At 67.2% G+C, this 57,324-nt stretch carries 52 protein-coding genes (1 of these 52 only partly in view); 19 read left to right on the top strand and 33 right to left on the bottom strand.

Translation table 11 applies throughout. The features are described 5' to 3' along the window. Positions 1–377: 377 nt before the first annotated feature. Positions 378–713 (bottom strand): hypothetical protein, encoded by a 336-nt coding sequence (locus NY1_RS18440; RefSeq protein ID WP_067714600.1) that lies wholly within the window; start codon positions 711–713, stop codon positions 378–380. Positions 714–733: 20 nt separating this feature from the next. Beyond that, a complete protein-coding gene (locus NY1_RS18445) occupies positions 734–1,561 on the bottom strand; it encodes a DNA cytosine methyltransferase (RefSeq protein WP_067714603.1) in 828 nt (275 codons plus the stop codon). A 587-nt stretch (positions 1,562–2,148) separates the two neighbouring features. Between NY1_RS18445 and NY1_RS18450 the strand changes: the two genes are divergently transcribed. The 4 genes from NY1_RS18450 (at position 2,149) to NY1_RS18465 (ending at position 10,828) form a co-directional block, all read left to right on the top strand. Then, positions 2,149–4,536 (top strand): DISARM anti-phage system protein DrmE domain-containing protein, encoded by a 2,388-nt coding sequence (locus tag NY1_RS18450; protein ID WP_157762320.1) that lies wholly within the window; start codon positions 2,149–2,151, stop codon positions 4,534–4,536. A gap of 197 nt (positions 4,537–4,733) precedes the next feature. Next, positions 4,734–8,147 carry a P-loop NTPase family protein gene (locus tag NY1_RS18455; protein ID WP_067714608.1) on the top strand — a complete coding sequence of 1,138 codons (3,414 nt, stop codon included), beginning with the start codon at positions 4,734–4,736 and terminating at the stop codon, positions 8,145–8,147. A 45-nt stretch (positions 8,148–8,192) separates the two neighbouring features. Further along, on the top strand, positions 8,193–10,031 hold the full coding sequence (locus tag NY1_RS43765) for a DUF8724 domain-containing protein (RefSeq protein WP_169815369.1): 1,839 nt from the start codon (positions 8,193–8,195) through the stop codon (positions 10,029–10,031). Then, on the top strand, positions 10,007–10,828 hold the full coding sequence (locus NY1_RS18465; protein WP_169815370.1) for a phospholipase D-like domain-containing protein: 822 nt from the start codon (positions 10,007–10,009) through the stop codon (positions 10,826–10,828). Before NY1_RS43765 ends, NY1_RS18465 begins: the two co-directional genes overlap by 25 nt. Here NY1_RS18465 and NY1_RS18470 read toward each other — a convergent pair. Further along, entirely contained in the window at positions 10,825–12,078 is a 1,254-nt protein-coding gene (locus NY1_RS18470; protein ID WP_084535093.1) for a DNA cytosine methyltransferase, read from the bottom strand. The two genes, NY1_RS18465 and NY1_RS18470, sit on opposite strands and share 4 nt — an antisense overlap. Positions 12,079–12,235: 157 nt before the next feature. Next, the gene (locus NY1_RS18475) at positions 12,236–12,679 is read right to left on the bottom strand and encodes a very short patch repair endonuclease (protein WP_084535094.1); all 444 of its coding nucleotides are present in this window, start codon (positions 12,677–12,679) and stop codon (positions 12,236–12,238) included. A gap of 445 nt (positions 12,680–13,124) precedes the next feature. Between NY1_RS18475 and NY1_RS43025 the strand changes: the two genes are divergently transcribed. After that, the gene (locus NY1_RS43025) at positions 13,125–13,751 is read left to right on the top strand and encodes a hypothetical protein (RefSeq protein ID WP_157762321.1); all 627 of its coding nucleotides are present in this window, start codon (positions 13,125–13,127) and stop codon (positions 13,749–13,751) included. A 664-nt stretch (positions 13,752–14,415) separates the two neighbouring features. Here the strand turns inward: NY1_RS43025 and NY1_RS45115 are convergent. Together NY1_RS45115 and NY1_RS18485 are read right to left on the bottom strand one after the other, a co-directional pair. Beyond that, positions 14,416–15,519 (bottom strand): sensor histidine kinase, encoded by a 1,104-nt coding sequence (locus NY1_RS45115; RefSeq protein WP_067714616.1) that lies wholly within the window; start codon positions 15,517–15,519, stop codon positions 14,416–14,418. Further along, on the bottom strand, positions 15,516–16,163 hold the full coding sequence (locus tag NY1_RS18485; RefSeq protein ID WP_067714619.1) for a response regulator: 648 nt from the start codon (positions 16,161–16,163) through the stop codon (positions 15,516–15,518). The genes NY1_RS45115 and NY1_RS18485 overlap by 4 nt, the downstream gene beginning before the upstream one ends. A gap of 208 nt (positions 16,164–16,371) precedes the next feature. Here NY1_RS18485 and NY1_RS18490 point away from each other — a divergent pair, with 208 nt between their 5' ends. Next, a complete protein-coding gene (locus NY1_RS18490; protein WP_067714622.1) occupies positions 16,372–17,598 on the top strand; it encodes a DUF418 domain-containing protein in 1,227 nt (408 codons plus the stop codon). A 36-nt stretch (positions 17,599–17,634) separates the two neighbouring features. Here the strand turns inward: NY1_RS18490 and NY1_RS18495 are convergent, their stop codons facing one another. Together NY1_RS18495 and NY1_RS18500 are read right to left on the bottom strand one after the other, a co-directional pair. After that, positions 17,635–17,865 (bottom strand): hypothetical protein, encoded by a 231-nt coding sequence (locus NY1_RS18495; RefSeq protein WP_067714625.1) that lies wholly within the window; start codon positions 17,863–17,865, stop codon positions 17,635–17,637. 140 nt (positions 17,866–18,005) lie between these two features. Then, positions 18,006–19,604 carry a GMC family oxidoreductase gene (locus NY1_RS18500; protein ID WP_067714628.1) on the bottom strand — a complete coding sequence of 533 codons (1,599 nt, stop codon included), beginning with the start codon at positions 19,602–19,604 and terminating at the stop codon, positions 18,006–18,008. A 165-nt stretch (positions 19,605–19,769) separates the two neighbouring features. Between NY1_RS18500 and NY1_RS43030 the strand changes: the two genes are divergently transcribed. Next, on the top strand, positions 19,770–20,144 hold the full coding sequence (locus tag NY1_RS43030) for a hypothetical protein (protein WP_157762322.1): 375 nt from the start codon (positions 19,770–19,772) through the stop codon (positions 20,142–20,144). On the opposite strand, the gene NY1_RS18510 is transcribed toward NY1_RS43030, so the two are convergent. Next, positions 20,086–21,444 (bottom strand): MFS transporter, encoded by a 1,359-nt coding sequence (locus NY1_RS18510; RefSeq protein WP_067714635.1) that lies wholly within the window; start codon positions 21,442–21,444, stop codon positions 20,086–20,088. The two genes, NY1_RS43030 and NY1_RS18510, sit on opposite strands and share 59 nt — an antisense overlap. A gap of 165 nt (positions 21,445–21,609) precedes the next feature. On the opposite strand from NY1_RS18510, the gene pnuC reads away from it, so the two are divergent. Continuing rightward, positions 21,610–22,239: a nicotinamide riboside transporter PnuC gene (gene pnuC, locus NY1_RS18515; protein WP_067714638.1), complete on the top strand. Its 630-nt coding sequence runs from the start codon at positions 21,610–21,612 to the stop codon at positions 22,237–22,239. Positions 22,240–22,321: 82 nt separating this feature from the next. Further along, entirely contained in the window at positions 22,322–23,134 is an 813-nt protein-coding gene (locus NY1_RS18520) for a DUF4389 domain-containing protein (RefSeq protein WP_067714641.1), read from the top strand. Positions 23,135–23,152: 18 nt separating this feature from the next. Here NY1_RS18520 and NY1_RS18525 read toward each other — a convergent pair whose 3' ends face one another. After that, the gene (locus NY1_RS18525) at positions 23,153–23,758 is read right to left on the bottom strand and encodes a response regulator transcription factor (RefSeq protein ID WP_067714644.1); all 606 of its coding nucleotides are present in this window, start codon (positions 23,756–23,758) and stop codon (positions 23,153–23,155) included. A gap of 69 nt (positions 23,759–23,827) precedes the next feature. Between NY1_RS18525 and NY1_RS18530 the strand changes: the two genes are divergently transcribed. Together NY1_RS18530 and NY1_RS18535 are read left to right on the top strand one after the other, a co-directional pair. After that, on the top strand, positions 23,828–25,654 hold the full coding sequence (locus NY1_RS18530) for a sensor histidine kinase (protein ID WP_067714647.1): 1,827 nt from the start codon (positions 23,828–23,830) through the stop codon (positions 25,652–25,654). A 35-nt stretch (positions 25,655–25,689) separates the two neighbouring features. Next, on the top strand, positions 25,690–26,037 hold the full coding sequence (locus NY1_RS18535; RefSeq protein ID WP_067714650.1) for a DoxX family protein: 348 nt from the start codon (positions 25,690–25,692) through the stop codon (positions 26,035–26,037). A gap of 7 nt (positions 26,038–26,044) precedes the next feature. Here the strand turns inward: NY1_RS18535 and NY1_RS18540 are convergent, their stop codons facing one another. After that, positions 26,045–26,704, bottom strand: a complete 660-nt coding sequence (locus NY1_RS18540) for an arsenate reductase ArsC (protein ID WP_067714653.1) — start codon at positions 26,702–26,704, stop codon at positions 26,045–26,047. A 79-nt stretch (positions 26,705–26,783) separates the two neighbouring features. Between NY1_RS18540 and NY1_RS18545 the strand changes: the two genes are divergently transcribed. Next, positions 26,784–27,134, top strand: a complete 351-nt coding sequence (locus tag NY1_RS18545) for a hypothetical protein (RefSeq protein WP_067715524.1) — start codon at positions 26,784–26,786, stop codon at positions 27,132–27,134. Between the two features lie 22 nt (positions 27,135–27,156). Here the strand turns inward: NY1_RS18545 and NY1_RS45630 are convergent, their stop codons facing one another. From NY1_RS45630 to NY1_RS18555, 3 genes are all read right to left on the bottom strand, one after another. After that, complete coding sequence (locus NY1_RS45630; protein WP_501193563.1) at positions 27,157–27,276, bottom strand: DUF8730 family Cys-rich protein; 120 nt, start codon at positions 27,274–27,276, stop codon at positions 27,157–27,159. A gap of 72 nt (positions 27,277–27,348) precedes the next feature. Beyond that, positions 27,349–28,506, bottom strand: coding sequence for a DmpA family aminopeptidase (locus NY1_RS18550; RefSeq protein WP_067714657.1), 1,158 nt, complete (start codon positions 28,504–28,506; stop codon positions 27,349–27,351). Then, entirely contained in the window at positions 28,503–29,132 is a 630-nt protein-coding gene (locus NY1_RS18555) for a TetR/AcrR family transcriptional regulator (RefSeq protein WP_067714660.1), read from the bottom strand. The genes NY1_RS18550 and NY1_RS18555 overlap by 4 nt, the downstream gene beginning before the upstream one ends. Before the next feature lie 107 nt (positions 29,133–29,239). On the opposite strand from NY1_RS18555, the gene NY1_RS18560 reads away from it, so the two are divergent. Next, the gene (locus NY1_RS18560; RefSeq protein ID WP_084535096.1) at positions 29,240–30,655 is read left to right on the top strand and encodes an APC family permease; all 1,416 of its coding nucleotides are present in this window, start codon (positions 29,240–29,242) and stop codon (positions 30,653–30,655) included. A gap of 40 nt (positions 30,656–30,695) precedes the next feature. Then, positions 30,696–31,031: a hypothetical protein gene (locus NY1_RS18565; protein WP_067714663.1), complete on the top strand. Its 336-nt coding sequence runs from the start codon at positions 30,696–30,698 to the stop codon at positions 31,029–31,031. Here NY1_RS18565 and NY1_RS18570 read toward each other — a convergent pair. The 5 genes from NY1_RS18570 to NY1_RS18590 are packed head-to-tail and all read right to left on the bottom strand — an operon-like array spanning position 30,977 to position 36,125. Continuing rightward, complete coding sequence (locus NY1_RS18570; RefSeq protein WP_067714666.1) at positions 30,977–31,867, bottom strand: STM4011 family radical SAM protein; 891 nt, start codon at positions 31,865–31,867, stop codon at positions 30,977–30,979. The two genes, NY1_RS18565 and NY1_RS18570, sit on opposite strands and share 55 nt — an antisense overlap. Before the next feature lie 5 nt (positions 31,868–31,872). Beyond that, a complete protein-coding gene (locus NY1_RS18575; protein ID WP_067714669.1) occupies positions 31,873–33,201 on the bottom strand; it encodes an STM4012 family radical SAM protein in 1,329 nt (442 codons plus the stop codon). Beyond that, complete coding sequence (locus NY1_RS18580; protein WP_233434381.1) at positions 33,198–34,040, bottom strand: STM4013/SEN3800 family hydrolase; 843 nt, start codon at positions 34,038–34,040, stop codon at positions 33,198–33,200. The genes NY1_RS18575 and NY1_RS18580 overlap by 4 nt, the downstream gene beginning before the upstream one ends. Then, positions 34,027–35,178 carry an STM4014 family protein gene (locus NY1_RS18585; RefSeq protein WP_067714672.1) on the bottom strand — a complete coding sequence of 384 codons (1,152 nt, stop codon included), beginning with the start codon at positions 35,176–35,178 and terminating at the stop codon, positions 34,027–34,029. The genes NY1_RS18580 and NY1_RS18585 overlap by 14 nt, the downstream gene beginning before the upstream one ends. Beyond that, a complete protein-coding gene (locus tag NY1_RS18590; protein ID WP_067715532.1) occupies positions 35,175–36,125 on the bottom strand; it encodes an STM4015 family protein in 951 nt (316 codons plus the stop codon). Before NY1_RS18590 ends, NY1_RS18585 begins: the two co-directional genes overlap by 4 nt. A gap of 318 nt (positions 36,126–36,443) precedes the next feature. On the opposite strand from NY1_RS18590, the gene NY1_RS18595 reads away from it, so the two are divergent. After that, a complete protein-coding gene (locus NY1_RS18595) occupies positions 36,444–36,767 on the top strand; it encodes a DUF8820 family protein (protein WP_067714676.1) in 324 nt (107 codons plus the stop codon). 333 nt (positions 36,768–37,100) lie between these two features. Beyond that, a complete protein-coding gene (locus NY1_RS18600) occupies positions 37,101–38,165 on the top strand; it encodes a DUF6745 domain-containing protein (protein WP_067714679.1) in 1,065 nt (354 codons plus the stop codon). Positions 38,166–38,250: 85 nt separating this feature from the next. Here the strand turns inward: NY1_RS18600 and NY1_RS18605 are convergent, their stop codons facing one another. The 14 genes from NY1_RS18605 to NY1_RS18670 form a co-directional block, all read right to left on the bottom strand. Next, positions 38,251–39,876: a hypothetical protein gene (locus tag NY1_RS18605; protein ID WP_067714682.1), complete on the bottom strand. Its 1,626-nt coding sequence runs from the start codon at positions 39,874–39,876 to the stop codon at positions 38,251–38,253. Between the two features lie 94 nt (positions 39,877–39,970). After that, the gene (locus NY1_RS43035; protein ID WP_157762323.1) at positions 39,971–40,243 is read right to left on the bottom strand and encodes a hypothetical protein; all 273 of its coding nucleotides are present in this window, start codon (positions 40,241–40,243) and stop codon (positions 39,971–39,973) included. A gap of 91 nt (positions 40,244–40,334) precedes the next feature. Further along, the gene (locus tag NY1_RS18615) at positions 40,335–41,729 is read right to left on the bottom strand and encodes a lipase family protein (RefSeq protein ID WP_067714688.1); all 1,395 of its coding nucleotides are present in this window, start codon (positions 41,727–41,729) and stop codon (positions 40,335–40,337) included. Positions 41,730–41,859: 130 nt separating this feature from the next. After that, positions 41,860–42,768, bottom strand: a complete 909-nt coding sequence (locus NY1_RS18620) for a LysR family transcriptional regulator (RefSeq protein ID WP_067714691.1) — start codon at positions 42,766–42,768, stop codon at positions 41,860–41,862. A gap of 16 nt (positions 42,769–42,784) precedes the next feature. Further along, entirely contained in the window at positions 42,785–43,345 is a 561-nt protein-coding gene (locus tag NY1_RS18625) for an HD domain-containing protein (RefSeq protein ID WP_067714694.1), read from the bottom strand. A 66-nt stretch (positions 43,346–43,411) separates the two neighbouring features. After that, entirely contained in the window at positions 43,412–44,059 is a 648-nt protein-coding gene (locus NY1_RS18630; protein ID WP_084535097.1) for a response regulator, read from the bottom strand. A 120-nt stretch (positions 44,060–44,179) separates the two neighbouring features. After that, a complete protein-coding gene (locus NY1_RS44610; RefSeq protein WP_169815371.1) occupies positions 44,180–45,430 on the bottom strand; it encodes a sensor histidine kinase in 1,251 nt (416 codons plus the stop codon). Between the two features lie 91 nt (positions 45,431–45,521). After that, complete coding sequence (locus NY1_RS18640) at positions 45,522–46,223, bottom strand: ABC transporter permease (RefSeq protein ID WP_067714705.1); 702 nt, start codon at positions 46,221–46,223, stop codon at positions 45,522–45,524. A 22-nt stretch (positions 46,224–46,245) separates the two neighbouring features. Beyond that, complete coding sequence (locus tag NY1_RS18645; protein ID WP_369690443.1) at positions 46,246–47,238, bottom strand: ATP-binding cassette domain-containing protein; 993 nt, start codon at positions 47,236–47,238, stop codon at positions 46,246–46,248. A gap of 35 nt (positions 47,239–47,273) precedes the next feature. Beyond that, positions 47,274–48,602, bottom strand: a complete 1,329-nt coding sequence (locus NY1_RS18650; protein ID WP_218028385.1) for a cytochrome P450 — start codon at positions 48,600–48,602, stop codon at positions 47,274–47,276. Positions 48,603–48,719: 117 nt separating this feature from the next. Next, positions 48,720–49,865, bottom strand: a complete 1,146-nt coding sequence (locus NY1_RS18655) for an LLM class flavin-dependent oxidoreductase (protein WP_067714710.1) — start codon at positions 49,863–49,865, stop codon at positions 48,720–48,722. Between the two features lie 11 nt (positions 49,866–49,876). After that, complete coding sequence (locus NY1_RS18660) at positions 49,877–50,872, bottom strand: ABC transporter substrate-binding protein (protein ID WP_174567206.1); 996 nt, start codon at positions 50,870–50,872, stop codon at positions 49,877–49,879. Next, complete coding sequence (locus NY1_RS18665) at positions 50,869–51,579, bottom strand: ABC transporter ATP-binding protein (protein ID WP_067714713.1); 711 nt, start codon at positions 51,577–51,579, stop codon at positions 50,869–50,871. Before NY1_RS18665 ends, NY1_RS18660 begins: the two co-directional genes overlap by 4 nt. Continuing rightward, the gene (locus NY1_RS18670; protein ID WP_439956024.1) at positions 51,555–52,376 is read right to left on the bottom strand and encodes an ABC transporter permease; all 822 of its coding nucleotides are present in this window, start codon (positions 52,374–52,376) and stop codon (positions 51,555–51,557) included. The genes NY1_RS18665 and NY1_RS18670 overlap by 25 nt, the downstream gene beginning before the upstream one ends. Before the next feature lie 176 nt (positions 52,377–52,552). Between NY1_RS18670 and NY1_RS18675 the strand changes: the two genes are divergently transcribed. The 3 genes in view from NY1_RS18675 to NY1_RS45305 are tightly spaced (at most 23 nt apart) and all read left to right on the top strand, a layout consistent with a single transcriptional unit that may run on beyond the window. Then, positions 52,553–54,796, top strand: a complete 2,244-nt coding sequence (locus tag NY1_RS18675) for a serine/threonine-protein kinase (protein ID WP_067714716.1) — start codon at positions 52,553–52,555, stop codon at positions 54,794–54,796. A gap of 23 nt (positions 54,797–54,819) precedes the next feature. Continuing rightward, positions 54,820–55,560: a hypothetical protein gene (locus NY1_RS18680; RefSeq protein WP_067714719.1), complete on the top strand. Its 741-nt coding sequence runs from the start codon at positions 54,820–54,822 to the stop codon at positions 55,558–55,560. Between the two features lie 12 nt (positions 55,561–55,572). Beyond that, positions 55,573–57,324, top strand: partial view of a serine/threonine-protein kinase gene (locus NY1_RS45305; RefSeq protein WP_067714722.1) — the 5' portion only. The gene runs 198 nt beyond the window's last position; the window shows 1,752 of its 1,950 coding nt (coding positions 1–1,752); it begins with the start codon at positions 55,573–55,575; the stop codon falls past the right edge of the window.

Consider the following 57,324-nt stretch of genomic DNA (forward strand, 5'->3'; position numbering starts at 1 on the left):
CCCCTCGGCAAGCCATCTCGGTTGTCACCTAGCCCTGCAGCAGCCCCAAACCTTCAGCTAGTGCCTCTCCCCCGTGCCGGTTCTCTTCGTCAAGTCCCAACCGATCCAGTTCGCCTCCCGTCCAGTCTCTCTCACTCGTTCAGTCCTCATCTTGTGCCCCTGTTTGTCCTGCTGACCTGCCTCATGCTCTCAACTGTCTGGCTGGCTGGTGCACGGACACTAAATGCTCCCGCAGGGGGGTGTTTAGTGTCCGTGCACCAGCCAGCCAGACGCCACCTCGAAAACCGCTGGTCGGCGGGGTAAAAGGGGCGGATACGTGACTACGGACTGGTGTCCGCATGTTGCAGTCCGGGGACATCTACGCACAACCCGAAGCATCATCGGCTGCGCTTCGAGGCGCGATAAGGTGAGACGTCGCGTTCTTCGATGCGCCACTTGGTCGGTGGGTAGAGCTGGCGGATCGTATCGAGGTCTCCGTGGATGCCGGTGACGACTACAGGACCTTCGCCGAGGGCGATTCTTGAGGTGGCACGGTATTCGACTTGGTAGTTGCCGAGTTCGGAGGCTCCGTCCATGGCGTAGGTAGTGATGGCGCGGCGGATGACCGCCGACAGCGTTTCGCCGTTGCGGCTGGCGGCGGCCATGCCAGCGTTCCATTCCTCGTCGGGGATCCGGATCGTACGCCGTCGGGCGCTGGTTTCATCGGGTGCCATGACAAGGATTGTCACATTCGTCATGACACATTCACGTGCATTCGGATGCGGTGCTGCCGAACTCGGCATACGGCGGAACAGAATCGGCGGGGACGGCCGGTGGCAGGCTGAGTGACGATGGCTCCGCATTCGGGCGATTGACAGCGAGTTTCGTTACGTCCGCGGCGATCGACCGCGACACGAAGTTGATAGCCCAGGTGTTCGGTGTAAGCGGGCGGGATCGCTTGGCACAATTCGTCACCGCTCATCCAGTCAATGCCCATAGCTTCGGGGCCGACGTAGCGGCCGACGTCACCGGTGACCGAGATGTTCCAGCCTTCGGCCCACCGCTTCCGCCGTTCGCGGGTAGCGGTGGGTACCCGATGCTCCGGATGGGCGGGGGCAGCCAGGGCGAGGCGGCTTTCAAAGCGGCGGTGCCGGTAGGTGCGTAACCCGAACATGGCCCCGCACAACATGATCGAGCGCGCCCGCAGTAGCGGCGCAGACATGACGTTCTCGATAATGTAGGGCCGCCCCAGCGTGTCGAGCGCCTCCCTGGTCGCGGCCACCAGATCTGGATAGGTCTTGTCCGGATGCAACGCGTGCAGCGACGTGTACTGCTGGCACGGCGGCGAGGCGTGGACCGCCGCGAATTCATGGCCGCGCATGGCCAAGAATTCCAGCGCGTCGCCTTGATGGAACTCGAACGGATAGTTCGGTTGCGGCGCGAGATCGACGCCGACTACTTCAAACCCCGCGTTGTGGTAGCCCTTCGCAGCCCCACCCGCACAGCAGAACAAGTCCAACAGTAGGGGGCGGTGACCGGTGATCGGCATGACCTCGAAGGGGTCAAACAACGAATCCGTCATGACACTATAGTATCATATTGTCATGACATTTGCCTGGTCGAAGGCCATTTTGTCCGGATGTGGGTCCACGTCTACATCGACGCCGACAGCGAGCGGTGTGCGCATAAACGGAGGTATTGCAGTGCGCCGCTGACTCGCTTGCTGAGGTCGGAGTTGTGCACGTGAACGTGCCGTTGGCGCCGGGGAGGCCGGCACCTGCTATACCTGTGGATCATGCGGGACCGCCCGACTGGTCAAGGTTGCGGCCTAGGCAGTCGTGCCCCGAAAATGCTTGGCCGCCTGGTATTTCCGCTGGCCGACTTCGGTGACAGGAGCTTTGCCGACCGCCCAACAACCCCGTGTCAGCGGCCTGAGCACACCCTCAGCGCCGTCGAGCGAAAACACTGCGCCGCCTTCGCGCGTGCGTGGCGAATGCCCCGGACAAGATCGCCGCGACACTGGTGCCGAGGCGCTTTCTGTGGGCACCGACGGATGACTAGTCGACCACGAGCGGGCATAGCCGGCCGTCACCCTCCTCAGATACGGTTGCTCGCATGAGTTCGGGGGCGTTCGAGCACATGGGCGGGGATGGACTGGCGGGGTCGGTCTTGGACGGCACACTGCGCTGTCATGTTGGTGGCGACGACCGCCCGCGGCCGTTCGAAGCCACGAAGTTGGATGTGGAGCTGCTGAACACTGTTGACGCGGCGGCTGACCGCGGGATCCCGCTAGGGCTTGTTTTCCCGCTCGCCGGGACGTCGGCGCCGATGCTGGTTGGTGCCGCATCGCTGGTTGGCGCGATCAGGCGGTCGCGGCGGCTCGACGTTCAAGTTGGCCTTGCGGCGAAGAATCTTGCTCCTCGTGTCCTCTACGACAAGCTCTATATCGAGAATCAGCGGCTCGCGGACTTCGTGCCGCGTACCGCAATTGGAATCGAGGGAGACGTCCGCACCATAGGCGCCCCACCGCGAGACAGCCTGGGGCGCTTACACATAACGAGTAGCCTCGACCGCCTCATTGTTGTGGATCCGGCTCTCGAGGCAATCGTCATCGATGCATCCGCATCGGTTCCGCAATCTCTTGAGAATGCCCTCCGCCGGTACCGCACCAGCTCAATGGTTTACATGACCACCGATCCATTTGATCCTTCGTTAACGACAATTCGTTCCCATGGGGGTCTCGTCCACGCGTGGTCCGCCGACCGGGTTTCCGCACTCTCGGATGGCTGCTCGACGCCCACGGGCAGGGCGAGGTCAGGTGCTCTGATCGTTGATCGGTCGTTCCTGGGCGCCAGTGCGGCTTGTGATGTTGAAATCGAAATCGCAAGCGGCAGTCCCGATCTCGATTCCGCGTTGGAGAAGGTCTGGACTCTGCTGCGAGACCTTGGCCGTGTTATCCCGAACACGACGCACCTCGACGGTCGGCCAGCGGAGGAGCTCTGGTGGGCCTGGGGCGTGCTGAACACGATTTCACTGCTCCCTGCGGAGCCCGAGCGGTACGACCAGTTCGTTGGCCCGTACCCGACGGCAATCAAGCTGATGGAGGCGCCGTCGATCGCGTCGGCGTTCGCCCAGAATGCTCGTGGCGAGATCGCGCGGCATTGGCATGACCTCTCGACCGCCTTTCAACGGCTATTGGTCGAGGCGGCAACCGGAAGTCGAACCCAGCGCGTCGCCGAATGGGTTACCGAGCTTGTGTCGGACAACGTGTACGGAACGCTCGTGGTGAAGAACCGGGCGGCATCGTGGGCGACACGACAGGCGCTCGACGAGTCACCGGACACGCCGCATGGATGGTCGCAGCACGTGTGGATCTTGACGCTGAGTGAACTCGCCAAGGGCGAGGCCCTGACCCGGGAGCCGTCCTCAGTATGCGTTCCCGGACCGATTCCTCGAAGCCGATCGGGCGTGTTCGCGTTACCGCCCGCGACGGAGTTGCGGGTGATCGCGGCGGGTGATTTCGAAGGCCGGCGTATCGCCGCGCAGGTGACAGCAGCGAGGGCGGAAATGGCCGAACTCGCACGACGAGGTGTCTGTGAGTGCGCGGCCCGCCTGGGACTTCGCGGCCTAGCGTCGAACCCGGCTCGCGTGGGCGGGATTCGGTTTCGTGGGCAATCGGAGAGCCGGGATGCGAACCATGGCTGGAATTCGCGAGTTGATCCGTGGGAGCCATTCGATTCGGCGATCGCGGCGACGCTACGACGGCAGGTAGCCGCGGGTACCCTGCCGAAGGAGGAAGCGTCCGGAACCTCGATCCGTGGTGGGGGCGAGCCAACGGCCGCAGTCATCACGATCGAACTCGACAACGGCCCCGAAGGGCGTTGCTATCTCCTGGTCGAACCAAACGATCTCGTCGCGCGGCGCCAGGACGATGAGGTCGAACGCATCGCGGCGAAAGCGTTGAGGCTCGACGACATCGTGTTGTTGATCGACCATGGTGCACGGGGAGACCTACTGGCGACACTGGTCGAGCGCCTGGCGGAGACACCGTATTACAGTGGCCTACAACATTGGATCGACTTCTGGCACACGCGCGCCGCCCGGGGTAGGCAGTCGATCAGCGGTCTAACGCAGCAACAGATCTTGAGTCGAATGACGGGAACGACACTGACGTCCGCGGGGACGATCGGTACGTGGATACGTGGAACCGTCGACGGGCCACGAGATCCCGAGGATGTGGCACGGTTCGCGCGCGCGATCGAGGATGACCAATTGCTTACCCAAGCGAAACAGATCGCCTGGGCACTGGCGACGATCCACAAGACCCACAAGCGGATCGGCAGCTGGATTACGCGCCGACTGACTGGCATCGAATCGCATCGTGAGCAACTGATCCTCGACGACGACAACGCGCGCGTCTACGTGACCGATCTGATGGACGCCATCTCCGTACACCGTGTACGCGGTGTCCACCATTCCCTCGCGCGGGTGCCGGTCTCGGCGGTCGGCGCTCTCGTCGCTACTCCTCCTCATAGCGGCACGGCGTCGTCGGAATGACCGAATTGTCCAGGGAGCCTGGACTTGTCGGAAACACGCGATACACTCTTGGGCATTGCGTGAAGCACTCCACAACCGAATAGCGACACTCTCTGAACCAACTCTCAACAGGGCACGCGAGGACCAACCGGACGTTCCCATCCACGGCCGAGCTATGTGGCCGCTCACTAATCCATCCATCCGGAGAGGACCAGCTCATGGCGGCCAACGGCCCCATGCCGCGCGTCGGCACCCTTAACCCCGACCAGCAGAACGCCCTACTCGGCACCCTGGTCAAGCGAATCGTTACCCAAGCCACCGGCAGCGGCTATCCAGCTGGTGTCCGGTTGACCAGTGATCACGACCGTGGCCGGTTGTGGCTCGGAATGCTTGCATCTGAGGCGACGCTGCGGCGGGAAGCCGACCGTCATGTCGACGATCCGAATAGGATTCTTCCACCAGCGCAAGGCTTTTCGTTCCTGACGCAGGATCCGCACATCCACCTTGAACTGCGGTTCGGATGCGCGTACTACGTTGGTCTGCTTCCGACGTTGAACGAACAGACGGCGCCGCAGCGGGAGGATGAGAGCGGCGAGGCCGCGCTCGACACAAGTAGCCAAGACGCCCGGCCGATCGTGTCCGCGTGGACGAAGGTGCAGCTGGAACCGATCTCCGTCAGCGTCGATATCGACACGACGCGCCGCCAATCACGCCACTACCACGAGGACACCATCTCCCACGCGCTGCGTGCCGCGCGGCGGCTTCCCGTTGGGGCCGAATACTTCAGACCGATCCGGCGACGTAATCCGATGGGCACGGCCCCCCGTGATGCCGACCTGTTGGACGAGCGAACCTGGACCCGCTATTGCGCGGACAACCTGATCCCCGCTGAGGTGGTGATTCCACCGGAGCATCGAGCGGCAATCCGCGTGGACGTTAGTCCTCGCGCTGACGGCCAATCCGAGGTGCTGGTGACAGTGGTCAACCGCACACCCGCCGCGCAGGATCAGTTGATCGACGGGCGTAGGCCCTACGATGACCGCCGCATCGACACCAAGCTTTACGAGGTTGAGCTAGTCGCGGAGACGACGGCTGATATCGCGCCCTACGACCTTGAACAGGTTGGCGGCGCGCGCCGTTACAAGCGCGCCGTTCGCGCTTTCGGTCATGCGGGCCCGGTCCGAACCGAATCGAATGGCGCGACACGGTTCAGCACGGCATTCGCTGCCGAGCGACAAACCTTCCGCGCCTACCCACGCACCGAGATCGTGAACGATTCAGGAGTTACGGAGCAGATCGACACCCGTTTCGAACGATTCATCAGCGATCCAGTCGGTGCGGCGTCCGCACTGCTCGACGCGCTTGAGCGATGGGTCGATCGCGAGTGGAGCGACGCCAATCTCGAACGGCTTGCTAGAGAGGACATGTGGACCGACGACTCGATAAAGCAGGCATACGAGGACGCGGCAAAGGCCCGCGGCGAAGTCGAGTGGATCCGCGCGGGCGTCGATGTTTTGCGTACGAACCGTGAAGCCTGCAAGGCCTTCGTCGCAGCCAACGAAGTGATGCGGCGTGTCGGCGCGGGTGAGAAGCGGATCACGGCCTGGTATCCGTTCCAAGTCGCTTGGATCATCGGCTGTCTGCCCGGCATGGTCGACCCCGCAGCGCATACCGACGTGAGCATCGTTTGGTTCGCGACCGGTGGCGGCAAGTCTGAGTCATATCTCGGATTAATGCTGGTGACCCTGTTCTTCGGCCGCTATACGGGAACGACTGCGGGTGCCCAGGTGTGGGCTAGGTTTCCGCTTCGTCTGCTCGCCCTTCAGCAGACCGAGCGATTCGCCGAAATGGTGCTACAAGCGGAGGTGATTCGCCGCGCCGACCCTGAGATCAACAACGGCGATCCGTTCAGTATCGGCTTCTTCGCCGGCGGTGGAAACACGCCAAACAAGCTGCGCGACAGAACCGATCCATACTTCCGCGGTGTTGACCCGCGGTCGTCGGAAACAGCCGAGATGTGCCGAATTCTGCACAACTGCCCCGTCTGCGGGAGCAGGCTTGAAATGCGGTTCGATGACCGCCCGTGGACGATGTGGCATACGTGCCGCAACCCCAATTGTGAACTGCGCGGCGATCTGCCGGTATGGAGTGTCGACGACGACATCTATCGCTACGCGCCATCGGTACTCGTCGGGACGGTCGATAAGCTCGCCGCGCTCGGACTCAACAAGGAGTTCCAGGTGTTGCTCGGGCGAGCCCACTCACGATGCCCGCAGCACGGTTACCGGACGAACCCATCCTTTTGCGGTGTTTTCGGCTGTCAGCAACGCGAGCAACCGGTTGGTAGCGGATTCGGTCACATCAGACTTGAGATCGCCGATGAGTTGCACCTGCTCGAGGAAAGCCTCGGCGCGCTCGACGGCATGTACGAGACACTGCTACAGGCGATCAGCGAACGGTTCGGCAACCCGCCCATGCATATCGTCGGCGCCACGGCGACGATCGAGGGCTACGAGACGCAAGTGAGACACCTTTACCGCCGCAAGGCACGCCGCTTTCCCGAAAACGGCCCGATCGCTGGCGAAACGTTCTGGTCTTATACCAACACCGACGTGCCGATGCGCCTGTACCTCGGCGTCCGCCCTCGGGCTGGCACCATGGTGACCGCCACGGCTGAAGTCGTGCAGCAACACCGGATGTGGGCCGAGGACCTTTTCACCAAACCATCCGTGATGGCCCGTGAGGCTGGACTCGACGACGATGATCCGAACCTTGTAGCCGCGATCGCCCGAGCTGGGCGTGACGAGTACGAGGTGATGGTCGCCTACTGCTTGCGGACTGAGGATCTCAACACGATCACGCGAGAACGCCGCGTTATCGACCACTTCAGGCGTCACGATCAGTTGGTCACGATCAACGGCGATTCCGAGCCGAGCGCGATCAAAATGGCGGTGAACAGACTCGTCAATCCCAGCGAAACTGATGACCTCGACCGCGTCAAGTTGATCGCCGCGACGAAGGCCATCGGCCACGGTTTCGACGTCCCTAGACTCGGTGTCATGGCCTTGGTCGGAACACCTACCCAAGCCGCCGAGATCATCCAGGCATCCGCCCGCGTGGGACGCCGCCACCCCGGTCTCGTCGTCAACGTCGCCAACCCCCAACGTGATCGGGATTCCAGCTTCTATCGCTGCTACGCCGAGTGGATCATGTATCTCGATCGTATGGTGCACAAGGTGCCGGTCAACCGGGACTCCGTGCAGGTTCTTCGCAGGCTGTTGTCGGGAGGACTGATGGCCTGGCTGCTGCAGGTATACGACCGGAAGTGGATCACAGGTGGCAGGCGTCGGCGCAGCCTGGCCGATGCGACGACGTTCGTCGAGGCCGTTCATGCGGGCGTGATCGACCGTGACACCCTTGTCGACGACCTGACCACGGGATTCGGAATCGACCGCACTAGCGAATTCTTCAAGGTCCACCGCGACGTCATCGAGACTTGGGTCGACGAGCTCCTCGCCAGTACGCCGCTGCGTGCGAAGAACCAGAAGCGACTGCCCGAGCTGCTCCATCCCGCCGTACCCCGCTCCTTGCGTGACGTGCAGGAACCGCTGACCATCTACGGCGAAATCTGAAGGTGCGCAGAGCATCCCACGAGTTCTAGCGAAGGACCACCTGTCATGTCGCATGAAACACTTAGCCGAACTAACATTCAGGCGCTCTACCGTCACATGCCTGAGCAGCCCTATAACTGGGGCGCCAAAACATCCGTAGTCGGTCTTCCACCACGCCAGACCACTTCCCTCGACATCCCTGAGGAATGGGTCGCACCGCAATTGAAGCGGCTCCTGCAGCCCTACACTGGCTACGAGGAAACGACACAAATTCTCCAGCGCGGGCAATTCGCGCTAGTAAAAGCAGAAGATCTGCAGGCACAGCGGTTCCCTAATACGTTCATTTGCCCGAAGTGTGGAGCCTTCCGTCATGTCCAACTTCGTGAGCAACCACCCGCATGTCCCCGCGGATGTGGACAGCAGCTACGCCAATTCCCGTGGGCGGAGGTGCACGAGTGCGGCCATCTCGCCGAGATCAAGCCACCGAAATGCGAGAAGTGTCATCGGACCACCGCCATGCGGCTGCGGAATACGGCTTCGTTCCGAACGGCGGAATGGTGGTGGTGGTGCGACTGCGGACAGCGATCAGGCCGCGCGGTCGCGAACTGGTGCGCGACTTGCCAAAAAGGGCGCGTCGAACTCCGACGCGTACCGCGAGCGGAGTTGCACTACCCCCAGCAGATCACCGTCCTGAACCCGCCTAGCCGTGCTGACTACAGCTCCTTGGCGAACGATCAGATCCACCGAGCGGCGGTCGCGCAATGCATCGGAAAGCTTCCCGAAGGACTCGAAGGGCTGCGAATCGCGGGGGGAACTAGCGGTGATGACGCGGTCAGCAAGTTTCACGAGTTGGCCGTCACGATGGGCCTCGAACCTGGTGATCCGATGTACGACGGTCTTCTCGCGCGAGCTGAGAAATCGCGCGCCGATACGCCGGCCTGGGCGGAGGCCATCGAGTCTCTCCGACGGTCTCCGGAAGTGATCGATGCACTCGGCGAGGAGTGCATCCAGCTCGCCCTGACGCGAGCGGCTCCCGCACCGGTAACGTCGGCCCAGCTGCTTTCCGTTGAGCGGGGCAGAGCCCTAGAAGCAACGTATGCTGAGCACCCAGATCTGCTGCGCAAGTACGGCCTCTCCGAAGTCACGCTGTTGCCGAAGCTACCGATCGCATATCTAATTGCCGGCTATACCCGGTTGAGTCCCAAGGCCAAGCTCGTTACGCCTTACAGAGAGGTTCTGCCGCGGTTCCGGTTCTTCGATGACAAGAAGAGCAACCGATTTCCCGTTTACGGGATCCGAACCGAGACCGAAGGATTGCTGTTTGAGCTCGACCAGCTTGAGGTTATCCGCTGGCTCGTCGACTCGGGCATGATCGATGACCCTGGCGTGACGACAATCGCTCAGGCGAGAAAATGGATGTTCGAAGTGCTCACGCCCGTCACGGATATCTTCAATCCCCCGGGCGACGCAGTCACCGAAGCGGTACTGGGGCTCGTTCATTCGATGTCACACCGCGTGATGAAATCCCTCGCCACTCGTTGCGGTCTCAACGCGGATTCGTTGGCCGAGTATCTGTTTCCGGTGAACTGTGCGTTCCTGGTATATGCCAATACCAGGAGTGAGTTCACCCTCGGCGGGCTTGAGCATGTGTATCGCTACGATCTCGACGACGCTCTGCGGGAACTTGACGTCGAGGCCCGCTGTGTGTTCGACCCTCCCTGCAGGGAGACCTTCGGCGGCGCGTGCGCGGCATGCCTTCACGTGTTCGAAGGTGCGTGCGCGCGATTCAATACCGCTCTCGACCGCAATCTACTGTTCGGCACGGTCTATTCGGACGACGGTCCGGTCGCGCCGAACCCGCACGGGTATGGGGATGTTCGGTGGCGGGCGTACTGGAATCATTGAGGCCGCTCGAAGCCCTGATGGCGCAGGCCAGCGACCCTGTGGGGCTGTCAGGCAAACTGGCCGAACTTGCGGTCGACGGCGTGCAGGCGGAGGTGATCGTGTCGACGTTGTCAGCTGCGGTCACCGATGTTCGTCTAGTTCGGCCAGTACTGCGGTACGCGGGCATCCTCGATAAGGATGACCGCGCTATGACTACTGCCGCGGTGCGGCTCGCACAGGCACAGGTACTCACTGAAATGGCGGCGGCTGATCACTGGGAGCTTGTGCTGACCGTTCCGGAGTTTCTGCGCGCGACGCTCGACAGCGTCGTCGAACGCCACGGTCCCAATGCTCGGCCTCGCAGTACGGCGGCCGCAATCGCCGAGATTGTGTCGTCCGCACAGCGGTCGATCGTGATCGCGGCTCCGTACCTCCATACGGAGACTATTGAGACGCTACGTCCGTCAGTCGAGCGCTTGCTGGTCAACGGTGGACATGTCACGGTGATGACACGAGCACTCCAGACACAGACGGCATCGGCAGCGAACGTCAGCGCGGTCGAGACATTGCGAGCGATGCACGAGCGCACTCCCGGAACTATTCGTGTGTGTTCATGGGACGAAGGAGGTCTTGGCGTGCATTTCAAGGCAGCCGTAGCCGATGACCAACGCGCCTACCTCGGCTCAGCCAACCTCACCCCTGGAGGGATGTCTAAGCATGCCGAGGCCGGCGTCTACCTTCAGGGTCGTCGAGTGCGGGAACTCAGCCGATGGCTGGCGGAGGTCGCCACGGAACTGGAGCGACGATCGCTTCGCTAAGTGTCCAAACTCGCTTCGGCACCCGTAAGCGCGAGTAGATGTTTGCCGACTGCGGTGGCGACGTCGACCGCCACCGCATTGCCGAGTGCGCGCATCGCCGCTGTCCGACTGCCGGGAAGCACGTAGTAATCCGGGAACGACTGCATTCGCGCTGCTTCACGGATTGTGAAGTAGCGCAGCCGGTTCCGCACTTCCCGTACGTCGTAGTGATAGCGGATCATGGCCTCGCCACCGCAAACACCGTGAGATCCAGCCTTTAGAACCTTGGAAGGCCAGTCAACGTAACTTCCGGTGTGGCCCTTGTATATCCGCGCATTGGGAATTCCCCAATGGTTGGCGAACTGAAGATTCTCCTGGTAATCGACCGGCTCGGGCAATTCGGCCAGACCTCTGATACCGTCACGCCTACGAGCATCTCGCACGGTAGACCATCGGTTCAAAGCCAACGGAGAACTGCTGTCGAACTCAACTCCCTTCGCGATGGATCGCCGCAGCGCGTCCACGCGAGCCTTCAGCGCTGGTGGGGTGCTCGGCTTGCGAACCCCGTGGTAATCCCAATAATCTCCATCGATCCACTGCGAGCGAAGTAGCGACTCGACGCTATGAGTGACCGGCACCGGGCGCCAGGCGTCGGGATCAAGAACATCCGAACGAAATCCGATCAAAAATATCCGCTTGCGCGTCTGCGGTACACCGAAATCGGCCGCGTTCATCTCTTGCATGAATACGTGATATCGCAACCCGGAATCGCGCGCGTCAATAAGGCGACGATAGTGCTCTTCCCAAGATTCTCCCTTTCGAGGCTTAACGCTTGGTTTCCCTAAATAGGTGCGAATATATTCATAATATGGACGGATTTTCGTGTGCAGCAAACCGGGAACATTCTCGAAAGCGAACATTCTAGGGCGGAGTATGCGGACTGCTTCGACGGCGGTTGGAAACATGTCACGCTCATCGTCCATTCCGGCACGTTTCCCGCTAACTGAGAATGGCTGACAAGGTGGCCCCCCGGCGATCAAATCTATTTCAGAAGGTAGGCCGAGCCTCGGTACTTCTTTCAGCCACTGCCGGACATCCATTTCTCGGATGTTCTCTTCTTTCCATAGTTCCGGCTTAAGTTTGGCGTTGTCTCGAAGAATATCGCACGCTGACGAACTCAACTCGACGAGTTGTTCATGCTCGAATCCAGCCATCTGCATGCCGAGCGCCATCCCTCCGCCCCCCGCGAACAGCTCGACCGATGTCGGCACGACATGACATCCTCTCACTCACCGAACCTACCCGATCGGTGAATCGTACGGGGGACTATGGCACGCCCGCATCATGGGTATCAGTGTGTCGGCTTCGAGTCATCTTCCGGAGCATTCACCACGCCGTTTCGGCCTACGCGCCGACTGGGATTCGGACCTAGACACTGGAGCGCAAAGCCACGGCTCGGCGTGCCGCGACTATCGCGGCGATCCGAGCCACAGCCTCCTGGACGTCCTCGTGCTCCCACACTCGAATCACGAGCCAGCCAGCATCGCCGAAGAGCTGATCGGTCTCACGATCCCGACGTCGGTTGATTTCGATCTTGTTCGACCAGAACGCGGCGTTCCGCGTCGACGGGCGCATGTGGTCAGGACAGCCGTGCCAGAAGCACCCATCGACCATGACGGCGACATGCGCCGGGCCGAACACGATGTCGCCGCTTCGACGGATGCCACGAACGGGTCGCTGATTCACCCTGTATCGCAACCCGATTCGATGCAGCTCGGATCGCAGTCTCAGCTCTGGACGAGTGTCACGGTTGGGGACCGCCCGCATGCGATTACTGACGACCTGATCGACCTTGTCGTCGTAGGTATGCATACCCAAGACCGTACCGCGCCAGGATCGGCCGTCAATCGTGTGCGCGACTCGCACTGGTCTGAATACGATGTCCGCGGACCGTGCACCTCTAGTACAGGCGGTGATTTACCCAGTGGCGCAGTCTAATCCGGTGCGGTTCGGAATCAATCCGCACCTCCGGGCCGCGCGCTCCGGTTGTGGACGGCCCGCATCCGCTGACTAACAACAGGATCGATGAGGTGGTGTGGTCGCCGGATACGGAGTGAACGTGCAGGCCGCGAAGCGGTGGAGCTGCGACCTTGTGGCCAGCTGCCTCCGACCGGTATCGGCTGCACCGATGTCACAGATGTTGAGCCTTGTTCGATAATCCAAGCAGCAGAGACCAAGAGAATCCACACGAGAAAGCTAGCGATGAATTGCATGCGACCCAGATCAGCGCCGAGTGCCTTACAGAAGGAAAGTAACGATGATTCCGAAATATTCAATTAATGTCGACCCATCCTTACCGACTTCGGCAATTTACGAACTCCCGGGCGATGAAGATATCTCTGACGAGGGGTTCGGATATTTCCGTGAGACCTGGCGTGTGTCAGATGATCGCGAGGATGCTATCCGCGTAATAGCGAATGAAGTGGAGGCCCTTCGATGGATTGACCGGAAATCGCGATCTGGAGCAGAATTCGAGCGGATGGCACGCGCTATCGAAGCGGACGATAAAGATCTACTTTTGGATAACTTCGGAGCAGAATTCCACGATAACGAGATATCTGACTTATTCGAGGAAGATGACTTCTCGATACTAGAGGGCCTCGAATTGGGGGTAGCGGGGTTGTCACATGCTCTAAACTCTATTGGATGTGTCACCGCCGCGAGTTGCCGAGGACATATTTCAAAGAATTCATGGTCACCGTATCCCGTAGTGTTCTTTGCCACCACGCGCGACGTCGCGGATTGCCTGGTACCCATGGTACGTGACAGTGGCTGCGGCTTTGACGACGCAAGTGATCGAGGGAATCTAATAGCCATTGATGCTCCGTCTATTGCGAACACCATAAATCTTGCCCAGTTGATTGTCAGTCGAGCCAAGGTGTAGGTAGGAAAAGTTCGCTAATACCCAGTTGCCGCGCGAAGCCGGTACGGTCGTCGGTCAGGTTTTTCAGAGTACCCCTTTGAATGAAGTCGACCCGTCGCGCGTCGACGTTGGCGGAAGCAGTCGATGACCGTACCTCTGTCGCCTCTCGTCGCTGGCGCAGCGGTGGCACTTCGGTTCGGTTATTGGCGCTGTCTGGCCAGGAAGTCTTCGAGCAGGTCTTGCGGCCAGATCAGTTGGTGCGGTGCGAGCACGGCAGCCCAGGTCACCGTGACCTGACCAGCTGGGTCAGGCCACCCGCGTCGGTACTGCGTCCGACACCGCCAAGCCGGTCAAGGCACAACAAACTCCCACCAAATTCACTGCTCGCCGGCGTATTTCGGGATTGCGTCCAGTCGCGGAACATAGTCATCGAATAGGCAATTCGACAGATGGACATGCCTTTTCGATTGCACTTGACAGCAGACAGTAGCGTCGAGTACCAACACCTCGTTCTAATCCCTAGGTCGCAGGTTCGATTCCTGCCGGGGGCACTTTTCATGGGTGACCTGCGCCAAAGCGCGCAGTTACACCTGTACCCAGGGCCCGGCGCGCTCAAACACCCAGGGACTTTCACCTGGAGGCCGGTGGGATGGGTTCCTTTTCGAAAGGTGGCCGGGCGGCCTGGTCAGCGGGGTAGGTGGAGTTCGGCGCGGTAGCCCTTGGTGGGGGTTGGGGTGGAAGTGAAAGTGCCGCCTAGTAGTTCGGCTCGTTCGGTGAGGCCTACCAGGCCGTGGTGGGAGCTGGGGAGGGGGACGGCGGGGCGGGTGGGGGCGGTGTTGGTGATGGTTACGGAGACGTGGTCTGCGGTGTGGGTGAGGTGGATGGTGGCGGTGGCGCCGGGGGCGTGTTTGCGGACGTTGGTCAGGGCTTCTTGGACTGTGCGGTAGATGGTGCGTTGGGTGGGGGCGGGGAGGTCGGTGGGGAGGTCGCCGGTGAGGGTTACTTCGATTCCGCTGGAGGCCAGGAGTTTCCGGAGGTCGGCGAGGGTGGGTTGGGGGGTTAGGTCTGTTGTTTGGCCGCCTGCGGCGCGTAGGAGGGTGACCATGTGGCGGAGTTCTTCGAGGGTGTCGACGCTGAGGCCGCGGATGGTGCGGGCGGCTTCGGCTACCTCGGGGGTGGGGGCCGCTACCTGGAGGGCGCCGGCTCGGACTGCTATGAGGCTGACTTGGTGGGCTACTACGTCGTGCATTTCGCGGCCGATTTGGGCGCGTTCGCGGGCTAGCGCTGCCTGGGCGTGTAGGTGGCGTTCGTGGTCGCGGGCCTGTTCGATTTCGGTGAGGCGGGCGGAGAGTTCGCGGCGGGTTTGCATCAGCTGGCCCAGGAGGACGGGGGCGCCGGCCCAGGCCAGGGAATAGGCGAAGCTGACCAGGGTTTCGGGGCGGTCGGCGACGGGGCCCGGTGGGAAGGGGGCGGAGGCGGCGAGCGCGGTGGTGAGGGCGGCGGCTGCGAGTAGGGCACGGTTCTTGGTGCGGTCGGCCAGGGTGTAGAGGGCGATGGCGGGGGCTGCGAGGTAGGCCAGCATCCAGCTGGCGGGGAGGGTGAGGAGGTAGGCGGCTAGGGGCCGGCGGCGGCGGAGCAGGAGGCCGAAGCAGCCGATGCCGGCCATGACGTAGTGGGCGGGGGAAATCATGTCGCCGTCGACGATCACGTCGGTGACGGCGACGCCGACGAGCAGGATGTCGATGAGCCAGGGCGGCAGCCGGGTCACAGCGGCGGACCAGCGGGTCATGACAGCAGGCCCGCACGCTGGGCGAGCAGGGCGGCCTGGACTCGGCTGGTCACGCGCAGTTTGGTGAAGATGGCGCTGACATGGTCCTTCACCGTGCCGACGCTCAGGTGCAGGCGCTGACCGATCTCGGCGTTGGGCAGGCCCTCGGCGAGCAGCACCAGCACGGCCCGTTCACGCTCGGAAAGCCTTCGCACATGGGCGATCTCGGCGTCGATGGCCGCGGCCGTGCTCGGTTCGATGGTGCGCAGCAGCGCGGCCGAAACCTTCGGGGACAGCACCACGCCGCCGGCCGCCAGGGTGCGCGTCAATTGCGCGAGCTGTTCGGGCTCGGTGTCCTTGAGGACGAAACCCGCTGCGCCGGAACGCAATGCGGACAGAATGTATTCGTCGGTGTCGAAGGTGGTCAGCATGGCGACGACCGGCGGATCGGGCAGTTCGCGGAGGTGGCGCAGCACCGTCAGCCCGTCGACGTCGGGCATGCGGATGTCGAGCAGGACGACGTCGGGGCGGGTGCGTTCGACGGCGTCCAGCGCCGCCGAACCGGTCGCGGTCGCGACCACCTCGATATCGGCGGCCGCGTTGAGGATCAGTTCGAAACCGGAGCGCACCAGCGCCTCGTCGTCGACGACCAGCACCCGAATCACCCGCTACACCCACTCCCGCGTCACGACCAACCGTTTTCTGCCCCGCCAGCCTAGATCCGCCCAGCTCACCGGACCGGACGCGACCTGAACAGCAGCCGGGTGGCGGGGTGGATCCAGCCGATCGGCGGAAGACGGGCAGCCGGGCGGCGAGGTCTTCCGGACGCCCGCCGGATACCGCCGGACCTGGGCGTTATCGACGCTGAAAGCCATGACACACAACGCTTCCGCGGCCCTCGGCGGCGAGCAGGGTGCCGCGCTGGCGACGGGCGAGGACCACCGGACGGTCGCGGGTACGGGCGCGCGCCTGCTCGGTGTCGATCTGGCGCGCGGCCTCGCGGTGCTCGGCATGTACGCCGCGCACGTGGGACCCGATCCGGCCCGAGGCGGCGTCCTCGGTTTCCTGACGGAACTGACGCACGGACGATCCTCGGCGCTGTTCGCGTTCCTGGCCGGATTCTCACTCGTCCTGATTCTCGGACGACGAGCGCCCAAGTCCGGGCGGGCGGGCCGGCAGGCCGTGGTGAAGGTGCTGGTGCGGGCGGGAATCCTGCTCGCCCTCGGCACCGCCCTGACCGCGCTGGGCACCGACGTGGAAGTGATCCTGGCCTACTACGGACTGTTCTTCCTGCTGGCCCTGCCGCTGTATCGCCTGCGGGCCACCACCTTGGCCGTGATCGCGGCGATCGGCGCGATCGTGCTGCCGCAGTTGTGGTTTCAGCTGCTCGATCCCGAACCCCGATGGTTCGGCACGGTCGAGCGGTTCGACCCCCTGGCTTGGGCGAGCACCCGCGGCGAACCCCTCGACGCCCCCGGCGGCGTGATCGGCCTGTTGTTCACCGGAAGCTATCCGGCACTGACCTGGCTGCCGTTCGTCATCGCCGGCATGGCGATCGCCCGCCTCGATCTGTCCGCCGGCGCGATCCGTCGGCGCATACTGGCGACCGGCACCGCACTGGCGGTCCTCGGCTACGCCGGATCGGCCCTGGCATTACGCCTGATCCCCGGCACCGTTCCCGCGAACGGAATCCTGGACGCCCCCTGGTGGTCCGATCTGTCCCCGGAGCAGCCCGGCTGGCGCTACCAGCTGGTCGCGGCCCCGCACAGCGAAACCACCTTGTCCATCATCGCGAACACCGGCGTCGCCATGGTGGTCCTGATGATCTGCGTCATCGCCTGCGACCGCTTCGGCACCTTCCGCCGAGCCACCACACCGCTGATCGCAGTGGGCAGCATGTCGTTGACGGCCTACGTCTTCCACATAGCCGTGATCGCGATCATCGGATTCCACACCCTGCCCGCCGATTCCCTGCCCGCCCTGCTCGGACTGAGCGCCTTCATCATGCTGTTCGCCTTCTGCTGGACGCGAATGTTCCACCGCGGCCCGCTCGAATGGCTACTGCACCGGGCGACCGGGGTCGCCGAACGCGTCCGCTAGACCCCGGCCGGTGCCGTTCATGCGGACTGTGCGAGGTCAGGATGCCTTGGTGCCGGAGCTGAGGGTGGCCGAGCCGGTGCTCAGGATTTGCAGAACGTTCTGGAAGAAGTCGCAGCCGCCCGGAGCACCGATGGGGAATTCGACGCAACCGGCGACGGGAGCGACGGATTCGGCGCCGGCCGATCCGGGGGCCGCCTGTGCGGTGGCGAGCGGGGCCAGGGTCAGCGTTCCGGCCAGGACGGCCACCGCGAATGACTTCTTCATCATCGAAATTCCCTCTGCATCAATTCTTTTCGACCTGATCAACTGCCGGGTGGCAGCGGGGATCACGGTATTGAGATGAGGAATCCGGTCATAGACCCTGGTTTCGTGGCCCCCGCCGGTGGGGGCACTCGAGGAGACCGGACTCAGCCGGTGATCAGTGCGGCCGCGTGCTCGCCGATCATCATGGTGGCGGCATTGGTATTGCCGCCGACGATGCTGGGCATGATCGAGGCGTCGGCGACGCGCAGTGCTTCGACGCCGTGCACGCGGAGGGTGGGGTCGACGACCGCGTGTTCGTCGACGCCCATGCGGCAGGTGCCGACGGGGTGGTAGACGGTGGTGGCGCGATTGGGGACTTCGGCGGTCAGGGCGGCGCGGGTGGGATAGGCGGGGCCGGGGGAGATTTCGGTGTCTACGGCGGTGCGGATGGATTCGGCGGCCATGACCTCCCGGATCAGTTCCATGCCGTGGACGAGGGTGTCGAGGTCGCGGGGTTCGGCGAGGTAGTTGGGGTCGATGGCGGGTGGTGCGGTGGGGTCGGCCGAGGTCAGGCGCAGGGTGCCGCGGCTTTGGGGGTAGATCATGGTGACCAGGACGGTGAGGGATCGGCGCGGGTCGGGCGTGTGGCGGATGGGGGCGTCCTGATTGGGTCCGGGGTAGCTCCAGGGCAGGACGTGGAGCTGGAGGTCGGGCGCGCCGGTGGCGTAGGGGGTGCGCAAGAACGCGACCGCTTCGAAGACGGTGCGGGCCAGCCAGGTGCTGTTGTTGCGCAAGGACTCTCGCAGCAGGGCGCCGGCGAAGTAGCCCGCCGATGAGCGATGCACGGCGGTCGGCATGGCGAAACTCATGGGCACGAACAAGTGGTCGTGCAGGTTGTCGCCCACGGGGAGATCGGCCACGACATCGATGCCGAACGCGCGCAGATGGTCGGCGGGGCCGAGACCCGAGAGCATGAGCAGCTGGGCGGAGCCGAAAGCGCCCGCGCTGACGATCACTTCGCGTTCGGCGCGCAACACCTCGACGCCGCGCCCGGTGGTGTATTCGACGCCGGCGGCGCGCCCGTTCTCCACGAGTACGCGCAGTGCGCGGGTATTCGGCAGCACGGCAAGGTTTTTCGGCCGATCGTCGAGGTAGCCGACGGAGGTGCTGAAGCGCAGGCCATTGCTGTTGCTCTGCTGGAAGAGCGAAACGCCTTCTTGTTCGGCCCCGTTGTAGTCGGGATTGCGTGCGATACCGGCGGTTTCGGTGAGCGCCCGGATGAACGATTCGGAGGCGGGCGTCAGGTCGCGCGCCCGAGTCACCTTGATCGGGCCGGAGCCGCCGCGGAATGCGCTGGCGCCGTCCTCGAACGATTCGAGTTTCTTGAAACTCGGCAGCACATCCGCGTATGCCCAGCCGGTATTGCCCGCCGCGGCCCAGTCGTCGAAATTGCGCCGGTTGCCGCGCACGAACACCATGCCGTTGACCGAGCTGGAACCGCCGACCACCCGGCCGTGCGTCTGCGGAATCCTCCGGCCCAGGGCGTGCTTCTGTTCGACGGTGTAATGGCCCCAATCGATGCGCTTCTTCAATTGCGGCACGCTGTGCATCGGGCCGATCATTCCGGGTTTGCGCACCAGCCGGGAGTTGTCGCGCCCGCCCGCCTCCAGCAGCGTGACGCGCGCCCCGGTATCGGCCAGCCGGCGGGCGATGATGGCCCCGGCGCTCCCCGAACCGATGATGATGTAGTCCGTCGCCGCCATGACCAGCCCTTCAGCCCAAACTGGAACGTGTTGCGAAAGTACTCGATACCGGCTGCTCGGACGCCCGATTCCGGATAAAACGCGAGATTACTGAGGCGTAGCCATGCCTTCGGGCGCATGCTGAAAAGCAGAGGAGATCGCTTCGCATTTCGGAGGAGGAAGAACATGGTCAGGGTGACAGCGGTGAAACCGAATGGAGAGCATTGGCATCCCCATCCTGGCGACGCCATCGAGGACGAAGGGGAAGTTCCCGCCTTGGTTTTATGCCTGCTCGCCGTCGGAACAGCCGGATTGACCATCACGGCGGCGGCGTCGGGATTCCGGGGTTGGGCGGCGCTGGGGGCGATCGTGACGGCGGCACTGCTGCTCGCGGGTCTGCTCATGATCCGGTTCGAGTACTTCCGCGAATTCCGCAAGGAGCAGCGCGCCGGACGGCACGGCCATAACCCGTTGGTTGCCGGGGAATATCGGCCGGGACAGCTCAGTTCGTGGCAGGTGCGGAAGATACGGGCAGCGCAAGCGCGATCAGCAGCCCGGTGAGGGCGAGACCGGCCAGGACCGCCAGGGCCAGCACACCGGCCCGGTCGGGGGCGGTCAGACCGGCGACCAGAATGGTGCCGGCGATGCTGGTGCCCAGGGCGGAACCGAGATTGGAGACGGCGCGCGACAGACCCGAGATCTCACCCTGCTGATTCTCGGGGAACGCGGACTGCACGACATTGACGGCGGGGGTCAGCATGACGCCCACGCCCAGGCCGATGATCAGCAGGCCGGGCGTGAAAGCCCAGGGAGAAGACCAGATTCGGACCAGCGCGACGAGCGTCACCAGGCCGAGCACGGTCTGGCTGAAGCCGGAGCGGATGAGCGTGCGCGCGGGGTGATTGCGGGCCAGGCGGGCGGCGATCAAGGAGCTCAACAGGATTCCGGCGGTGGCCGCGGTGGTGATCAGGCCGGTTTCGATGGCGTTGTAGCCGCGGACGACCTGCAGGAAGGTCGCCACCACGAACGAGATGCCCATGAGCAGCAGCCATTGCAGACCCTGAATGACCAGCGCCAGATTCGACGTGCGGTTGCGGAACAGCGCGAGCGGCAGCAGCGCCGGGCCGCCGGAGCGTTCGCGGGCGCGCAGGTGCAGCAGGCACAGGCCGAGCAGCGCCAGCCCGGCGCCCATCAGGATCACGGTCGCGGCAAGGCTGTTGTCCGCCTGCATGATTCCCAAAACCAGGCTGATCATGCCGGTCGCCGACAGCACGGTGCCGACCAGGTCGAACGGGTGCCGGGCGTCGGCGGGCAACGGGTCCTCCAGGCCGCGGCTCCAGACCGCGATCGCCACCACGATGACCGTCTGGAAGAGGAACACCGCGCGCCAGGACACCGTCGTCGAGATCAGTCCGCCGATCAGCGGCCCGGCCGCCGCCCCGACCCCGCCCATGCCGGTGATCAGCCCGAAAGCCCCGGCGCGCGCGGCGGTATCGGTGAACATGAGGGTGGCCAGGATGTACACCGGCGGAATGAGCAGCGCGGTGCCGATGCCCTCCAGGATCGAATTGCCGAAGATCAGCATGCCCAGCCCGGGCGCGGCCGCACTCGTCAATGCCCCTGCCGCGTAGACGAACATCCCGAGCCGGAAGCAGCGCACGCGTCCCCAGCGTTCGGTCAGCGCGCCGCCGGGAATCATCAGCGCCGCCATCACCACCAGGAACACGGTGATGGCCAGCTGCACCCCGGCGACCGTGGTGTGCAGGTCGGCGCTGATGTCGGTGATCATCACGTTCATGCTGGAGCCGGCGAAGCTGCAGATGAACTGGGCCAGCGCGAGGGGTGCCAACATGTTTCGCATGCCCGCGACCCAACTCCGCTACCGGCGCCGCGGCCTCATCCGTCACGGATGACGCGGCGGGCAACCTCGATGCCGGAGCCGCCGCGCGCGTCGGCGATGATGCCTCGGGACGGATCCGGTGGTCCGCTGCGTTGCTGTGCAGGAGTGTGGAGGAGGTGCCGGAGGATGAACGCCGGTTTCGAGGTGTTCGGCGAGCACGTGCTGTGGACCGACGCGATCGGCAATCTGCTGTCGCTGGCGGTGGTGTGGCTGGCCATGCGCAAGACGGTGTGGACCTGGCCGGTGCAGATCGCCGGGGCCGCACTGCTGCTGGCGGCTTCGCTGGACGCGCACGCGCCGGGCAACGCGCTCAAGCAGATCCTGTTCCTGGCATTGGCCGGCTACGGCTGGCTGGCCTGGACGCGCGGCACCCGCGGGCAGGTGGAATTGGCGGTGCGCCCGGCCACCGCGCGCGAACGCTGGACCCTGCTGCTCGCGATGGCGGTAGGCACGGTGCTGGTGGCCGAGGCGTTCATGCGGATTCCGTGGCTGCACATCGCGTGGTCGCCCTGGGCCAATGCCTATATCTTCGTCGGCAGCGCCATCGCGACCTTCGCGCAGAGCCGGGCGCTGGTGGACTTCTGGATCATCTGGATGCTGGTGGATCTGGTCGGCGTGCCGCTGGCTTTCAAGTCGGGGCTGTACGCCTCGGGCGCGGTGTACGGCGTGTTCTTCGTGCTGGTGCTGGCCGGTTTCGCCCGCTGGCGCGGGGAGTACCGATCACGGTTGCGAACACGCGTCGGAATCGCGGGGTGAGCGGACGGCCGGTATGCGACCCTGGCGGCACGGGCATGACCGATCCGTCTGATTCACCGGCCTCAGAAGCGAGGGTGTCGTCATGGACAATGCCACGGCCTACCAGCCGATTCCGGAACCTGTCGTCGAACTGGATGTCTTTCCGCCGCAGCAGCAACGCCGCTGGACCGTGCTGCTGCGCCTGATCCTGGCCATTCCGCAGCTGATCGTGCTGTGGGCGCTGGGGATCGCCGCCGCGGTGGTGGCGATCATCGGCTGGTTCGCGGCGCTGTTCACCGGCGCGCTGCCGCAGTGGGCGGGTGATTTCCTGCGCTCCTACGTGGCCTACAACGTGCGGGTCTCCGGCTACATGATGCTGCTGGTGGACGCGTATCCGCCGTTCACCCTGGAGACGGGGCCGGATTACCCGGTGCGCGCGTGGTTCCCGAACGCGACGCCGCTGAATCGGCTGGCGGTGCTGTTCCGCTTCTTCCTGGCGCTGCCGATTCTCATCCTGACCAGCTGGTTCGCCTCCGGCTGGATGGTCATCTCGTTCATCGTCTGGCTGATCGTGCTGATCACCGGCCGCATGCCCGCCGCACTGTTCCAGGCCACCACGGTGGTGCTGCGCAATCAGGTGCGCACCTCGGCCTACTGGTACATGCTCACCCCGACCTACCTCAAGCAGGTGTTCGGCGACGGCGCGGCGCCCGAGGCCGGAGCCACTCTCCCGCCCGGATACGTGCCCGCTTCCCCCACCCGGCCGCTGCTGGTCTCCCAGGCCGGGAAGATCCTGCTGTGGGTGATCCTGGTGCTGGGCATTCTGGCCAGCATCGCCCAGGGCGTGACCCGGTCCACCACCGACGTCGACGACGACGATTACAGCTCGATGATCAGCTACAGCCACACCTACTGAGTGCGCCGCCGGCGCGGGCTACAACCAGCCCGCGTCGGTCGCCACCCGGACCGCGTCGATTCGATTGCGCGCCTGCAGTTTCGTGACCGCGGCCGCCAGATAATTGCGAACCGTCCCATAGGACAGGTGCAGCTGGCCGGCGATCTCCTTCGGGTCCGCTCCGTCCGCGCATTTGCGCAGCACCTCGATCTCGCGTTCGGTCAACGGGTTCCGCGGCGCGCGCAGCGCCGTGGAGGCCAGTGACGAATCGAGGATCTGACCGCCCCCGGCCACGGTGCGCACCGCGTGCAGCAGCTCCTGGCGGGCGCTGTCCTTGAGGATGAACCCCTGCACGCCGATCTGCATGGCCCGGCGCAGCTGCCCCGGCGTGGCGAGCGCGGTGAGGATCAGCACCCGGCACGACGGGAAGCGTTGCGCCAGTTCGGCGGCCGCGGTGAGCCCGTCCTGCCCGGGCAGGTCGATATCGAGAATGGCCAGGTCGGCGCGCTCGGCGATGGCCGTCGCCACGATTTCCTCCCCGCGCTCGAGGGTGGCCACCACCTCGAGGTCGGCCTCCAGCTCCAGCGAGGCCACCAGGGTGTCACGCAGCAGCCGCATGTCCTCGGCGACGAGAACCCGGATCATGTGTGTCGCTCCTAACCGGATCGGGTTTCGAGTTGCTCCCGATGCCGTCCGCACTATGCAATCATCGGCGTGTCGCCACTACCAAGATCGACCGGGTATCTCTTCCTGGTCAGTTTCACCCTGTCCGTGCTCGTGGGCGGGGCGAGCATGGTGGCCGTCGGCTGTTGCGCCGCGGCGGCCGGATTGCTGGCGCTGGCGCAATTGCGGGTTCGTAGCCGCCGCTGGGTATTTCCGGTGCAGGCGCTGCTGGTCTATCTGCCCGTGGCGTTCGGTGATGCCGCGACCAATCTGGACGGCCTGCTGGCCGCGTCGGCCCTGCGCTGCCTGCCCGCCCGCGCGCGCTGGTGGGCGTTCGCGGTGATCGTCGCCGGTTCCGGCTTCCTGCACGGTGACTGGCGGCGCGAACCGATCCTGTTCGGCTATGCCGCGGTGGCGACGGCGGCGATCGGCGTGGTGACCTACAGCCTGCTGCGCCTGCCGGAGCTGGTCGACCGGCTGCGCGCGACCAGGGACGAACTGGCCCGGGCCGCCCTGACCCAGGAGCGATTACGGGTTGCCGGTCAGTTGCACGCGGCGCTGGGCGATGAGCTCAGCGGGGTGCGGGCCCTGCTGCGGACCGCCCGGCGGGAACTCGGCGAACGGCCCGAACGGGCGCGGGAAGCCGTGCGGCGCACCGCCGCCGCCACCCGGCGCATGATCGAGACGGTGCGGGCGACGGCGGCGGTGCACGGCGAGCAGGACGGCGCGCCCCGCGATCCCGAACCGGTGAGCCGGCTCGCTCCCCGCCTGGCCATGGCCGCCATGGTGATCGGGCTGGCCGCGTGGACCATCACCCAGACCATCGAGAGCGCTCCGGCGCATCGGCTGCCGGTCGCCGCCGCCGGGGTGGCGCTCACCGGATCGCTGGTGGCGCAGTTGTACCGGCCCCGGCTGGCGAGCCGAATCCTGGTGGCGCAGGCCGCCATCGTGCTGCTGCCGCTGCCGTGGCTGGAGTCGTCGTGGTGCGGCTGGCTGCCCTTCCTGGCGATTCCGGTGCTGCTGACCCAGCGCGGCGGCCGGCTGGCGGCCGAACTGATCGGGCTGGTCGTGCTGCGTGCGCTCTGCTCCGAACCCGAAGCGCCGCCGGGCATTCAGGCGGGCTGGGTGCTGCCGGTGCTGGAGGCGACGCTGGCGCTGTTCGGCCTGGCGCAGTTCTGGCTGCTGTCCGATCAGCTGAATCGGTCACGCGCACAGCTGGTCCGGACGACTTTGCAGGTGGAGCGGCTGCGGGTGGCGCGCAATATTCACGATCTGCTGGGTCTGACGCTGTCGGTGCTGGCGCTCAAGAGCGATCTGATCGTCGAGCTGGTCGATTTCGACGCGCGGCGGGCGGCGGCCGAGATCGACGAATCGCTGCGCATCGCCACCGATGCCCAGCGGGAGGCGCGGGCGCTGGCCGCCGATACCGTGCGGGCGTCGCTGGTGGACGAATTGTCCGCCGCCGCCAAGCTTTTGCGGGAGCACGGCATCGTGGTGGACCTGGACTGCGACGACGAACTGCCGGACGCCTGCGCCGCCGTGCTGTCCCCCGTGGCCCGCGAGGCGATCACCAATATTCTCCGGCACAGCGACGCCGGCTACGTCGATATCGAATGCCACCGCCGGAAAGACGAACTGCACTTGCTGATTCGCAATGACGGCCCGCGCACCCGCACCTCCGACGGGCAGGGCCTGCGCAATATGCGCGCCCGAGTCACCGATGCCGGTGGGCGTTTCACCGCCGTCGCCGATCCGGACGAGTTCGTGCTCACCGCGGTGGTGCCGGTCGAACCGTATGCAGAATGCACGGTTCCGGCCGGTGATGTCGCATCCACAACCGGTGCCGCAGGCACTACTTCCGATTCCCCTGCGATGTGAAGGTTTTCGTGTCACCCCGACACGAAGGAAGAACAATGCACATCGCCTACATCATCGTCACCGTCGTCGCGGCCGCCTGGGTCGGCTTCTCGGCCTTCTCGCTGCTACAGCGCGCGGAATTCGTCACCGCTCCCCTGGTGCAGTACGGGGTGCCCGAATCCTGGTGGACGCCACTAGGTCTGCTCAAGGGCGCCGGCGCGATCGGCCTGATCGCCGGGCTGTTCCTGCCGGTGATCGGCATCGCCGCCGCCATCGGGCTGATCCTGTACTTCCTGGGCGCGGTGATCACCAATATTCGCGCCCGCTCCTTCAAGACCATTCCGTTCCCGCTGCTGTACCTGGTCCCGGTCGCGGTCGCCATGGGCCTGGGCCTGGCCGCCTGATCCGGCCTCAGGCGTCGAGCGCGGGGGTGCTCACCAGCCCGAGGTTGATGGCCAGCCGGTGCACGCGGATCTCGATCTCGTCCCGGATGGCGCGGATCTCCTCCATGGTCTGGCCCGCCGGATCGGGCAGCGGCCACTGTTCGAAGCGGTGGCCGGAGACCAGCGGATCGGTGTCGCCGCAACCCATGTCGACGACCACGTCGGCGGCGCGCACGAATTCGTCGGTCCACGGTTTGGGGAATTCGGCGGTGATATCGATGCCGCGTTCGGCCATCGCGGTCACCACCAGCGGATTGACCAGCACATTGGGCGAGGAACCGCCGGACCAGCCGAACGCGGAGTCACCGACCAGATGGTTGAAGAAGCCCTGCGCCATCTGCGAGCGGCCGGCATTGTGGGTGCACACGAACAGCACCGCGGGCCCGGTCTGGATCGGTTTGCCCTCGGCCTTGGCGGCGGCGATCAAGCGTTCACGGGCGAAGCGTTCGGCCAGCGCGGGCCGCTCGCCGCTGAGGGTGGTCACCGAACCCAGCTGGTCGTAAGAGGATTCGAGAATGCGGTCGATGGTGGCGGTATCGAAGACGGCGGCGAACTCCGTGCCCAATCGTGCCGCGGCGGCGGGCAATTCCGACCGCTGATCATCGTCTGGAAGCTCTTCCGGCAGCACGGATCGAGTGTAGGTGGGCGAATGCCCCCGCTCGACTCACGACGCGGCGGCGGTTCGGCGCGCGGCTAGGGTGGGAACCGTGCCACTAGTCGAAGTGACCTACGCACCGCGCGTCGCGGAATCCGTCCTGCGGGAACTGGGCGAGAAGCTGCCGCATCTGATTTCGCTGGCGGTGGAATGCCCGGAGGAACCCTATGACGGGGACCTGCAGCCGGGTGACGTGGAGATACGCTTCCGGCCGCTCGGTCCGTTCGACCGGAGCGGCCTCGACGTGGTGATCGAGATCCGTTCGAAGTACTTCGAGAGCCGGGCGCTCGATCGACAGCAGCGGGTCGACCTGCTGTGCGAATGGATCGAAGCCGAGACCGGGCTGGACGACTTCGGGGTGTATCTGTCGCTGCCGGTCGCCGCCTGGGCTCAGACGGAGTGACCGGCGGGCGCGAACAGCGGTTTCAGCGCGGGCAGGAGCAGCGCTGCGCGGCGGGCACATCGCCGAGGACGTCCTCGACGTGGCTGCCGCAGCCCTCGTAGCCGGGCTTGCCGCAGGTCGGACAGGTGATGCGCATGCACATGGGAGGGTTCCTTCCTCGGGAACGGCGATATCTATCCGCAGGTGAGCATGTCATACGGGTACGACAAAGGAATCAGGGGCGGCGCAGCAGTCGGCGCAACCGGTCGTGCGGGAGCGCCGGGGAGCGATGGCCGTCACGTCCGGTCATATCGTTGTTCACGATCAGGGCGTTGAGCACCGACTCCTCGACGGCCTCCACCACAGCGGTGTAGACGGCGTCCATCCGGTTCCACGGCAGGCGCGTACTGGTGACCAGTTCGGAGCGCGACGGATAGCCGGTGGGAAAACCGGTGTCCGGCAAGCGATCTCCGGCGGTGGAGAAGGCCAGGAACAGATCGCCGGAGAACAGGCTGCCGGTGGTGCCGGTGCGGGCCAGCCCGAGCGGCACTCGGCGCGCCATCGCCTTGCACTGCAGCGCGTCGACGGGCGCGTCGGTGGCGATGATCACGATGACCGAACCGGCGCCGGCGGGCGGGGCGGGTGTGCTGGGAGTCGGGCGCGCCTCCATGGGGTTCTCCACGTCCAGCGCGGCGCCCACGCGTTGACCCGCGATGGTGAGTTCGGCGCGGGAACCGAAGTTGGCCTGCACGAACACCCCGAGGGTGTAGGAGTGGCCGCACAGTTCCAGGCGGCGCGAGGCGGTGCCGCTGCCGCCCTTGAAGGCGTAGCAGTTCATGCCGGTGCCGCCGCCGATCGAACCCTCGCGCAGCGGCGCCGATTCCGCCGCGTCCAGCGCCGCGCACACGATCTCGGGGGTGACGTGCCCGCCGTTGATGTCGTTGAGGTAGCCGTCCCAGGTCTCGGCGCAGACCGGCAGCAGCCATTCCCGGGCCAGCTGCGCGGGCTGGCGATTGATCCACTGCACCACGCCGGTGTGGCAGGCGCCGATGGCATGGGTGTTGGAAATGGTTACGGGCAAGGACAATTGGCCGACTTCGTCGATCCAGGCGGTCCCGGTCATCTCGCCATTGCCGTTGAGCGAGTACCAGCCCGCCGTGCACGGCCGCCCCAGCCCGTCCCGCCCGCGCGGCAGGATGGCGGTGACCCCGGTGCGCACCGGCCCCTCCCCCACCCGCAGCTCGCCGTCGCCGGAAATCAGGGTGCGGTAACCCACTTCGACGCCGGGCACATCGGTGATGGCGTTCCACGGTCCCGGCCGGCCGCTGGGCGCGATGCCGAGCGCCCGCGCCCGGGGCCGGCCGTCGGGCGAGAACGATTGGCGTTCGGTCATTTCCGGGTCTCCTCGCTGTCGACGGTGAGCTCGGCGCAGCCGGTGGCGGTGCGCGCGTAGGAACAGATGAGCGCGGCGGCGCGGGCCGGGTTCAGGGATCGGTTGCGGCTCACGATGTGCAGTCCGTAGGCGTCTTCCAGGGCCACCAGATTCCGCGCCACGTCCAGGACGGATCCGTCGATCCGGAAGTGCCCCTGCGCGATTCCCACTTCCAGGGCGCTGGCGTACACCGCCACCTGCTGATTGAACAGGGCGGTGATCAGGTCGCCGTGCTGGGCGGAGACGGCATGGTAGGAGGCCAGCCGGTAGAGCGCGATCACCAGCGTGTCGTCGGCGGATTCGGGCAGTCCGGCGCGGATCAAAGCGGCGATCTTGGCCCGGGCGTCCGGAATCTCGCTCACCAGGTCCAGGCGGGCGCCGAAGAAGCGGTCGCTGGCGAAGCGGTGCACCTCGTGCAGCAGGTTGGCCAGATCGTCGAAGTAGTAGTGCACGGTGGCCGGGGAGACGCCCGCGACCCCGGCGATCTCCCGTATGCGCAGCCGGTCCACGCCGGGGTCGGCGACGGCGGACAGCGCGGCGCTCAGGATGGCGCGGCGCGCCTGCTCCTGGTCTTTCTTCCTGGCCATCGGATCCCCTTGTTGACTAACAGTTAAGTCATTGTTACGGCATTCCGTAGCTCTTGTCCTGGCGACATCGCGCATTCTTTGATTTGAAGTCAAAGAAAGGCTGCGTCATGGCCACTCCCGCACCGCTGTCCCCCGAACCCGACCAGACCCACCTCGCCCGCTACCCGCAGCAGCTCGCCCGCGCGCTCGGCATGAGCGAGAACATCCTCATCACCCTCTCCGCCGTGACGCCCGCGTCCAGCGTGTTCATCATCGTGCCGGCGATCCTGCTGGCGGTCGGCGGCGCTTCGGTGCTGACGCTCGCGCTGGCCGCGGTGGTCTCGGTGTTCGTCGGGCTCTGCTATGCCGAACTGGCGGCGGCGTATCCGATCACCGGCGGCGAATACACCTGGGCGGCAAGGCTGCTCGGCCGCCCCACCGGCTTCGCGCTGTTCCTGCTCACGCTGGTGAACGGGGTGCTGATCATCGCGGTGATCGCGCTGGGCACCGGCGACTATCTGAGCGTGGCGATTCCGAGCCTGTCGGGCGAATGGGTCGGGGTGGGCGTCATCGCGGTCACCACGGTGGTCGCCACCCTGAACATCAAGACCAACGCCTGGGTGACCGGAATCTTTCTGTGCGTGGAGGTTTCGGCCATCGTCGTGCTGATCGCGCTCGGTTTCGGGCATATGGAGCGCGGGCCGGAGACCTTCTTCCAGCCGCGCACCGCCGGCGCGGACGGGCTGGAGAGCGTGGGGATGGCGACGCTGGCGAGCATGATCCCGGTGGCGTTGTTCGCCTACAACGGTTACGGAGCGGCCGTGTACTACGCCGAGGAGACCAAGCAGGCCTCGCGCACCATCGGGCGGGTGATCATGATCTGCCTGGCCGCCACCGTGGCCATCGAGATGCTGCCGCTGGCGGCGGTGGTGCTCGGCGCGCCCGGGCTGCCGGAACTGCTGCACAGCGACGCGCCGCTGAACTACTTCCTGACCGAGCGCGGCGGGTCGGCGGTGAACACCGCGGTGAGCGTGGGCATCGCGATCGCCATCGTGAACGCGGTGATCGCCATCATCCTGCAGATCTCGCGCCTGGTGTTCGCCTCCGCGCGCGATCGCAGCTGGCCCGATCCGGTCGATCGGGCGCTGGGGTCGGTGCATCCGCGCCTGCGCACACCGGTGATCGCCACGCTGGTGGTCGGGGCGCTGGCCGCCGTCGCCGCCGCGCTGCTGCCGTTGCGGCTGCTGATCATCGCCACCGGGGCGGGGCTGGTGCTGGTGTATCTGGTGGTGGCGCTGGCGGCCTTGCGGATTCGCCGGGTGCGGCCCGCGGACGCGCCCGGCTATCGCATGCCCTGGTGGCCGTGGCCGCCGCTGCTGCTGATCGCCGCCATGGTCTACGCGGCCTACAGCGCGGTGCGGGATTCCTGGCAGCCGATGCTGTTCGCGGCCGGGGCGATGGCGGCGGGGTTCCTGTACTACCTGCTGTATCTGCGCCCGCGCCGGGACGAGCGCTGGACGCTGCCGGATCCGGCACAGGATTGAGACGAACCGGTCGGTGCGGCCGGCTCGGTAGGCTGGCCGCATGCTGATCAGAAGGTCTCTCGCGCTCGCCGGATTCACCGCCCTGGCGGCGCTCGGCGCGGCCGCCTGTACCGCCGAGGGCAATGGCTCCAAGACCGAATGCCAGGTGAGCGGCTGCACCATCACCTTCGATCGCGGGGTGAGCGCCAAGGCCACCGTGCTCGGGGTGGACGCGGAACTGGTTGCGGTGAACGGGGATACGGTCACCATGAAGGTCGGCGGGCAGCAGGTGTCGGTGCCGGTCGGGAACACCCAGCCGGCCGATGGCATGAGCGTGTCGGTTCAGGAGGTCACGGGCGACAAGGTCGTGGTCAAGGTGGCCACCGGCATCAACTGAGCGGGGATCCGCTCCAGTACGCCGCCCGCGAAGACGTCGTAGAGCGGCAGCGTTTCCAGGTGCACGTAGCCGATGTGGCAGTCGCACACGGTGTTCGGGCAGGCGCGCGGGGCCAGCGCGGTGCGATAGCTGCCGTCGTAGAGGTTGCCCAGTTCGGTGCGGACGAAATGGCAGCGGCGCACGGTGCCGTCGCCGTCCACCGAGATGACCGATTCGCCGGTGCGGCAGGGCATTCCGGCCGACGGGTGCGGGTACAGGCTGTAAGCGAAGAGCGGGTCGATCGCCTGCCAGGCCTCGGCGTCGGCGTCCGAAAGCTCATGCCCCTCGGGCGCGTTCACCCACAGGTAGATGTGCTCGGGTAGGTCCGCGCGCAGGCGGTGCGCGGCCGGGAGATGCTCCGGGAAGCCGACGATGCCCACGCTGTAGCGGATGCCGCGCCGGCTCAGGTCCGCGCATTTGGCGCTGAACCGGTCGTAGGGCGTCTGTCCCGGGTGGTAGGTGCACCACAGCGCCAGGGTGCGCGGGTTGGCGGAGGAGAGCCAGTCGGTGCGGCAGCTCAGGTTGGTCTGGATGGCGACCCGGCGCACATTCGGCAGGTGCGAGAGTTCGATGAGGGTGCGCCGGTACCAGGAGCGCACCAGGCCCTCGCCCCACGGTGTGAACAGGATCGACAGGCGGTCACCGCGCTGTTCGGCCACCCAGGCGGCGAAGCGTTCCAGGGCGGCGCGGTCGGCGCGTAATTGCTCGCGGCTGTCGCGGCGCTTGGCGAAAGGGCAGTAGGGGCAATCGTAGTCGCACGAAGCGAGCGGGCCGCGGTAGAGAATGGTCAGGTCCATGGCGGTTACTTCGGTTCGTAGGCGGTCATGGCGGCGTGCACGGCCGGGGAGAACAGGCGCGGGCCGAGCGCGTCGGAGTAGGCCAGGCCCTCGGGGGTGAGGCGCAGGCGATCCGGTCCGTACTCCAGCCAGCCCAGGTCGGCGAATTCCCTTAGCTCCGTAGGGAAATGGGCGTCGGGGTGCGCGCCGAAGCGGTCCCGGTAGGAGGCGAGATCCATGCCGTCGGCTTGCAGCAGGGATTGCAGGAGGTGACGGCGGCGCGTTTCGTCGGCGTCCATCCGGAAGCCGACTTCGGCGCGGGTGAAATCCGTTGTGCCGGTGTAGGTGTCGATGATACCGCGCACCTCGCGGGTTTCCACCGCGTAGTCGAACGAGTAGTGCAGTCCCGCCGTGTAAGACCGCGCCCCGCAGCCGAGACCGATCATGCCGTCGATCTGGCAGGCGTAGTCTTCGGGTCCCTCGGCCGGAGCGTCGGCGCGGCGGAACATGCGCATGGAGCGTTGCTCGTAACCGTTGGCCAGCAGGTGATCCCGGCCCGCCGCGTACAGGCGCAGGCGCTGCTCGTCCCACTCGGCGTCGGCGTCCGCACCGTGTTTTCCGAGCCCGGTGAGGGGACGGACGTACAGCGGATACAGGTAGAGCTCCTCGGGCCGCCAGGCCAGCGCCGCGTCCAGGGAGGTGCGCCAGGTCCGCTCGGTCTGGCCGTCGATGCCGTAGATCAGATCGATGTTCAGGATCGGGATGTCCGCGGCCCGAATGCGTTCCAGCGCGGCCTCGACCTCGGCGCGGCGCTGCGGGCGGACCGCCGAGCGGGCCTCGGCATCGACGAAACTCTGGACGCCGATGCTCACCCGGGTGGCGCCGCGCTCGGCCAGTACGGTCAGGCGGTCCGCGGTCGCGGTGGTCGGCGAGGTCTCCACGGACAGCGGGATGCCCCGCAGGTCCGCGCCCATGCGCAGTTCGGCGATATCGCAGAGCCGCGCCAGTTCGGCGGCCGTCAGATAGGTGGGGGTGCCGCCGCCGAACGCCGCGGCGGCGAAGCGGACCGGGCCGTCGCCCAGGGCTTCCCGCACCGCCCGCGCCTGGCGTTCCAGGGCATCGAGGTAGCGGGTGGTGAGTTCGCCGGGCGCGCCCACCCGGGTGAAGAGGTTGCAGAAACCGCAGCGGTATTCGCAGAACGGGATGTGCGCGTACAGCGACAGGGCGTCCTTGGGTTCGGCCGCCCACAGCTCGCGCAGCGGCGGGCGCTGCGGGGCGAGCGGGCGGTAGGCCGTCTTGTGCGGGTAGCCGTAGACGTAGTTGCGATACGGGCGGGGGCGGGTGAGCGTGTTCATGCGGGGCCCTCGAGGAAGAACTGGGCGTACGGGACGGTCCAGACGGCTTCGTGTCCGAGGCGATGGCCGGTGAAGCCGTCGTCGCCGTAGGTGGTGCCGTGATCGGAGCAGACGATGGCGAAGCAGCGGCGGCGGCTGCTCGCGGCGGCGAACAGGCGGCCGAGGTGGCGGTCCACGTATTCCAGTGCGGCGGCGTGGGTTTCGCGGGTGTCGCCGGCGTCCCGGGTCGCGCCGGGTAGGTGGAACCAATTGGGCTGGTGCAGGGCCGAGACGTTCACGAACAGCAGCAGCCGGCGCTGGGCGGGCAGTTCCGCGACGATCTGCTCGGCGCGGGCGACCTGCGCTTCGAAGGAGGTCGGCGAGGCCACGGAAAACTCCTGCTCCCAATGGCTTTCCTGGAACAGGCCGGGCAGCACCGAGCCGAGTGCGGCCTGCTTGTTGAAGAACCCCACTCCCCCGATGCAGACCGTGCGATAGCCCGCCGCCGCCAGGGCCTGGACGAAATCGGGTGTGTCGTAGACGAAGGTGCGGCCCGCGGTGGTCTCGCTGCCGGCGAAGCGCGAGGCGAACAGGCGGGGATGCGGGCCGGGCGTCGCCGGGGTGGGCAGGAATCCGGCGAACATGGCCTGATGCGAGGCGTAGGTGAAACTGCCCGGCGCATGGCGTTTCTCCCAGCCGCTCGCGGGCAGGTGGCGGGCCAGGTTCGGCAGGCGTCCCGCCGCCAGCAGTTCGGCGGCCACGTCGTAGCGCAGGGTGTCGAGGGTGACGAACAGCAGATCGTCGCGGCCGACCACCTCGTTCATATCCGGGTCGGCGAGGTGGTGATCAGGCGATGGCATGCTGCTCGTTTCTCGGTGCCGGACGGGCGGATTCGATGCCGCGGGCGAGGGCCGCGACCTGGGCGTCATAGGTGTCGCCGGCTTCGGCGCCGCTGCCGTCCAGGCCGCGCAGCCCCGGCAGCAGATCGCCGAAGGCGTTGACCTCGCCGATGGCGAAGCGCCGCCAGCCGATACCGGGCAGCAGGTCCACGCCGACGCGGGAGAACCGCGGGAAGCAGGCGGCGGCGCGCTCGCACAACGCCAGCACCTCGGACCAGTCGCCGCCCGCATTGTCGATGGCGGTGCGGGCGGCGGCGAGATCGCCACGCGCACCGCCCAAATGCAGGTTCGTCATCGGCGACGGGCTGGTGCGCACCACGGCATGGGTCGCGCGACCGGCGACCACCACCACGCGCAGATCCGCGCTCCGGCCATCCTGCGACGCCTTGGGCAGCCACCGCTCGATATGCAACCCGTCCGGCGCGAGCGCGTCGACGATCGCGGCCACCTCGGCTTCGGTGGTGTAGCGCCGCACGCGCAGCGAATTGAACAGCCGCCCTTGCCCATCGCGCTGCACCGAGGTGGTGGCCTGCACCCGCCCACCGCTCGCGGTCTCCACGGCCAGCACTCCGGAAGCGGAGGATCCGTGTGCGAGCTTGACGAAAGCGCGCGTCAGCCCGGCGGCCGCCATACGCTCGCGCACGTCCTGCCAGTCACGCACGGGTTCGACCGCTCCGGAGGTCGGCGAGAACGGCACGGCCACACCGGCATTGCGCAGTACTTCGTGACAGCGGCGCTTGTCGAACAGCACCGCCAGTTCGGCCGGATCGTCGAGCAGCGTCGCGCCACCCGCCGCCGCCAGCTCGGATACCGTCCACGCGGCCGCGATGAATCGCCCGTACCAGCGCGCGCTTCCCTCCACGCGGGTCGAATCCTCGACGCCGCGTAGCATCCGCTCGACCTCCGGATCCTCCCCCGGCGATTCCAGCCGCACCAGCTCACCGGCCCGGAATCCGGCGCCGCCCGTGAGCACTTCGCGCCACGACACCACTCGCGCCGCCGGTCGGCCCGCCCGCCGCAGCGCCTCCTGGAACAGCGTCACCCGCCGGTTCTCCGGAATCCCGACTACCACCAACCGCGGCGGGTGTGCGCCGTTCACTCCGAGACGGCGGTGTAGCGGCGATCGGCGGGATCGTCTTCGTCCTCTTCGGTTTCGGCGTCCGAGAGGTCGACGATCACGCCGCTGGGTTCCAGGGCGTCGCGTAGGCGCTGTTGCATGGCGGCGCCGATGAAATGGTGGTGCAGGTCCAGGGAGGTGAGGTGGGTGAGGGGCTGGCCGGACAGCAGGGCTTCCGCGCCGGCGTTGCCGAGGGTGCCCATCGACAGGTCGAGGGAGGTCAGGCCCGCTACCACGGGGGCGCTGGCGATGGCGGCGGCGATCTCGTCCTGAATCTCGCTGTTGCGCAGGGCGAGATGGCGCAGGTGCGGTAGTCGGGCGCCGCTGAGCAGGGGTTCCAGGTCGGCGATGCTGGTGTCGCCGCCATACCAGGAGACGCCGAGCCACAGGTCCAGGTGTTCGAGGGCGGGCAGTTCGCTCGCGCCGATGCCGCGCACCACATCCGCGCCCAGGCCGCCGGTCTGGACGGTCAGCTTCCGTAGCGCGGGGTGGGTGAGGCGCGAGAAGCCCAGATCCGCGCCGCCGCGCACACCGAACTCGGTGAGTTTCGGGAAGGCGTCCAGCAGCGGTTTCACCTCCGACTGGTGGATCCAGGAGATCTCGTTCTCCTCATAGGTGATGTCCCCCAGGAAGATCGCGCGCAGGGCGGGCAGTTTGTGCTTCGCCGCCGCCAGCGCCTCGATCACGTCCGCGGAGGTGGTGTCGGACTCCCCGTACGACCCGACCACCAGTGCCCGCACCGCCGCGGTGTCGACGGTGTCGGCGAACCGCGCGAAGGCTTCCGGCCAGGTCTCCTTGGCATCCCACGGCGCGATGCTCACCCGCCACGCCACCTGCCCGGCCGCCGGTAGCCCGGCTTTCGGTGCGGCGTCGGGGAACTCGAAGACGGGCAGGCCGTGGAAATCCTGCAGATGGTCGGAAATTGTCATATCGCGGGCTCCGTACACCAAGACTGTGGGCGATCTGTTGTGCCGGGCTCGTTTCTACCAAGCCCCGCCGACAACCCCGCCGCGCGGGTGCGGACGCCGAGTGGGCGGCGGACCGAGGGAGTGACAGGCCGCCGCGGGCACCCGCCGGACCGCCGGGCCGAGCGACCGGAGTCGAGTCCCGGACGGCCCGGCCGCCACGGGTGAGCGCAGCCGCGCGGGAATCGTGGTGACCGTCGCTCGTCGACGCGAATTGTCGTACCCCACCGGTACTTTCGATATCGAGCCGGCGCACGGGGCGACGGCGAGGAGGAATGTCCGATGTACCGACAGGGCGATGTCTTGATCGTGCCCATCCCGGCCGAATCCGTGCCCGCCGCGGCAGTGGAAGCCCGCGGCGAGGCGCGGGACGCCCGCGGCCGCATGGTGCTCGCCCTCGGTGAGGTCACCGGCCACGCCCACGCCCTCGCCGCCCCCGGCCGCCTCATCCGCTCCGGCACTTCCGCCACCGCCCTGCTCGAACTACCCGAAGGCGGCCGCCTGGTCCACGAGGAGCACGCTCCCATCGTCCTCCCCAAGGGCTGGTACCGCGTAGTCCGCCAACGCGAATACCTCCCCGGCGCGGTCCGCATCGTCGCCGACTGACCTGCTCCCGCACGATCCGTCGGGGCCATGCGACGAACCGAATCAACTGTCGCACCACCGGATCGACCACCACGACGGTCCGGGACGCCGAGGGCGAATCGGGCCGACAGGCCGGACTGGGGCGCCGGACGAAACCTGGCCGGGTCTCGGGGCCGGGCCGGGTCAGGTCACCTAACCGGGGCCCGGGCCGGGTCAGGTCACCCAACCGGACCTGGCCGGGTCAGGTCACCCAACCGGACCGGGCCGCGGCGGAGACGGTCCGGATCTGGCTGGCCCGCCGAAGCAGCGGCCGGTACCTTCCTTTCGAATTCATCTGTCAGGGACGGGATTTCCATGAGCACTACCGATGAGTGGCGCGCTGTAGCGGCGGCCACCGGGCGCGCGGATCGGGCGGCGGCCGAAGCCGCGGCGCGGACGGCCTATGAGACGGCGGGGCTGGTCGCGCCGCCGCGGTTCGTATGGGTCGAATCGCCGCTGGCGGCGGTGGCGGCCGTGCGGGAGCTGGACGAGCCGGGGCGGTCGGTTCGGGATGCGGTGCGGACTCGGGTGTGGGCTGCCGAAAGGCAGCGGGTATACGCGGAATTGGGGGCGGCGGGGTGGGCCGAGCGGTGGAATTCCACCGGGGCGCAGCTGTGGGATACGACGCGGGCGCTGACGGACCGGATTCGCGGAGCGGTGGTGGAGCAGCTGGTCGGTCCGGATCCGGATGTGCTGGCGGAGGCCGATATCGAGCTGGAGATCGACCACGACGCGCGCAAGGACTACGTCGCCACCGCGAGCGAGGTGCGCGGGGTGCTGCTGGACGCGGTGCTCGGGCAGCACGACGCGGCCTGGCTGGCGGTGTTCGACGACAGCGCCGCACTCGCCGGGCTGGCGGGAGTGGCGCGAAACGCGCACTGGTGGTGGCCCTTCGAGAACGCCGTCGTGTTCTGCGAACGCCCGGAACTGCTGCTGCGTGACGAGGCGGGCCGCCTGCACGGCGTGACCGGCCCGGCGCTGCGGTACGCCGACGGGTTCGCGCTACTCGCCTGGCACGGAATGCCGGTGCCCACGGACTTCCTGGCGGAGCTGGAATCCCTCAGCCCGGAACGCATTCGCGCCGAGGACAATGCCGAGCTGCGCCGCGTCATGCTGGAGCATTTCGGCTACGACCGGTACCTGGCCGAATCCAATGCCGAACCGGTCCACCGCGACGAGACCGGAATCCTCTGGCGGATACCGCTTCCCGGTGACGAAGATGTCGTCATGGTCGAGGTGGTCAACTCCACCGCCGAACCCGATGGCACCTTCAACACCTACTGGCTACGCGTTCCCCCGACCACGAACACCGCCAAGGAAGGCGTCGCCTGGACCTTCGGCCTGGAAGCCGCGGAATACGACCCGCTACGCCAGACCTAGGCCGGACGCCGGACCCAGCGCCTTCCACGGGGTGGCGGACATTCGGAACTGGACGGCGCACCCGCATCCCTCGGGGCCGCACGGTTCAGGGGTTGCAGTGGGTGGCGATGCCGGCCGTATCCAGTTTCGGATGGGTTGTCGGCAGGCAGGGCTGGGTTGCGCCATCCAGGGTGATGTCTTTGAAATCGAGGGTGGCGGCGGCTATTTGCCCGCCGGAGCTGGCGGTACGGATGAGTGGGCCGGTAGTGGCGGCGATGGAGGTACGGGCCACGGTGCCGGTGAGACGGGCGGTGTCGCCGACATTGATGATGTTGAGGCCGTGGGCGGCGGCGCCGGAAATCGTGGTGTCGCGAATGTCGAAGGTGAGTTCCGATGTGGCCGGGCCGGAGCCGGACGGGGTGTAGGCGATGAGGCCGACGGCGTCGGCGCTGCAATCGCCCAGGTCGGAATCGGTCACGGTGAGCGCGGTTTTCGCGGTGCGGCCGAAATTGGTGGTGACCAGGCAGGTGCCGAGATTCGCGGGCACCACGGAATTGAGGAGGGCGCCGGGGAATTCGGAGTGATAGGCGCGGACGCGTTCCAAGGTGAGCGACTGCCGCGCCCCGCCGGTGGTCAGGTTGTAGTTCTCGATGATGTCACCGGCGACGGTGTCGAAAGTGCTGTCGGAGACCTTGACCCGGCTGTTCGGGCTGCCGTTGGTGGTGACATATTCCAGACCGTTGGCCGAGAAATTGCCGTACCCGCCGTGAAATTCATTGCGGGTCACAGTCACGTCCATGGTCGCCTGCCCGAGCGCATTGAGGAACAGCCCCTCGCTGTCGGCCACCTTGTTCAACAGCGAGGTGGTGGGCGAGGCGATCTCGGTCTGCGAGTTCCCGGTCAGCTCGGCGGTGAGCTGCGCGGAGTCGGCGGCTTGCAGCCCCACCGCCAGCACGGACAGCTTGATCAGGCCGAGGTTGATGGTGCGCACCGAATTCCCGGTCAAGGCCGCTGTCACCCGGCTGGTGCCGTGCGCCCGTACATCGATGCCGTCACCGCACGCGGTGTCGTGCACGGCGTTCCCCTCGATGCGCACGTTCCCGGCAGCGGCGGAGAAGTCGGTCATGATGGCCGCCCACCCGTTGTTCAGGGTGATGAACTCGGGCAAGGCCGGTACCGCCGTACCCAGCGGCAGGCTGGCCGGCAGCGTGAACGGCCCGATCATGAACCCGTCGGAACACTGGGTATTGGTGCCGCTCACATCATTTCCGGCAATCACGACATTCGCGGCATCGGATCCGTAGATCCCGCCCCGCCGCGCGCCAGATATGACCAGATTGCGCACTTCCGCGCCGGGCGCGAGCCGCACCGCGTCCCCATCCCGGGCTCCGGTGGAGTTCGCGATCCGCGGCAGCGCCGCATTCCCGGCGGCCCCCACCACCGCCGGACCGTCCCCTACCAGTTTCTGCCGCGGTTTGAGCGTGATACCCCCGTCCAGCGCGGGCACGTCCGCCGCGACCGGCACCACCACGATGGCGTCCCCGTCCCGCGAAGCTGATTCGGCGCGAGCGAGGGAATCGAAGGGAGACTCGGCGCTCCCGGTCCCGCCCGCGGGGGCGGCGGCGCTGACATACCAGGTCGCCGAATCCGGTTCCGCCGTGGCGAGTCCGGCCGGGGATGCGGCGCAGGCGAAGAGAACGAGGAGCACTGCCGAAGCGCGGGCGGCTGACATGCAAGCACCCTGCCAGGCGGCGCGGCGACCCGTCCATCCGGCAAAATGCCAGGAAACGGGCACTTTTGCCGACTATGTGCACAAGCCCGGCGGGCTAGTCCAGATGGTCGGGGAAGGCGGGCAACTCCGGTTCGGGCATTTCCTCCAGTGTTGCCAGCTGGAGATGGATGAACGCGGCGATCCGGTGCCGGGCTCCGGCCGGCAGCAGATCGATATCGGCCCCGCTGAGCGGGTTCGCACCGAACGAATGGGGCTGCGGCTCTTCGATTTCGGGCCCCCCGGGAACAACCTCTAGCTGAGGCCGCCGAACGGACGGCCCACGCTCGGGCTCGTCCGCATCCGCGGCGGCAACGGCGGTTCGCACCATAACGAAACCATAACCCCTGGGACGCTTACGCGGGAGGCGTTGGCGCAGTTGAGCCTTCGAGTTGCATAACGAAACAGCAGCCCCATCCGTATCACCGGGCGCCGAGCGGATAACCGGTCAGCAGCGCGGCGAGCTGCGGCCATTTCGCGCCCAGCAGGGTGGCGAAGTCACCATCGGTCAGCGTACTCACCGGACTGGTGATCGTGCACCCCTGCGCCACCGGCACCCCGTTCATCCGGTCGATGAGGAATTGGTAGCCGTCCGGAAGCCAGCCGATAATGCCGGAAATGTGCTCGGCCAGCAATTCCCGGGTATAGGTGATGCGGGCGTTCGGATCCCGGCAATAACCCTCCACGACCCGATCGGTGCCGGTGTTCGGAATGAACTCGTCGTTCTGCGCGTGGTACAGGTACATCGGGATGTCCGGGACGTTCTTGCCGAGTTCCTGCGCGGTGAGCGTCGCGCTCACTTCCGGGATGTCGAGGGGATCGCCCGCGCCGGTGTAGGAACCGAGGTAGTTCCAGAACGGGAACAGCGCCGAACCCTGCGGGTGGCAGAGCATGCCCTTGAGGGAGGTCATGAAGCGCCCGAACCAGTCGAATCTGGTTTCCAGCAAATTCCGGACTTCGGGGTATTCGGTGGCGAAACCGTGCAGCGCGGCGCCGATCAACCCCGCGCCCAGATTGGCATTGTTGCTGCGCAGCACGGCTTTCAGATCTCCCATTACCACGCCGCCGATGGACGCCCCGACGATATTCAGCTCCGGCGCGTATTCACCGTGATGTTCGGCGACCCAGCCGGTGGGAATGGTGCCGCCGGAATAGCCCATCAAGCCGACCGGGGTCCGGTCACCCGCGGTCAATTGCAACGGCGCGAAGTTCTCGGCCGCGCGAATACCGTCCAGGGTGGCCCGGCCGCCGAGAATGGCCGCGCCGTAAGCGGAATTGGGGCCCTCGTAGTCGGGAATGGCGACCGCCCAGCCCTGTGAGATGCCGAGCAGCATGGCGAGCGCGGTCTCGGCGGAGTTCACGTAGTCGACCGGAATCGAACCCTGTTGGGCGACATAGGACATGGCGCAGTACCGCGCGGTGGAATCCTCGGCCACCTGGTACGACAGCAGTTTCAGCCCGTCGGCGGGGGCGGGGCCGCGCGGTTTCAGCACGGTGGTGACGGTGGCGATGGGCGCGCCGTGACTGTCGTCGGTGCGGTACAGCAGCTGCCAGGCGTCGATATTGAACGGCAGCACCGACAGGAACGCCGGGGTGATCTGCCGGGCCTTGATGATGCCGCCGGGCGGCGTGCCGGCGATGGCATCGGCGGGAGCGTTGTAGAAGGCGTCCAGCTCCGGCGGCACCACGATGACCGGCAGCGGCTGGATCGGAACGTCGGCGTAGTCCGGTGCGGCGTGCGCGCCGCCCGTCCCGGCCGTGCCGAGCACGGCGAGCAGGGCGCCGACCAGCAGCGCGGCAATCGTGTGAGCACGCACGGGAGCCCACCCTTTCTTATGGCCGATCGGGACGACGCTGTCGCCTACCGAATAAAGAGAGTGATTACTCCCTAAGTTAGAGTGACGCCGCTCACCGTGTCAATGGGTGTCTCGGACAGTCTCGCCGGGCTCAGGCCGGGCGGCGGGCGATGGTGTACAGGTCGCGGGCCGGACCCACTGGGCGCTGACCGCGCTGCCAGACGGCGCGCAGTTCCCGATCCAGGTCGAGGCCGACCACATCGGGCGAGACCAGGGTGGCGGCGGCCAGTTCGCCCGCCACGGCCAGCGAGCTGAGCACGGCCGGGGCCAGCCCGTCCGCGACGGCGGTCTTGATGGCGGTGGTGGAGGACAGTTCCAGTACCACCGTCGGCTCCCAGCCGGGCAGGGCGCGGGTCATGGCGCGCTCGAAGGAGGTCCGGGTGCCGGAGCCGCGCTCGCGATAGATGAGCGGCGTCTCGGCCAGCTCCTCCACGGTGATCTTGCCGTGCCGAGCCCAGGGGTGCCCGGGCGCGACCACCACGACCAGGCTGTCGCGTTCCACCACATGGCTTTCCAACTCGCGCGGGATCTGCGGGCTCTCCACGAAACCGATGCCGGCGCGGCCCTCCAGCACCGCCCGCGCCACCTCCGCGGAATTGCCCGATTCCAGCGCGACGGCGGTGTCGGGCATCCGGACCCGCAGCGCCACCAGCCATTTCGGGAACAGGTACTCGGCGACGGTCTGGCTGGCGGCCACCCGCAATTGCGAATCGCGTTGCGCCCGCAGCGTATCGATGCCGACGTCCAGCCGGGTCGCGGCATCGACCACCTCGCGGGCCCATTCCGCGATCAGCGCGCCCGCCGGGGTGGGCCGTGAGCCGAGCGTGGTGCGCTCCAGCACCGGCATGCCGACCAGCTGCTCCAGGTACCTGATCCGCGAGCTGGCCGAGGGCTGACTGATGCCGTGCTCCTTGGCCGCCCGGCCCAGACTCCCGAGCTCGATCACCGACAGCAGCAGATCCAGGGCCGCCAGATCAGGGACTCGCGGAGATAGAGGCATAGGGCGATTCTATGCCTCAGCGTGCGGCGACGCGTTCGATGACCGGTCGCCACCAGGCGAGGGGGTGCACGGTCAGGCCGACGACCTTGCCCGCGTCGTCGGCGCGGCGCAGTTCGATGGCGGCGCGGAAGTCCGGGTCGGCTTCGAAGGCGGCGACCTCGTCGGGGGTCATGGGACCGCCCTGGGCGACGAGGGTGCGCTGACTGGACGGCGAGAGGGCGGCGGCGTGCGCCGAATCCGTGGCGGCCAGATAGCGTTTCGCGGTCACGTGCAGTTCGGTCAGGCGGGCGACGCGGTCGCCGAGCAGGCCGCGCACCGCCTCCGCGCCGTGGCGGCCGTGCCCGGCGTCGTCGCCCGGCACCAGCAGGTGGCCGATATCGTGCACCAGCCCGGCCACCTGGAGTTCCTCGTCGTCGGGGAAGTCGCGGCGCAGCAGTTCGGCGCATTGGCGGTCGTGGTCGAGGATGTCCACCGGATCACCACTGCGGTCGGGCATGTCCCAGACGTCTTCGCAGGCGGCCAGCAGATCCAGCAATTCGTCGACGGTCTCGACGCGCGCTCGTGGTTCGGAACCCATGGCCGCACCCTAGGACCGGCCGGCGACGGCCCCGAGTCCATTCGGTGAACACTCAGCGAATCAGGTTCAGGCCAGTCCGGCGCGGTGGACCAGGATGGCGATCTGGGTCCGGTTCTCCAGTCCGAGTTTGGCGATGATCCGGCTGATGTGGACCTTGACGGTCGACTCGCTCATGAACAGGGTCCGCGCGATCTCGGCGTTCCCCGCGCCGGTCGCCACCGCGAGCGCGACCTCCCGCTCCCGCTCGGTGAGCTGTTCCAGCCGCCCCAGCGCTTCCGGCTGCTGCGCACCGGCGCCCTGCGCGAAGGCCGTCAGCATCCGCTTGGTGATCGACGGCGCGAGGATCGCCTCCCCGCTCGCCACGATCTCCACCCCGCGCGCCAGCTCCCGCGGCGGCGTGTCCTTCAACAGGAACCCCGCCGCCCCCGCTTCCAAAGCGGCATAGACGTATTCGTCGAGCCCGAACGTGGTCAGCACCACCACCGCCGGCGGCTCCGCCAGCGCCCGCACCCGCCGCGTCACCTCCAGCCCATCGACCTGCGGCATCCGGATATCCGTCACCACCACATCCGGCCGATACTTCTGCACCAACTCCACGATCCCCCGCCCGTCGGCGTCCTGCGCCACCACCTCGATCCCGCCCCCGGCCTCCAGAATCATCGCGATCCCGGTCCGCACCAACTCCTCGTCATCGAGCAACACCACCCGGATCACGAAACCTCCTCCACACCACTGTCATCCACCGACCGATCACACCCGCTCGCCCGACCACCGCCCGGCAGCCGGCGAAATGCGGACCACCGCCCGGCATCCGGGCAACGCTCCGAGATCCGCTCACGCATCGCCCGCCCCCACCGGAAAGGTGGCGTGCACGGCGAAGCCACCGTCGGGCAGCGCGCCGGAATGCATGGTCCCCCCGGCAAGTTCGACCCGCTCCCGCATTCCGACCAGGCCGAAACCGGATCCGTGCGCGGCGATGGCGGTCCGATCACCGGGCCCGTTGCGGACATCGACGGCGAGCGAGCCGTCCGTCCGGGCAGTGAGTTCCACCCGCACCACCGACCCCGCCGCATGCTTGGCCGCATTGGTCAGCGCCTCCTGAATCAACCGATACACCGCCCGGCCGACCGCACCCGGCACCTCCGGCAGCGCTGCGGGCGCGGACATTTCGATCCGCTGCCCCGCCTCGACCGCATCGGCCACCAGTTCAGCGACCGCGCCCAGCGTCGGCGCGGGCCGCAGCGGAACCCGCTCATCGCTCTTCGATCGCGCCTGGCCGATCACCTGCTGCGACGCCCCCGCCGGTGCGGCGGTGGCCGAGCCGTCGGCATTGCGCACCACAGGGCCGGAAACCTCGGTGTCGCTTGCCGGTTCGGCGGGGGTGTCGCGGAGGACGCCGAGGAGTTCGCGCATTTCGGTGAGGGCGGTGACGCCGGTGGTGCGGATGGTGGCGGCGATGTCGGCGGGTTTGCCTTCGGCGGAGACTTCGAGGGCGCCGGCCAGGACGGTGATCTGGGAGATGCGGTGGGCGACGATGTCGTGCAGTTCGCGGGCGATGCGGCGGCGTTCGGATTCGACGGCGGCACTGGTGCGCAGGTCGCGTTCGCGTTCGGCCTGTTCGGCGCGTTCGCGCAGGGCGGCCAGGGTGGCGGCGCGCTGGTTGGTCCACAGGCCCAGCAGCAAGGGGACGGCGATCGTCAGGGTGACGATGATGCCGCGATTGAAGAACTGGGGCCAGATGTCCTGCAGGCCCCAGGGCACCACGCCGGCGATCAGGACGCACAGCGCCGACCACCAGGTCTGGCGGCGGTTGCCGTAGCGATCGGCGACGGTGAAGATCGCCAGCAGCAGCGGGAAGGTGGTGCCGACCAGCATTTCGCCGAGCACGGTGGCGGCGAGCACGGGCAGCGGCAGATAGCGCCGGAACAGCAGGGCCGCGCCCACCACCCAGGCGACCGGCGGTCCGGCCGCGGCGGGCAGCAGGCCGATGGCGGAGGTCTGCACATCGTGCAGCCCGACGAACCCGAACAGCAGAGCGGGCAGCACGTCGCGGATCAGCACTCCGATCCATCGCCGCCTGCCCACTCCGGCAACCCTAGTCACTGCGACTTCCTCACACTTCATGGCACGCGGGCAAGGCCCGGGCGGGCCATCAGCTAATGACTGGATACCTCGATCACACGTCGCGCCGGGCCAGCAGCGCGCCGCTCAATCCGAGCAGTCCCGCGACCAGGGTCAACAGCGGCAGCGCGAGCAGTACGGGGTTCCCGGCCCCCGGCAGCGCCAGCTGACCCGCCGCCAGGAAGGGCATGAGCTTCGGGCTCAGCCCGGCCAGCACGCCCGCGGATTCCAGCACGGTCGGCAGGCCGATGGCGGCCACCATGGCGAAAGTCGCATTGCGGGTGATGGCGGCGACGCCCAGTCCGGCCAGCGCGGCCAGGCACATGTAGACCGGCAGCGCCGCGAAAGCCTGTGCGAGATGCGCGGTTTCGGTGGGCAGCGTGGAGCGCGCGCCCTGCGCGACGACGGCGATACCGGCCGCCGCGACACCGTACAGCGCCGCGACCGCACCGGTGGTCAACGCCTTGGCCGCCAGCACCCGGCTCGGACGGCGCAGGGTGAGCATGGTGGTGGTGATGGTGCCGTAGCGGTATTCGTGCCCGAAGGCATTGACGGCGACGGCGGTGGCGAACAGCATCACCATCATCAGCGCCAGGCCGGAGACCGAGGCGGTGAACTGCTCGTCGGGGGTGGCGGCGCTCCGGCTCGCGGACACGACGGCGATGAGCGCCTGCAGGCCGAGCCCGCCCGCCAGCAGCACCCAGGTGGATCGAATGGAGGCGAGCCGGATCAGTTCGTAGCGAATCGCGTTGTACATGAGTGGATTTCCTTGTCTGTGGTCAAGCGGCGACGTGCCCGCGGAAGCGCGCGGCATCGGCGGTGGCGTGGAAGAAGGCGTCCTCGAGGCTGGTCTGGACCTGGGTCAGCTCGGTGACCAGCACGCCCGCGTTCATGGCCAGCGCGGCGACCGCCTGCCGATCGTCGCCGTCCACCACGACCGCCCGATCCTGCTGGACATGCGCGCGGAAACCGTTGCGCCGCAGCAGATCCGCGAGCACCTCGGGCCGGTCGGACCGGGCGATGACCCGCGCCGCGGAATTGCGGTCCACGAACTGCCGCACCGATTCCGCCGCCAGCAGCCGCCCGCCGCCGATGACCACCAGTGCATCCGCCAGGTGCGCCATCTCGTTGAGCAGATGCGAGGAGACGAAGACGGTACGTCCTTGCCGGGCAAGCTGTTTCAGCAGATCCCGCAACCAGCGCACGCCTTCCGGATCGAGTCCGTTGGCGGGTTCGTCCAGGATCAGGGTGGCGGGATCACCCAGCAGCGCCACCGCCAGGCCGAGCCGCTGCTGCATGCCGAGGCTGAAGCCGCCCGCCCGCTGATCGCCGGCGCTGCTCAACCCGACCTGCTCCAGCACCTCCTCCACCCGCCGCCGCTCGATGCCCGCACCGGCCGCCACCATCCGCAGGTGCCCGCGCGCCGTGCGCTTGGGGTGCACGGCCCGCGCGTCGAGCATCACCCCGACCGTCCGGACCGGATCGGCGAGCTCGGCATAGGGCCGCCCGTCGAAGGTGGTCCGCCCGCTCCCGTGATCCAGCCCGAGCATGAGCCGCATGGTGGTCGATTTGCCCGCGCCGTTGGGCCCGAGGAACCCGGTCACCACCCCCGGCGCGACATCGAAGGAAAGATTGTCGACCGCCGGCACATCCCCGTACCGCTTACCGAGCCCACGCGCCTGAATCATGGAATCCGCCTCGTCCTCGCCGGTGCCGCCGGATGCGCCACCTTCATCGGACTCGACTCTGCCGTTCCACGCGCTCGCGGCCATCCGCCTCGAGCACACGGCCGCCTAACACTTTCGGCTTATGCCGGCGCCGACCGCCGCGCCCGATAGGCGATGGTGCAGGGCGCGGCGGGCCACCGCGATTTCGCCCGCAGATCCGGTCGCGGCGTGCCGGTGGTGAGCTCCAGGTCGTAGCGCCGCAGCAGTTCGGCCAGGATGATCGTCATCTCCAGTTTGGCGAACCGGGTGCCCAGGCATTTGTGCAGCCCGCCGCCGAAACCCATCAGCTTCGCACGTTCCTGTTTGGCGTCGGCCCCGAGATAGCGATCGGGCCGGTAGCCGTCGGGATCGGAATGTTCCTCCGGCAGCCGGTGATTCACCGCCGGCGAAGTGAACACCTGGGTGCCCGCCGGAACCGCGTACCCGCCGATCTCCATATCGGCGACCGCATTGCGGATCAGCACCGGCGCGATGGGATACCGGCGTTCGGTCTCGTGCACGCACGCGTCGATCACCCGCAACCGCGACACCCCGTCGAGATCGATCGGCCCCGCGCCCAGCACCGCATCGGCCTCGGCCCGGGCCCGCGCCAGCACCTCCGGATGCCGCACCAGATCGAGCAATGCCCACGACAGATGCCCGGTGGTCGATTCGTGCCCCGCCCACACCAGGAGCAGCACCAGATTCACCAGCACGTCGTCCGGTACCGGTGTGCCATCGGAATAGGTTGCGCTGGAAAGAGTTTGCAGAAAATCAGGCTCGGGGAGCGGGGTACGGCGGCGGACGACCAGCATCTCGGTGAGGTCCGCCTTCAGGCTCTTGCCCGCCCGCGCCCCGAGGATCCGCCCGGCGGTCGGCACGAAGCGCGGCGCGAAGGTCATCTGCTTGGAGAACCAGCGGAAGCGCCCGAAGAAGTCGCCGCCGATCTCGGTGGCGAAGCGGTCCCCCAGGAAGGCCCGTGCCGCGATATTCATGACGAGCCGCCCGAACTCCTCGGCCAGCTCGAATTCCCCGGCGTCACCGAGCCGTTCGGCGAATGCCGCGGTCTCGCCGGTCATGACCGCGGCATAGCCCTCGTGCTGCCGCCCACTGAATCGCGGCAGGATGATGTTCTTCTGCTCCCGGTAGGCGGCATCGTCGGCCAGGCTGAAGAAATCGGGCGCGAACATGGTCCGGAAGAACGGGTACGCCGCCTCGGTGGAGAGGTTCCGGTCGTGAAAGAACAACTCGCAGTTGGCGTTTCCCAGTGCGACGACCGCCTCGGCGGGTCCCAGTTTGATCCGGTACACCAGGCCCTGTTCACGGTGCCCGCGCCACACCAGCGCTTCCGGATGCGCGGCGAGTTCGCGCAGGTGCCCGAGCAGTGGCAGGCCGCCCGAGAGCATGGGCGGCCGGATGCTTGTATTCACGCTTCCCCCAGCATGATTCGAATACACCCCGGAAAGGGGGTCGAATCATTGCTATCACCGCGGGGGCGGCGGCGGTTATGCCCTGAACAGGGTATGACCCTGCTCAGGGCAAACCGGTCAGCTGCTGGAGACGCCCGCGAACGGGATGGTCGCGGCCGGTTCGGCGCGGCGCGAGGGGTGCTTCCACAGGCCCTTGCGTTCCAGGATCGGCAGTACGCCTTCGCCGAACCAGTACGCCTCTTCCAGGTGCGGGTAGCCCGAGAGCACGAACTGGCTGATGCCGACCTTCGAGTATTCGATGAGCCGTTCGGCCACTTCCTCGTGCGAGCCCACCAGCGCCGTGCCCGCGCCGCCGCGCACCAGGCCCACGCCCGCCCACAGGTTGGGGGCGATCTCCAGGCGCGAGGTGTCGCCGTTGTGCAGTTCGCGCATGCGGCGCTGGCCCTCGGATTCGCTGCGCGCGAGGCTGGCCTGCACCCGTTCGATATCGGCGGGGTCGATGCCGGCCAGGAGTTTGTCGGCGACCGCCCACGCCTCTTCCGAGGTATCGCGGGAGATCACGTGAATCCGCAAGCCGTACTGCAGCTTCCGGCCGTTGTCGACGGCCAGCCCGCGAATCCAGTCCAGTTTCCGGCTGACCGCGAGCACCGGTTCGCCCCAGGTGAGGTAGGCGTCGGCGTAGCGGGCCGCGACCGGGCCGGCGGGACCGGAGGAGCCGCCGAAGAACACCGGTGGGACCGGGTCGGGGTGATTGCTCAGCAGCGCGTTCTCGACGCGAATGTGGTCGCCCGCGAAGGAGATCGGCTCGCGCGAGTTCCACAGCGACTTCACCACGTGCAGGAATTCACCGGTGCGCGCGTAGCGAGTTTCTTTGTCCTCGAAGTCGCCGTAGGCGGCCTGGTCGGCCGGTTCGCCGCCGGTCACCACATTGATCAGCAAGCGGCCCTTGGAATGCCGCTGGAAGGTGCCCGCCATCTGTGCGGCGAGGGTCGGGCTCATCAGCCCGGGACGCAGCGCCACCAGGAACTTCAGCGTCTCGGTGGTCTCGACCAGCATGGCCGTGGTGAGCCAGGCGTCCTCGCACCAGGTGCCGGTGGGGGTGAGCACGGCTTCGAAACCGTTGGTCTCGGCGGCGGCCGCGATCTGGTTCAGATAGTGCAGCGAGGCCGGGCGATCCCCGGACATGGGCGTTCCGTGCCCGCCGACCACCAGGCCGCGGGAGTCACCGGAGGTGGGCAGGAACCAATGAAACGACAGGCTCATTCGAATCGTCCTCAGGAGTTGAAGCGGTCGTTGTAGCGGGTGTCGACGAATTCCTTGATGTCGACCTTGCGCGGGATCAGCTCGGCGGCGGCGAAGGCGTCGGCCACCTGCTGCTCGCCCGCGATGGTGGCGTCGTCGAGCGAATGATGCTGGTACTGCGCGCGTTGCACCGCGGTCAGGGTGACGTCGTAGGGAATGCCGGTGATGGCGGCGGATTCCTTCGCCCAGGCTTCCGGATTGGCCTTGATCCAGGAGTGCGCGCGCTGGATGCGGGTCAGCAGATCGCGGACCGCGGCCGCGGTGGCCTTGTTCTCCAGCGTCTTGGTCCCGGCCACGTAGAAGTTGTCGCCGGACACGTAGCCCTCACCGTTGACGACGACCCGGTTGCCGTCGTGCTCGGCCTGCGAGACGTACGGATCCCAGACCGCCCAGGCGTCGACCCGGCCGGTGGACAGCGCGGCCAGGGCATCGGCGGGCTGCAGGTACTGCGGCTGGATATCGGCGAAGGTCAGGCCGTTCTTGGTGAGCACGCTCAACAGGTGGTAGTGCGCGGAGCTGCCCTTGGTGACGGCGATCTTCTTGCCGCGCAGGTCTTTCGGATCCTTGATGGCGGAGTCCTTGGGCACCACGATGCCCTGCCCCTGCAGACCGACCCGATACGACGCCACGATCTTGATCTGCGATTTGGCGGCCGCCGCGAACACCGGCGGCGCATTGCCCACGCCGCCCAGATCCACCGAGCCGGCATTGATGGCCTCCAGCATCGGCGGCCCGGCCGTGAACTGCGACCATTCCAGCTTGTAGGGCAGGTTCTTGCCCTCGCCGGAAACCTCCATCAGGGCTTGCAGCGCAATGGCTTTCTGATCGCCGACCCGCACCGTCACCTGCGACAGGTCCACCGTGCCGTCCGCGTTCACGCCCTTGCTGTTGTCATCGCCCGTCCCGCAGGCCGCGGTGACAAGGGCCGCGGTGACCGCGAGTGCGGCGAACAGACGTCTGGTGATCATCGGTGTCCTTCTGGGATATCTTGCGGCACACCGAGTTCGGTGAGCAGCGTGGTACGCAGGGCCAGGAATTCGGGATCCTCGCGGCGGCGCGGGCGCGGCAGTTCGATGGGCAGCTCGCGGGCGATGCGCCCGTCGGCCAGCACCAGCGCCCGGTCGGCGAGCAGCAGCGCCTCGTCCACATCGTGGGTGACCAGCAGCACGCCGGGCCGGTGCTTGTCCCACAGCTCCAGCACCAGCGCGTGAATGGTGATGCGGGTCAAGGCATCCAGCGCGCTGAAGGGCTCGTCGAGCAGCAGCAGATCGGGTTCCCGCACCAGTGCCCGGGCCAGCGAGGCGCGTTGCGCTTCACCGCCGGAAAGGGTGAGCGGCCAGGCGTCGGCGCGTTCGCTCAGCCCGACCTCGGCCAGCGCGGCGCGGCCGGCGTCCTTGGGGTTTTCGTGCCGCAGGCCCAGGGTGATGTTGTCCCGCACCCGCTTCCACGGCACCAGCCGCGGCTCCTGGAACGCGACCGCCACTTCCCCGGCGACCGTCAGCTCGCCGCCGGTCTCGCCGTCCAATCCGGCCAGCGCCCGCAGCAGCGTGGACTTCCCGGAACCGCTGCGCCCGAGCAGCGCCACGAACTCGCCGTCGCGGATGTCCAGGTCGATGCCGTGCAGTACCCGGCGGTCGCCGAAGTCCTTGGTCAGCTCACGAACTCGCGTCGCCATCCCAGCGCCCTCCTCTCGATCAGGCGGACCAGGGCGTCGGTGAGCAGGCCCAGCACGCTGTACACGAGCAGGCCGACCACGATCACGTCGGTGCGCAGGAATTCGCGGGCGTCGTTGATCAGGAAGCCCAGGCCGGCATCGGCGTTCACCTGTTCGGCGACGATCAGCGCCAGCCAGGCCACGCCGAGGGACTGCCGCAGGCCGACCAGGGTCTGCGGCAGCGCGCCCGGCAGCACGATGTGCCGGATCAGCGCGACCCGCCCCAGCTGCTGCACCTGCGCGAGTTCGGCCAGTTTGCCGTCCACGCCGCGGATGCCGGCGAAGGTGTTCAGATAGAGCGGAATCGCCACGCCGAAGGCGACCAGCACGATCTTGGGCAGCTCGCCGATGCCGAACCACAGGATGAACAGCGGGATCAGGCCGTAGAACGGGAGCGTCCGCAGCATCTGCATGGGCGGGTCGACGACGTACTCCCCCACCCGGCTCAGCCCGGCGGCCAGCGCCAGGCCGACGCCCACCGCCGCGCCGATCACGAATCCGATCAGCGCACGCTGCAACGACACGCTCAGCGCGTCGGCGAGAGTGCCGTCCTGGATCAGCTCCACGGCGGTCCGCACCACCGTGACCGGGGAGGCCAGCAGCCGTTCGGACAGCAGTCCGGTCGCGGCGGCCAGCTGCCACACGGCAACCAGGATCAATGGGCTGATCAGCCGGAGCCAGCCGGCGGAGAGCCGGGGCAGGCGGGGTACGCGCGGCCCGGCCGCAATGGGCCTGGCCTGCACGGCAATCGAAGACACGGCAGCACCTCGGGCATGGGGGACGGGGACCAGGGCGGTACGAGAGCCCATCGACCGCCTCATCCGATGTTGCCGCCGGGAAACCCGGTGGTCACCGGTTGTAATCCGTGTGATTCTTGCTGCGCCGGATCCCTGGACTGCCACAATGGATCCGCGACGAGGAGCCGAGGACGACCATGACCAGTCCGCAACACCCGCTCACCGTCGGATCGCGGTTCGGCCCGTACCGGCTGGAGCGGCTGATCGGGCGCGGGGGCATGGGCGAGGTGTACGAGGCTTACGACACGGTGAAGGACCGGGTCGTGGCCATCAAGGTGCTGCCGGAGCGCCTGGCGCAGGATCCGGTGTACCGCAAGCGGTTCCAGCGGGAATCCCGGACCGCCGCACGGTTGCGGGAAGCGCATGTCATCCCCATTCACGATTACGGGGAGATCGAGGGGCGGCTGTATATCGACATGCGGCTGGTGGACGGGGAGAGCCTGCGCGAGCTGCTGCATCACTCCGGGCCCGGATCGCCGGAACGGACCGTGACGCTCATCGAGCAGGTGGCGGCGGCGCTGGACGCGGCGCACGCGGACGGACTGCTGCATCGCGATGTGAAACCGGACAATATCCTGCTGACCAAGGGCGGCTTCGCCTACCTGGTGGACTTCGGCATCGCCCAGTCCAGCACCGATGTCAGCCTGACCAGCACCGGCAATGCCGTCGGCTCCTTCCGCTACATGGCCCCCGAACGGTTCACCGTCCGCGACCTCACCCCCGCCGCCGACGTGTACGCGCTGGCCTGTGTGCTCTTCGAATGCCTCACCGGCACCCGCCCGTTCTCCGGCGAGACCGACGCGCAGATCATGAAGGCGCACCTGTTCGATCCGGTCCCCCGCCCCAGCCTGGTGCGCTCCACCGTCCCGGCCTCCTTCGACCCGGTGATCGCGCGCGGTATGGCGAAGGTCCCTGAGCAGCGCTACCCGAGCGCCGGCGAACTGGCCGCCGCCGCCCGCGCCGCCCTCACCGGCGCCCCGCCCGGCCCCGGCACCTGGACCGGGCACGCCACCGACGGCTCCGGCGCGCGTCCGGTCGCCGCCGAATCCTCCCCGGCCGCAACCACTTCCGTACAACCGGACCCCGCCGCGGCCCCGCCGGAATCTCTGCTCGACGTCCCCACCGCGGCGAGCGCGGCCACGGTCCTCACCGGGCCGGTGGCGCCGGCCGCGCTCACCGCACCCACCGCGCGGGTCCGGCAGACCCCCGCCGGAAACGGTCCGGCTGCCGGACCGCACGCTGGGCAACGGGAACCGGACTCGTCATCATCTGTTCCGGACGGTGCGGGATCATCCGCCGCGAACGGCACGGGCGGGTCCCCGGGGCCGGGGCGCGGGCGGCCGCGCCGGTTGACCGCGATGCTGGGGGTGATCGTATTGGTGTGCGCGGCAGTCGGTTTCGCGGGCTGGGGCTGGTCGCAGCAGACCAGAGCCGGGGTGGCGAGCGGCGACGGCACCGCTTTGCGCGGGGCCGATATCGACTTGCTGGCGCTCACCAGCGGCACCGGCTACAAGCGGTGGAACTGCTGGCACGAACAGTCCGACGCCGACACCATCGCCATCTTCAGCTGTACCGCGAACGCGGCCTCGTCCGCGCCGCGGGCCCGTTTCCTGCGCTACAGCTCGGTGGCGGCCATGCAGGAGTCGTACAAGATCGCGGTGCTGGCCGGGCTGCATCCCGCCGCCTGCCCTGGCGATCCGGCCGGCGTGGACGCACCCTCGTCGGTGGACGGCAAGGTGGTGGGGCGGCGCACGTGTTTCGACAATACGGCCGTCTCGCCGAACAATCCGGAGCCCAGCCTGGTGTTCACCAATGAAACGGTGTCGGCCATGGCCGTCTACTTCTGGGACAAGGATCAGAAGGCGCTGCGCGACTATCGCGCCAAGAACGACCAGGGACAGTTCCGGACCCCGGAGGCCGCGCAGGATCCGGACGTGTTCACCGATGCGGACCGCTATGTGCTCGAGCACGCGGGCGACGACTACAGCACGCGCAACTGCCGCCATTCCGACGTCCCCGCCGGTCCGGCCAATGCCGTCGTCACCTGCGGCACCGAACTCGGCCGCCCGGCCAAGACCTGGTTCGGCTTCCCCGACCGCGCCGCCGCCGACTCGCTCTACCAGGCCGACCTGGCCCAGTTCCCGGGCCACGCCTGCGGCGGGACGGGCCCGGATGACGTGTGGCGCAAGAAGTCCGGCCCCATCGGCCGCTTCTTCTGCTACACCGACACCACCTCCACCCTGCCCGCCACCTGCCTGATCGCGCTGCACGACGGGCTGCGGCTGCTGGCCCACATGTGCACCATGCCCGCCGATCACCCCGAGCACGGTCCGGCGACCGAGGACGAGCTACTCGCCTACTTCAAGAAGGCGTTCGGCTAGCGGGGTTCGAGGGGGTGCACAGGATGACCGGACGACGACGGATCGCGGTCCGGCTCGGCGCGGCCGGCCTGCTGCTCGCCTATGTGGAGCGGCCCGGGTTCAAGCGCCCGAACTGCGTGCTCGGCCGCCGCACCTGCTATTTCAACGAGAAGCTGGGTCCCGGTCCGCGCCCGGCGTTCGCGATCACCAATGTCGAGATCCCCGCCATGGCCATCTTCTATTGGAACGACATCCCCGAACAGCCGCTGCGGGATTGGGAAGCGCGACAGGACTATTGGCAGTACCGCCGCGCCGACGAGGCCCGCGATCCGGACGACTTCACCGCGGCCGACCGTGAGCTGTTCGTCAATCTGGGTAAGGACCGGCGGCCGGCCAATTGCCTGCGCGGGCGACTTCCGGTGGGGTTCGGTGCGAACGCGGCCATCTACTGCGCCACCGCCAACGGCTCGCCGAAGCCGGTGTTCCTGGGGTTCGGGGACCGCGATGCGGCGACCAAGCTGTATCAGAAGAACCTCGCCGATTTCATCGGTCACCCGTGCGGCGGCGGGGCCGACCGCGCCGACGGGATCTGGCCGGAGCAGGGCCATCAGGGCGGGCGTTATTTCTGCTATCAGGACCCGGTGACGGCGCGGCCGTGCCTGATCAGCCTGCCCGACGAGTACCGGACGATGGGCATCTTCTGCGCCCTGCAAGCGGCGGACCCGCATCTGGGTCCCGAATCGGAGCGGGAACTGGACGACTGGTTCCAGCGAAGCCTCGGATAAAGGCAGCACGACATGAACGAGCAGCGCCGAACCCTCACGGTCGGTTCGCAATTCGGCCCGTACCGGCTCGATCGACTGATCGGGCGCGGCGGGATGGGCGAGGTCTATCAGGCCTACGACACCGTCAAGGACCGCGTCGTGGCGATCAAAGTCCTGCCCGAGCGCCTGGCGCAGGATCCGTTGTACCGGCAGCGTTTTCAACGCGAGTCGCATGCGGCCGCGCGGCTGCGGCAGGTGCACGTCATCCCCATTCACGACTACGGGGAGATCGACGGCCGCCTCTACATCGACATGCGATTGGTCGAGGGCGACAATCTGCGCGATCAGCTGGAGCGCGTCGGGCCGCTGACCCCCGAACGCGCGGTCGCGCTGATCGAGCAACTGGCCGCCGCCCTGGACGCCGCGCACGCCGACGGTCTCATGCACCGGGATGTGAAGCCGGACAACATCCTGCTGACCCGGGACGGGTTCACCTACCTGGTCGATTTCGGCATCGCCCAATCGGCCACCGATACCTCCCTCACCACCGACGGGGCCGCCGTCGGCTCGTTCCGCTATATGGCCCCCGAACGGTTCAGCTCCCACGACTACACCCCGGCCGCCGATGTCTATGCCCTGGCCTGCGTGCTGTTCGAATGCCTCACCGGCAGCCGGCCATATCCGGGCGACACCAACGTGCATCTGATGCGGGCCCACCTGTTCGACCCCATCCCGCACGCCAGCGGCGTCCGCCCCGGCGTCCCACCGGCTTTCGACGCGGTGCTCGAACGCGGCCTCGCGAAGGAACCGCGTGACCGTTACGCGAGCGCCGGGGACTTGGCGGCGGCGGCCCGCGCGGCGCTGAGCGGCAGGACCGAACCCGTTGCAAACAAACCGGTTCCGGCCTCGAAGCCACGGTTCGCCCGCCGCGCCCGGCGCGCCGCCACGCTGCTGACGGTGCTACTGCTGGTGATCGCCTCCGCCGGATTCGCGGGCTGGGCGAAATGGCAGCAGTCGGCGCCGGGCACACCGCTGGCCGACGACTCGGCACTCAGCGTCGCCGATCTCGAACTGCTGCCCATGGTTTCCCAGTACTCGTATCGGCGCTCGCGGTGCTACCACAACCAACCGGCCGCGACGGTCGTGTCGATGTTCTGGTGTTCCGCCCACGCCGCGACCAATGCGCCGCTCGGCCAGTTCTGGCGCTTCCGCAGCATCGAGGCGCTGCAGAGTGTCTACGCGACCTCGGTGCTGGGCACGATGCAGGCCACCGCCTGCCCGGATCAGCCCGCGGGCAAGGACGGCCCACTCACGGTGAAAGGCAAGGTCGTCGGACGCCAAGCCTGCTTCGTCGACCGCAGCCTGCATCCGGATGCCCCGCAACCGGCGCTGGCGGTCACCGACGAGTCACTGCTCACCATGGCCGTCTACACCTACGCCAAACCCGCGAACACGGCACTGCGCGACTACGTGGCCAAGTACAACTACGCGCAGTTCGTGGCCGCTGACGAACGCCACGATCCGGACAGTTTCGAACCGGCCGACATCGACCTGCTCGCCCGCACCGGCAAGTACACGCGCTCGGCCTGCGCACACACCGAAGCCGTGGTGAGTCCGCTGGTCAACGCGCTCGTCGCCTGCGGAGCACCCGCCGGCGGACCGTCCTTGGTGGCTGTCTTCGGCGTCGAATCCGCCCGTGCGGCCGGCCTTTTCTACGACAGCAATCTGAGCCAGCTGCCCGGCCACGCCTGTGACGGCAGTTCCGCGAAGGACACCGAATGGCGT

Source organism: Nocardia yamanashiensis NBRC 100130, from assembly GCF_001613325.1.
GTDB classification, from domain to species: Bacteria; Actinomycetota; Actinomycetes; order Mycobacteriales; family Mycobacteriaceae; genus Nocardia; species Nocardia yamanashiensis.

Excerpts from the sequence above, each read along its gene's own strand:
- NY1_RS18440 (WP_067714600.1), bottom strand. The coding sequence starts at position 713 with ATGGCACCCGATGAAACCAGCGCCCGACGGCGTACGATCCGGATCCCC.
- NY1_RS18445 (WP_067714603.1), bottom strand. The coding sequence starts at position 1,561 with ATGACGGATTCGTTGTTTGACCCCTTCGAGGTCATGCCGATCACCGGT.
- NY1_RS18455 (WP_067714608.1), top strand. The coding sequence starts at position 4,734 with ATGGCGGCCAACGGCCCCATGCCGCGCGTCGGCACCCTTAACCCCGAC.
- NY1_RS43765 (WP_169815369.1), top strand. The coding sequence starts at position 8,193 with ATGTCGCATGAAACACTTAGCCGAACTAACATTCAGGCGCTCTACCGT.
- NY1_RS18475 (WP_084535094.1), bottom strand. The coding sequence starts at position 12,679 with ATGCATACCTACGACGACAAGGTCGATCAGGTCGTCAGTAATCGCATG.
- NY1_RS43025 (WP_157762321.1), top strand. The coding sequence starts at position 13,125 with ATGATTCCGAAATATTCAATTAATGTCGACCCATCCTTACCGACTTCG.
- NY1_RS45115 (WP_067714616.1), bottom strand. The coding sequence starts at position 15,519 with ATGACCCGCTGGTCCGCCGCTGTGACCCGGCTGCCGCCCTGGCTCATC.
- NY1_RS18490 (WP_067714622.1), top strand. The coding sequence starts at position 16,372 with ATGACACACAACGCTTCCGCGGCCCTCGGCGGCGAGCAGGGTGCCGCG.
- NY1_RS18495 (WP_067714625.1), bottom strand. The coding sequence starts at position 17,865 with ATGATGAAGAAGTCATTCGCGGTGGCCGTCCTGGCCGGAACGCTGACC.
- NY1_RS18500 (WP_067714628.1), bottom strand. The coding sequence starts at position 19,604 with ATGGCGGCGACGGACTACATCATCATCGGTTCGGGGAGCGCCGGGGCC.
- NY1_RS43030 (WP_157762322.1), top strand. The coding sequence starts at position 19,770 with ATGGTCAGGGTGACAGCGGTGAAACCGAATGGAGAGCATTGGCATCCC.
- NY1_RS18510 (WP_067714635.1), bottom strand. The coding sequence starts at position 21,444 with ATGCGAAACATGTTGGCACCCCTCGCGCTGGCCCAGTTCATCTGCAGC.
- pnuC (WP_067714638.1), top strand. The coding sequence starts at position 21,610 with ATGAACGCCGGTTTCGAGGTGTTCGGCGAGCACGTGCTGTGGACCGAC.
- NY1_RS18520 (WP_067714641.1), top strand. The coding sequence starts at position 22,322 with ATGGACAATGCCACGGCCTACCAGCCGATTCCGGAACCTGTCGTCGAA.
- NY1_RS18525 (WP_067714644.1), bottom strand. The coding sequence starts at position 23,758 with ATGATCCGGGTTCTCGTCGCCGAGGACATGCGGCTGCTGCGTGACACC.
- NY1_RS18535 (WP_067714650.1), top strand. The coding sequence starts at position 25,690 with ATGCACATCGCCTACATCATCGTCACCGTCGTCGCGGCCGCCTGGGTC.
- NY1_RS45630 (WP_501193563.1), bottom strand. The coding sequence starts at position 27,276 with ATGTGCATGCGCATCACCTGTCCGACCTGCGGCAAGCCCGGCTACGAG.
- NY1_RS18550 (WP_067714657.1), bottom strand. The coding sequence starts at position 28,506 with ATGACCGAACGCCAATCGTTCTCGCCCGACGGCCGGCCCCGGGCGCGG.
- NY1_RS18555 (WP_067714660.1), bottom strand. The coding sequence starts at position 29,132 with ATGGCCAGGAAGAAAGACCAGGAGCAGGCGCGCCGCGCCATCCTGAGC.
- NY1_RS18560 (WP_084535096.1), top strand. The coding sequence starts at position 29,240 with ATGGCCACTCCCGCACCGCTGTCCCCCGAACCCGACCAGACCCACCTC.
- NY1_RS18565 (WP_067714663.1), top strand. The coding sequence starts at position 30,696 with ATGCTGATCAGAAGGTCTCTCGCGCTCGCCGGATTCACCGCCCTGGCG.
- NY1_RS18570 (WP_067714666.1), bottom strand. The coding sequence starts at position 31,867 with ATGGACCTGACCATTCTCTACCGCGGCCCGCTCGCTTCGTGCGACTAC.
- NY1_RS18575 (WP_067714669.1), bottom strand. The coding sequence starts at position 33,201 with ATGAACACGCTCACCCGCCCCCGCCCGTATCGCAACTACGTCTACGGC.
- NY1_RS18580 (WP_233434381.1), bottom strand. The coding sequence starts at position 34,040 with ATGCCATCGCCTGATCACCACCTCGCCGACCCGGATATGAACGAGGTG.
- NY1_RS18590 (WP_067715532.1), bottom strand. The coding sequence starts at position 36,125 with ATGACAATTTCCGACCATCTGCAGGATTTCCACGGCCTGCCCGTCTTC.
- NY1_RS18595 (WP_067714676.1), top strand. The coding sequence starts at position 36,444 with ATGTACCGACAGGGCGATGTCTTGATCGTGCCCATCCCGGCCGAATCC.
- NY1_RS18600 (WP_067714679.1), top strand. The coding sequence starts at position 37,101 with ATGAGCACTACCGATGAGTGGCGCGCTGTAGCGGCGGCCACCGGGCGC.
- NY1_RS18605 (WP_067714682.1), bottom strand. The coding sequence starts at position 39,876 with ATGTCAGCCGCCCGCGCTTCGGCAGTGCTCCTCGTTCTCTTCGCCTGC.
- NY1_RS43035 (WP_157762323.1), bottom strand. The coding sequence starts at position 40,243 with ATGGTGCGAACCGCCGTTGCCGCCGCGGATGCGGACGAGCCCGAGCGT.
- NY1_RS18620 (WP_067714691.1), bottom strand. The coding sequence starts at position 42,768 with ATGCCTCTATCTCCGCGAGTCCCTGATCTGGCGGCCCTGGATCTGCTG.
- NY1_RS18625 (WP_067714694.1), bottom strand. The coding sequence starts at position 43,345 with ATGGGTTCCGAACCACGAGCGCGCGTCGAGACCGTCGACGAATTGCTG.
- NY1_RS18640 (WP_067714705.1), bottom strand. The coding sequence starts at position 46,223 with ATGTACAACGCGATTCGCTACGAACTGATCCGGCTCGCCTCCATTCGA.
- NY1_RS18645 (WP_369690443.1), bottom strand. The coding sequence starts at position 47,238 with ATGGCCGCGAGCGCGTGGAACGGCAGAGTCGAGTCCGATGAAGGTGGC.
- NY1_RS18655 (WP_067714710.1), bottom strand. The coding sequence starts at position 49,865 with ATGAGCCTGTCGTTTCATTGGTTCCTGCCCACCTCCGGTGACTCCCGC.
- NY1_RS18660 (WP_174567206.1), bottom strand. The coding sequence starts at position 50,872 with ATGATCACCAGACGTCTGTTCGCCGCACTCGCGGTCACCGCGGCCCTT.
- NY1_RS18665 (WP_067714713.1), bottom strand. The coding sequence starts at position 51,579 with ATGGCGACGCGAGTTCGTGAGCTGACCAAGGACTTCGGCGACCGCCGG.
- NY1_RS18675 (WP_067714716.1), top strand. The coding sequence starts at position 52,553 with ATGACCAGTCCGCAACACCCGCTCACCGTCGGATCGCGGTTCGGCCCG.
- NY1_RS18680 (WP_067714719.1), top strand. The coding sequence starts at position 54,820 with ATGACCGGACGACGACGGATCGCGGTCCGGCTCGGCGCGGCCGGCCTG.